The sequence below is a fragment of the Metabacillus arenae genome (genome assembly GCF_014773385.1).
GTDB lineage: Bacteria > Bacillota > Bacilli > Bacillales > Bacillaceae > Metabacillus_D > Metabacillus_D arenae.
Genome location: NZ_JACXAI010000025.1, coordinates 1 through 57,671, shown reverse-complemented (window position 1 = coordinate 57,671; position 57,671 = coordinate 1). Strand labels below are relative to the sequence as shown.

Below are 57,671 nucleotides of genomic sequence, written 5' to 3'. Positions count from 1 at the left end.
AAGGGTTACCCTTTTATTATTCCTCATCATTTGTTTGATCTTTAGATAACTTGCCGATTGAGTCACGCATTAAAGTATCAGCATCAATATTCTTAAAGTTCATGTAATCCATAACCCCAATATTTCCAGAACGGAACGCTTCTGCCATTGCAAGCGGTACTTCCGCCTCTGCTTCAACAACTTTTGCACGCATTTCTTCAACTCGCGCACGCATTTCCTGCTCGTGAGCCACAGCCATTGCACGTCTTTCCTCTGCTTTTGCCTGTGCAATGTTTTTATCAGCTTCCGCTTGGTCTGTTTGAAGAATGGCTCCAATGTTTTTACCGATATCCACATCTGCGATATCAATGGATAAGATTTCAAAGGCTGTTCCTGAATCAAGACCTTTACCTAAAACGGTTTGAGAAATCATATCAGGATTTTCTAATACTTTTTTGTGGTTATCAGAAGATCCAATTGTACTGACAATCCCCTCGCCAACACGAGCAATTATCGTTTCCTCACCTGCACCCCCGACAAGGCGGTCAATGTTTGCTCTCACCGTGATTCGAGCCTTTGCCTTTACTTCGATTCCATCCATGGCAACACCTGCAATAAACGGCGTTTCAATGACTTTTGGATTAACGCTCATTTGAACAGCTTCCAGTACGTCACGGCCTGCTAAATCGATGGCAGCACCACGCTCAAAGCTTAATTCAATATTAGCTCGTTCAGCTGCAATTAGGGCATTAATTACCCTGTCAACATTCCCTCCAGCTAAGTAATGGCTCTCCAGCTGATTCGTCTGGACGCCAAGCCCTGCTTTATGAGCTTTAATTAAAGGATTGACGACTCGACTCGGAATAACGCGGCGAAGCCTCATTCCAATTAACGTGAATATACTGATTTTAACACCTGCAGCAAGTGCTGAGATCCAGAGTGCTATTGGTACAAATGTAAAGAAAATAGCCAATACAATGATACCTACAACAATAAGACCTAAAACTAACATAGTTGATGGATCCATTTCTATTTCTCCTCCTCAGTTGATTTTTGATTTATGATTTCTCTCACAACAATGCGAGAACCATCCACTTTGACAATCTTAACGTGCTCACCTTTTGCAATATAAGTGCCCTCTGTGACAACATCCAGCCGTTCGTCCTCAACTAGAGCCGTACCAGACGGCCGCATGCTAGTTAAAGCAACTCCCGTTTTCCCTAACAATTCTGAGCGGGTTTTATTTGAAATATAGCCGCTCTCAGTATTTGTGGAGTCTCTTAAAATTAATCTTTTAAATATGTTCATACGTTTCCCCAACACCTTCGTTAATAGAATAGATGCTGTTATTGAGACAGCAGCTGCAATCAATAAAGAGATAGCCATACCAATAATGCTGCCAGATGCAAGAAATAGACTTACAATTATTGCTATAAATCCAATAATGCCTAGTATTCCCCCTGGAACAAACAGCTCTGCAATGACTAAAATGAGTCCAATCACGAAGAGGATAATCGTCTCCATTCCAGCAAGTCCAGCTACAAGATGTCCATAAAAGAATAAAAATAGAGAAGTGAGTCCCATAGCTCCAGGTATACCAAAGCCAGGTGAATACAACTCAACAATTAAACCAAGACTGCCGATAGAAAGTAAAATGGGTACTACTACAGGATGTGTAACAAAGCGCGCTACCTTCTCTGCCAAACTTAAATCGACAGAGTGAACTTCAGCATTTGCTAAATTTAAATGCTGCAAAAGTGAATTAAGATCTTCAGCTTCCCCTTCTGCATAACCTACATCTAATGCCTGGCTCGTGGTTAGAGTTAATAATTCACCTTTAGGTGCACCTACATCAGCTGCATCCACGTCAACATCAGCCATTGCCAATGCATACTTAGGATCACGGTTATTCTTTTCTGCTGCATCTTTCATTTCTGCAAGCCAAAGTGATTCAGATTTCTTATCAGCAGCATTACCTTCTAAATCAATAATAGCAGCTGCCCCCATTTTCGCCCCTTCTGTCATATAAATTTGGTCGGCATTAAGGGCTAAATACGCACCCGCTGATAAAGCCCTGCGGTTCACGAAAGCAGTTACTGGAATATCTGAATCATTGATCGTATCCGATATTTTTAATGCAGCGTCTACAGCACCTCCTGGTGTATTAATATCAAGGATAATATGATCCGCATTCGCTTGTTTTGCTTCATTAAATCCCCTTTTAATAAATTCAGAAAGCCCTTTCTCAACTGTTTCTTCAATCGGAATAACATAGACGCTTTCATCAGCATTCGCTTTCAGGTTCATCTGAACTCCTAATATCAAGCATAGACCAAACAAGCATAGGATGACAACCTTTGATATACTTTTTTTCAATTATTTAACACCCCCATTGCTTTGTTGCCCTAATCTTCATACGTATTTAGTTAAGTATAGGTTTCATTTTTATTAATAATGTATGTATAAAACTATATAAGTAATTCCAATAGCTGTTTACAAGCGAGGTAAGGATGAATTCTCGCAGGATATTTTTTAATATTTTGAAATTTAAAGATGCCCAATTCAAATTAAAACAGGAGCTGTTATGAAAACAGCTCCTGCTAGCACTTATGAAAGTTGTTGTTGGACAAGCTTATTGACTAAACCACCGTCAGCTTTACCTTTTACCTTTGGCATTAGGGCGCCCATTACTTTACCCATGTCAGCCTTAGATGTAGCATTCACTTCCGCAATGGTCTGTTTAACAACTTGAAGAAGTTCCTCTTCAGAAAACTGTGCAGGCAAGTAGTCATTAAGAATAACAATTTCACCTTGCACTTTATCTACTAAATCTAAACGATTAGCGTTCTTAAATTCTTGGAGGGAGTCTTTACGTTGCTTTAATTCTCGAGAAAGAACAGTCAATTCCTCATCATTAGATAACTCACCGTGACCTTTTTTGATGGCTTCATTCTGGAGCGAAGCTTTCACCATTCGGATTACACTGAGTTTATCTTTTTCTTTGTTTCTCATCGCTTGTTTCATATCTTGATTTAAACGCTCAAGAAGACTCATAAAAAACACCCTCTTTTAGAACTTGCGTTTTCTAGCAGCTTCAGACTTTTTCTTACGCTTTACGCTAGGTTTTTCGTAGAATTCGCGCTTTCTAGCTTCCTGTATAGTACCTGATTTAGATACTGAACGTTTGAAACGACGAAGAGCATCTTCAAGCGACTCGTTTTTACGAACAGTCGTTTTTGACATTCTCTTTCCCTCCCTCCGAATACACCAATCGACTTGCATCTCAATTAAAACATGCTGTAAGTAAACATGTACTTTGCAATTATAATATAATGCATGAAACAGGTCAACTCAAAGAATTAAAACAAAAGCACTCAATTATTTGAAGAATTTCGTCATGAGAATGTTTGCTTGTCCGTATGATTAATGAAGGAGGAGTAAACATGATGACCATTTATTTAATTTGCGGATTTATTTTTTTACTTTTCATTTTTTTAGCCGGCATGATGTTATTAAGAAACGGTTTAGTACGGCTTTCTGAAGAAAAGATCAGGACATGGCTGGTTTTTTGGACTGATCATCCAATTAAGGGTTTTTTGGCGGGGATTTTATTTACCGGAATTTTGCAAAGCAGCTCCGCCTTTATGGTCATTGTGATCGGTTTTGTAACAGCGGGGCTCTTAACCTTTAAACAAACGATTGGGTTAATCCTTGGAACAAATATTGGTTCTACGTTTACTACAGAAATGATCACATTGGATTTAGACTATCTTATTTTACCTTTATTTATTATTGGTTTGCTAGGCATGTTGTCTAAAAATCCTCTTTTTTACGGGCTCGGTAGTACATTTGTGGGTTTGGGTTCCATTTTCGGAACGATGTGGGGGTTTTCTCATTTTGCTGAGCCTTTAACATCATTAAACTTTGTTCATTCTTTTCTCTTGTCTGCAAATGAACATTCACTCTTTGGAATAGCAGGAGGAACGGTCGTAACAGCAATTATTCATTCTAGTGCAGCGACTACAGGAATTGTCATGAGCTTTATGAACGAACATATTCTAAATTTGTCTGCCGGAATCGCTTTTGTATTAGGTGCAAATATCGGTACTTGCATTACAGCTGTATTGGCTTCAGTAGGGGCTAATAAGGAAGCAAGACTCACTGCACTTGCTCATGTTTGGGTTAATTTAATAGGAGTGGCCCTTTTTCTTCCCTTCATTGAAGCCATGTCTCCGTTCGTACAGGATTTAGCTGAGTCTCCAGATCTGCAACTTGCGCATTTCAGTTTGCTTTTCAATGTAATAAGTTCGCTTGCAATTCTTCCATTTGCTGACGTATTTTCAAAATTTGTTTTATTTACAGCTAGGTTAAAATAAGAAAAGCGGTAGGCAAGAGTTCTTACGGCAATAATCACTCGTACGAGCCGGCATGAAGGTTGTTCTTACACCTATTTGATTGTAACCTAAGGAGGGCTAGGGGCTTCAGCTGGACAACGAGAACTTCCTTAAACACATTAATACTTTATTTAACTTACACTTCTTAACATATAAAATAAGAGGACCTTAAAGAGGGTCCCCCTTAATAAAAATTAATAATCTGTATTTCCTTGCTCGCCCTTAACGATTGAAACACCAGCACTTGCACCGATTCGGGTAGCACCAGCTTCAATCATTGCTTTTGCACCCTCAAGGTCACGCACACCGCCTGATGCCTTCACACCTAGGTCAGGGCCGACAGTTTTTCTCATCAATTCAATATCTGAAACAGTTGCCCCGCCACTTGAAAATCCAGTCGAAGTTTTCACAAAATCAGATCCTGCTTTAACGGATAATTCACATGCTTTTACCTTCTCTTCATTTGTCAACAGACTTGTTTCAATAATAACTTTTGTCAACGCTTTTCCTTTAGCTGCATCTACAACCGCTCGAATATCACGCTCTACTAAATCATAATTCTTATCTTTTAACGCTCCGATATTTATAACCATGTCGACTTCAGAAGCACCTTTATTGATCGCATCTTTCGTTTCAAAAGCTTTTGTTTCCGGTGTATTAGCCCCAAGAGGGAAGCCAATAACCGTACAAACATCCACACCGCTGTCTTTTAATAATGACGCAGCTGTTTCTACCCAAGTTGGATTTACACAAACGGAAGCAAATCGAAATTCCTTCGCTTCAGCACAAAGTGTTTCGATTTGAGATTTCGTTGTATCCGCTTTTAATGCTGTATGATCAATCGTTTTAGCCAAATTTGTCATATGTAAGCCCCTTTCAAGTTAAGTCGTCCGACCTCTTACATCTTACCATTTCCTAAAATCATTGAGTAGTACAAAGTTAATTTGCTCACTATCCTGCACATTATTATTTCTTAATACCCTATTCGATAAGATTTTTGTTATATGCTTCAAAATGTCCTTGTGAAGACTCCTATTGATTCAATTCAGTCCATACAACTCAAAAGAGGCATTAAAGTTTTCAATACAAAAGTGGCTGATCCTTTAATGAATCAGCCTCTTACATATTATGAAGATAACCTTATTTGTTCTTGAATATCATCTACAACCCGTACAAATTGACCTTCACTATAAGGGTATCCTGCTTTATTGATTTTAACTTTGACAAGCTTGCCGATCATATCTTCTTTTCCAGGAAAGACTACTTTTAAATAGTTGTCAGTATAGCCAACGTACAAACCGCTGTTTGGTTTATCTTTAAAAGCCTCTTCAGGAATTACCTCTAATACTTCCCCTTCATAATGAGAAGCATATTCTTTTGCCAATTGGTCAGAAAGTGCGATCAAGCGATGAACTCGTTCATTCTTAACATCCTCGTTTACTTGATCATCCATCCTCGCTGCAGGGGTTCCAGTTCGTTTTGAGTATGGAAATACATGAAGCTCAGAAAATTGATGCTCTTTTACAAAATTGTATGTTTCCATAAATTCTTCTTCCGTTTCACCCGGAAATCCGACAATGACATCAGAGGTTACTGCAAGACCCGGCAATGCCTTTTTGAGACGGTCTAAACGTTCTGCAAAAAATTCCATTGTGTACTTGCGGCGCATTCTTTTTAATACGGTATTTGATCCAGACTGAAGCGGAATATGAAGATGCCGGACAATTTTTTCTGACCGATCTAACACATCAATTACTTCATCTGTAATTTGACTAGCTTCTATTGAAGAAATTCGGATCCTTTTTAATCCTTTTACTTGTTCGTCCAAATCGCGAAGAAGCATCGCAAAATTATAATCTTTCATATCTTCGCCATATCCGCCGGTATGAATACCGGTTAAGACAATTTCTTTATACCCTGCTTCTACAAGCTGTTGAGCTTGTTTAACAACTTCTTGAGGGTCGCGGGATCTCATAAGTCCACGAGCCCATGGAATGATACAAAAAGTACAAAAATTATTACAGCCCTCTTGTATTTTTAAAGATGCCCGGGTTCGGTCTGTAAATGCCGGAACGTCTAATTCTTCATATACACGAGCCTTCATAATATTGCTGACACCATTAATCGGCTGGCGTTCCTCTTGATATTGGGTAATATAATCAAGCATTTTCACACGATCAGATGTTCCAACAACGATATCTACCCCAGGGATTGCCATTACTTCAGCAGGAGAAGTTTGGGCATAACACCCAGTGACACAGATGACACCGTCTGGATTTTTACGAATTGCCCGACGAATGACTTGTCTGCTCTTTTTATCTCCAGTATTTGTTACTGTACATGTGTTGATCACATATACATCTGCTGTATGTTCAAATTCAGACCGATCATAGCCCGCTTCTTTAAAGAGCTGCCAGATCGCTTCTGTCTCATAATGATTTACCTTACAACCAAGTGTATGAAAAGCCACTGTCGGCACTTTAATCACCTCAAAAGTTCAAAATAGTATGAAACAGCTGATAAAGCATACAATGGAGCTGTTTCTGTCCGCAAAATTCTAGGTCCTAAGCCGCATGCAATAAATCCTGCATTCTCTAAATTTGTTACTTCCTGTTTTGCAATGCCGCCTTCGGGTCCAAAAACAATTAGTAAAGACTGACCTGCTCTCATCCCTTCAAGCGCACTCACTAAACGGTTCTTTTCACCTTGCTTTGCAGAATTCTCATATGCAATTAACCTTACATCGTAATGCTCTCCCTCACGTAATAATTCATTAAAAGACTTAATAGAAACTACCTCAGGTAAAACATTACGATGGGATTGCTCTGCTGCTTCCTTTGCAATTTTTTGCCAGCGAGCCATTTTTTTCTTTTCCTTTTTCTGATCGACCTTTACAACTGAACGAGCTGCATTAAAAGGGATAAACTTATATGCTCCAAGTTCGGTCCCTTTTTGAATGACTATTTCCAGCTTATCCCCTTTAGGCAGCCCGCTCGCAATCGTGACTTTAATAGGCAATTCATTCGTTGTACCTAACCATTCTATTATCTGACATGAAACCTGGCTATTAGAAATTTCCGTAATTTCACAAATCGCAGAATGTTCATCTTTTGAGCAGCAAATAATTGTATCACCCGGACTCATCCGCATAACTGTAGAAATATGATGGACATCTTCTCCAGTAATCGTCATCTTATCTACCGTATCACTTTTCACCTGATTTACAAAGTATCGTTGCATTGGCAACACTTCCCTTTTTTCTTTATCTAAAATGGAGAATAGGGACAATAATTGAATTGTCCCGCTTTCTTGTTGTTAGATTGTTTAAAGAACGAATAGCGCAAGGAAGCTAGTCCTTCGGCGACAAGCATTCGGGCAAGCCGGGAGAAAGGTTGTTCTTTACCCTTTTTGAAGGAATCGGCTTGTGACCTAAGGGCCGATGGCGCCTGCAGCTGGATAACTAAAACTAACTTTAATCTAATTTCTGAAACCACAACAAAAAGCTTTAATTCCCTCTGCTTTTCTTGCAAAGATTCTTTATTTTTTTGCAATAAATGCTACCCAATCCTCCATGACCATTGTTTCTAATACTTCAAAACCAGTGTTCGTTAAGGCGTCTTTTACTTGATTCTTCTTTGTATGAATAATCCCAGAAGTAATAAAGTAACCGTCTTTTCGGACAAGCTGGTAAGCATCATCAGTGAACCGTAAAATCACTTCAGCAAGAATGTTAGCTACAACCACGTCAACCGGCGCTTTCATTCCATCAAGCAGGTTGTTTTGGGAAACTGTTATATTTTCATGTACCCTATTCAGTTTCGTATTTAAACGGGCGCTTTCCACTGCAACTGGATCCAAATCCAAAGCTTTGATCGTTTTTGCGCCTAATAAAGCTGAAGCAATGCTTAAAACACCTGATCCTGTTCCTACGTCCACAACTGTATCTCCAAATTGGACTGTCCTCTCTAAAGCTTGTATGCAAAGAACAGTTGTCGGGTGTGTCCCTGTACCAAATGCCATTCCGGGATCCAGCTCGATAATCAGCTCATCAGAATGAACCGGCTCATACTCTTCCCATGTGGGTACAATTGTAAACCGTTCTGAGATTTTAACAGGATGATAATACTTTTTCCATGCTGTCGCCCACTCTTCCTCATTCACTTCACTGATCGATATTTTATTACGCCCTAAATCAATATCATAAATTAATAAATTATTGATTGTTTCTTTTATTTCCTCTACAGTCTCCCCGAGGAAACTATTAACAGGCAGATATGCTTTTACAATAACACCTTCATCAGGATAATCATCCGGGTTGAGTTGGTAGATCTCCCCATAAACACTTTCTCTTTCTTTTACTAAATCCATTGGATCTTCAATCACAACCCCGCTCGCACCTGCTTCATGCAATATATTTGAGATGGGTTCGACAGCTTCCTGTGTTGTATGAATACTTATCTCAGACCATTTCATTCTACCAACTCCACTCCCTCTATCTTGAAAACCTCCATCAGCTGGCCTAAAGCCATGCAAATGATTATTCCATTTATTCTCCTTTAAAGGCCTTTTTTACTTTATCGAAGAAACTTTCTTCGTGTTCATCTGGCCGATTTCCGCTGATTTCAGCAAAGCTACGGAACAGTTCCTTTTGCTTTTCGGTTAGGTTGGTTGGCGTGACGACACGAACAACAATGTGCTGATCTCCTTGCCCATACCCTCGGACATTCGGAACTCCCTTGCCTCGCATGCGGAATTTTGTACCAGTTTGAGTTCCAGCTGGAATTTTAAGTTTTACTTTCCCGTGTAAAGTTGGAACTTCAATTTCATCACCGAGGGCAGCCTGAGCAAAGGTTAACGGCATTTCACAATAAATGTCATCACCATCACGTTCAAAAAATTCATGGTTTTGAACACGGAAAACAACATATAAATCTCCTTGAGGGCCCCCGTTTACCCCTGGCTCTCCTTGGCCTGAAACGCGAAGCTGCTGTCCGTCGTCAACCCCAGCGGGAATGTTGACCTTAATCTTGTTTCGTTTTTTTACAGTTCCTGATCCGCCGCAAGTTGAGCATTTTTGTTTAATATTTTTGCCTGTTCCATTACAGTAATGGCATACTCTGCGGTTAACAATACGTCCAAAAGGAGTGTTTTGTTCTACATTGAGTTGCCCTGCCCCGCCGCAATGTGAACATGTTTCTGGTTTTGTTCCAGGCTTTGCCCCAGATCCGTCACATGTAGAGCATGTTTCTTCACGAGGGATTTCAATTGTCGTTTCTTTTCCAAATACTGCGTCTTCAAACTTTAATGTCATTGTATATTGAAGATCTGCACCTTGACGTGGAGCATTGGGATCGCGCCGTCTGCCTCCCCCACCGAAGATCGAGCTGAAAATATCCTCAAATCCGAAGCCGCCAAAGTCTCCATCACCACCGCCAAATCCTGCTTGGTTTGGACCAGCATGACCAAATTGGTCATATTGTGCTCGTTTGGTATCATCGTTAAGGACTTCATATGCTTCGGTAATTTCTTTAAATTTTTGTTCAGCATCAGGTGCTTTATTTACATCTGGGTGGTATTTACCAGCCAGTTTACGGTAAGCCTTTTTTATGTCCGTTTTAGCGGCGCCTTTGCTTACTCCCAGTACCTCGTAGTAATCGCGCTTACTCATATCCTCTCACTCCCGATTTTCTCACATAAAGTAAATTGTATCACTGTCTTGAAACGGAAAGCAACATTTATCTTCCATTCATTTGGATATCTCATTTAAATGCAACATTCCAATTAACTTTCCCTTCTAAAAATAAAGCCTTTTTTCTAATGGATTGTGGCTATAACGATTTGGAAACCTTTAAATAAAGGTAAGCGAAAAGTCGCAGATTGGTGCTAGTCTCATATCAAACCTCTCACCCTAGAGTAGATCCTAAACTCCGAAGTAATAATTTCCTGCAAACCGGAAAAGGTATACGAGCACAGCCAAATTAAAAAGCCAAAGTCAAGACAAGCCTGACTTTGACTTATAAAGGAAAGGGTTATTATTTGGATTCTTTATCGTCTTTTACTTCTTCATACTCTGCATCAACAACGTTGTCATCTTTTTTCTCGCCGCCGGCTTCTGCCCCTTCTTGACTGGCTTGAGCTTGTTTTGCAGCTTCTTCATACAGTTTCATAGAAAGTTCTTGAACAATATTTTGAAGCTCTTCTTTTTTCGCTTTAATTTCTTCGAGTTCGTTTTTCTCAATTGCTGCTTTAAGGGCTTCTTTAGCTTCGTTAGCCTTTGTTACTTGCTCTTCTTCAACCTTGCCTTCAACATCTTTTAACGTTTTTTCAGTTTGGAAGATAAGCTGGTCGGCTTCGTTGCGAAGTTCTACTTCCTCTTTCCGTTTTTTATCCTCTTCAGAGTTTTCCTCTGCTTCTTTTACCATACGTTCGATTTCGTCATCAGAGAGCCCTGAAGAAGATTTGATTGTGATGTTTTGCTGTTTGCCCGTACCAAGATCTTTAGCACTTACATTAACAATACCGTTTTTATCAATATCAAATGATACTTCTATTTGCGGAACACCACGCGGTGCCGGCGGGATATCTGTTAATTGGAAGCGCCCCAATGTTTTGTTGTCTGAAGCCATTGGGCGTTCACCTTGCAGTACATGGATATCAGTAGCTGTTTGATTATCAGCAGCTGTTGAGAATACTTGTGATTTACTAGTTGGGATTGTCGTATTGCGATCAATCAATTTAGTAAATACTCCTCCCATCGTTTCAATACCTAAAGAAAGTGGTGTTACGTCTAATAATACAACGTCTTTCACATCTCCAGTTAAGACTCCGCCTTGAATACCAGCTCCCAGCGCTACTACTTCATCAGGATTCACGCCTTTATGCGGCTCTTTGCCAGTTTCTTTTTTAATTGCTTCCTGTACGGCAGGGATACGTGTTGATCCACCTACAAGGATGATTTTGTCAATTTCATTTGCTTCTAGATCTGCATCTTTTAAGGCTTGACGAACTGGCCCCATTGTACGTTCAACAAGATCTGAAGTAAGCTCGTCGAATTTAGCACGAGAAAGATTTACTTCTAAATGGAGCGGTCCTGCTTCTCCTGCAGTAATGAACGGCAGGGAAATTTGAGTAGAAGTTACACCTGATAAATCTTTTTTCGCTTTTTCAGCCGCATCTTTTAAACGCTGCAAAGCCATTTTATCCTTTGATAGGTCAATTCCGTTTTCTTTTTTGAACTCTGCTACTAAGTAGTCAATGATAACCTGGTCAAAGTCGTCTCCTCCTAAACGGTTATCACCAGCTGTTGAAATAACTTGAGTAACGTTGCGATCATCTGTTTTTCCAATAGACAAGACAGAAACATCAAATGTTCCTCCGCCAAGGTCATATACTAGAATGGTTTGATCTTCATCTGTTTTATCTAAACCGTAAGCTAGGGCCGCTGCAGTCGGCTCATTGATGATACGCTCTACTTCTAAGCCTGCAATTTTACCAGCATCTTTCGTTGCTTGGCGCTCAGCATCGTTAAAGTAGGCTGGAACTGTGATAACAGCTTTTTCAACCTTTTCGCCAAGATAGTCCTCTGCATATGATTTCAAGTATTGTAAGATAATAGCTGAAATTTCTTGAGGTGTGTACTCTTTTCCTTCAGCATCAATTTTATGGTCTGTCCCCATATGACGCTTTACTGAGATAATCGTATTAGGGTTTGTGATCGCTTGACGCTTTGCCACTTCCCCTACTTGGCGCTCACCATTCTTAAAAGAAACAACTGATGGAGTCGTACGGTTTCCTTCAGGATTTGGAATAACCTTTGGTTCTCCGCCTTCTAAAACGGCAACACATGAATTTGTTGTACCTAAGTCAATACCGATAATTTTACTCATTTCAAAGTAACCTCCTATATATATGTATTGTTATTGATTTACTTTAACCATAGTTGGTCGGATGACGCGGTCTTTAAGCTTATACCCTTTTTGAAATTCTTCAATAACTGTATTTGATTCAAAGTTTTCATCTTCCACCTGCATAACTGCTTGGTGAAGATGGGGATCAAATTGTTGTCCCACTGCTTCAATCGCTTCAACACCTTCATTCTGAATGGCTTGAAGAAGCTGACGATATACCATCTCAACACCTTGTAGAACAGATTGTGTTTTATCATCATCTGTCTCTATTTGTAACGCTCTCTCAAAATTATCAAGAGCTGGTAATAGTTCAGTAATTAAGCTTTGTGCACGGTATTTTTGCGATGCTTCTTGGTCAAGACGAGTTCGGCGTTTAAAATTCTCATAGTCTGCTTGTAATCTGACCATTCGGTTATCACTTTCTTCAAGCTTACTTTCAAGTTCTGCAATTTTAGCTTGAGCTTCTTCTAATTCATTTTCGGATACCTCTTGGACGTCAGCAGCTTCAGGTTCTTCATTTAATGATGTATCCTTTTCTCTTTCTTCCTCTGCCTCTTGGGTTTCAACCTGTTGTTTTTCATCTGCCATTTCCTTCACCTCCTTAAAATCTCCCTAGTCGATTTATGACAAGGGAAAGGGGATGGAATATAGATCCCATCCATTCTCAATATGACCAACATCCCTATTCATGATACAAATTAGAGATTGCTTTTGACAAGTCTGATGTTAAAACTTGTAACAAACTTACCACCCTTGAATATTCCATTCTTGTTGGCCCTAGAATGGCAATCTTCCCAATCTGTTCATCCGCAAATGAATAAGTAGCGGTAATTAAGCTGCAATTTTCCATTGCCGTTACTTCATTTTCTTTGCCGATTTTAATAGAAATGTCTCCGCCGTTTTGGATTGAAATATTCGCATCCTTTCCGCGGAGCAGTGAAAGTATCTTTTCTTCCTCCTCAATTAACGATAGGAGCATTTTCACTTTGCTAATATCACTAAATTCAGGTTGGTTTAACATTTTCATTTTTCCGCCAAAAAAGATTTTCTCATGATCTTCAGATGTTAAAGAACTGGCGAATACATGCATAACAGAATCATAATTATGAATATGTGCCTTTAAAAGTTTAACTACTTCTTTGAACATTCTGTCACGGAGTTCTAAAAGCGGAATACCAACTAATTTATCGTTTAAAATATTCACCATTTTCTCAATATCAGCCGGGGAAACAGTTGCTGGAAAAGAAATCGTTTTATTCTCAACATGTCCAGTATTCGTCACAATAATCGCGACAGCTGTATCCTCATTTATGGGAACAATTTGAATCCTTTTCAAACGATGCTCATTCACTTTCGGACCAAGAACGATCGTTGTGTAATTTGTTAAATCTGATAAAATTTGAGCCGATTTTTGCACAACCTTTTCGAGTTCAAAAATATGGTCCGCAAATAAAGAGCGAATAGTTGTTATATCAGACTTTTTTAACCGCTGAGGCGCCAACAAGTGGTCTACATAGTATCGATATCCCTTTTCTGAAGGAACTCTCCCTGAAGAAGAGTGCGTTTTTTCAATGTAGCCAAGCTCTTCTAAATCAGCCATTTCATTTCGAATGGTTGCGGAGCTGAATGTAATATCTTCTTTTTTAGATAACGTACGAGAGCCCACAGGTTGTGCTGAAAAGATAAAATCGTCAATGATTACCTGTAATATCAGCAGTTGACGATCAGTAAGCATGATTCATCACCTCTGTTAGCACTCTGCATGAACGAGTGCTAAATCTATATTAAAAAGTATCAAAATGAATGCTTATTGTCAATCATTTAAATTACTCTATAAAAAGCGAAAGGCGCTAGTCCTTCAGCGGCAAGCATACGAGCAGGAAAAAAATGATATTTATTAACCTTTTTGGCGGATTTGCACCCTAAGGGCACAAGGCGATGAAGCAGGATCAAACTATGGGAACTCAAGGCAAACAGCACTGAAATCTGCAGTGCCATACGGACTTAATAATCGGGCTGGATATGAAACCTCGCTTTACCACGCAAACCTTTTAATCCACGCTTTCTAAAACTCCGATAAAAGTTTGGAAAACTTCATTCCCCAATAGCTTTCCTTGATGAGTTAAACACAATTGTTCCCCTTTATTAACTAATAACCCTCGTTCTATTTGTTCCTGTATTTGCTCTGCAAATACATCTTCTATATTCACACCGAATTTTTTCTTAAAAATAGCTTTGCTGATTCCATTTGTTTTCCTTAATCCTAGGAAAATTTCTTCTTCCATTCTTTCATGCTTAGTAACATGATGAACATTAATATAAGGAACACCTTTATCATTGATTTCTTGAAAGTACTTCTTGAGCGGCCCTGCATTCGCACATCTCCTGCCATTCATATAACTATGGGCGCCAGCACCGAATCCAAAATAATCTTCATTATTCCAGTATGTCAAGTTGTGTTTGCTTTCAAAACCTTGTAAAGAAAAGTTACTGATTTCATATTGGTGAAATCCATGCTCCTCCATTGACTCCATTAAATATTCATACATCAACGCCTCTTCTTCCTGTGGCGGCAAAGATAATTTTCCTTTTCTCATCAGATTATAGAAAACGGTTTTAGGCTCTACAATTAACGAATATGCAGAATAATGCTGGACATTATGGCTAAATGCCTCGTCCAAGGTTTCCTTAAATTCTTCGAGCGTTTGTCCTGGTAAGGCGTACATGAGATCGATACTAATGTTTTCAAACCCTATTTCTTTTGCTAACTGAATCGAACGGATGACATCTGATTTTCGATGTGTTCTTCCAATCATCTTTAAGCGTTCATTATGAAAGCTTTGAACACCAAAGCTAAGGCGATTTACACCAGCCTTTTTTAGAATCAGAAATTTTTCCTTCGTTAAATCTCCGGGGTTAGCTTCAACTGCAAATTCAATTAACTCCTTCGTGAGCGGAAGCTCGGAATGGATTATTTCCATCAAAGTGCCAAGCTCTCTTTCATTTAGTGCGGTAGGAGTTCCACCGCCGATAAAAATTGTCTTTAAGCTGTCAATAGGATTGATTTCAATTGTATTTCTCATTTCCTTTTGCAAGTAGCTTAAATATTGGTCAACAGGCTGATTTTGGATAAAGATTTTATTAAAGTCACAATAGTGACAAATATGTTCACAAAAGGGGATGTGGATATAGGCACTCTTAATCAATTTACTCACCTTCTTTATTAGAAAAGCTCAGGGGCTCTAGCCCTTCGGCGACAAGCATTCAGGCGAGCCTGCTGGAAGGTTGTTCTTTAACCTTTTCGGGCGGATTGGGCCTGAGGCCTAAGGGCCGATTGCGCCTGGCGCTTTTATTATTCAAGTTTTCTGAAAACAATGAAATATGAGGCTGACTCATTGTTGTACTTAAGACCCTTCAAACTGAACATTCCATCATTTGAAAGCGTCGTGTACGATTTATTTGAGTCAGCCTCATACAGGTTTCTAGCCAAAATTATTTTGGGTTATTGTTGGTATCATCCATTTTAAGGACAGCCATAAAGGCCTCCTGCGGGACTTCCACAGATCCTACTTGCTTCATTCGTTTTTTACCTTCTTTTTGCTTTTCAAGCAGTTTACGTTTACGGGAGATGTCTCCTCCATAACATTTAGCTAATACATTCTTTCGCATTGCTTTTATAGATGATCTTGCAACAATTTTTTGTCCGATTGCTGCTTGAATTGGCACCTCAAATTGCTGGCGCGGTATCAATTCTTTTAATTTCTCTACAATTACTTTACCGCGTTCATACGCTGAATCCCGGTGAACAATAAACGAAAGGGCATCAATTTTTTCTGCATTTAAAAGAATATCCATTTTCACTAATTTTGAAGCTTTATATCCTATTAATTCATAGTCAAAAGAAGCATATCCTTTTGTATTTGATTTTAGTTGGTCGAAGAAATCATAGACAATTTCAGAAAGTGGAATTTCATAAACGATACTTACACGATTTTCGTCTAAGTATTGCATATCAACAAATATACCCCGTTTTCCTTGGCAAAGCTCCATTACTGCTCCAACAAAATCATTAGGAACCATCACAGTCGCTTTAACATACGGCTCTTCAATTCGGTCAATTTTTTGCGGATCTGGCATATTTGATGGATTGTCTACTCTAATTTCCTCGCCATCTGTCATATAAACATGATAGATAACACTTGGTGCTGTGGTAATTAGATCAATTTTAAATTCGCGTTCAATTCGTTCTTGAATGATTTCCATATGCAATAACCCTAGAAATCCGCAGCGGAAACCAAACCCTAATGCTTGGGATGTCTCTGGTTCATATTGAAGAGCGCTGTCGTTAAGCTCCAGCTTTTCCAACGCTTCTCGTAAATCATTATATTTGGATGTATCAATTGGATAAAGACCGCAAAAAACCATTGGATTTAATTTTCGATAGCCTGGAAGAGCTTCTGCTGCTCCGTTTTTAGCACTCGTAATCGTATCTCCAACCCGCGTATCTCCGACATTTTTAATAGAAGCAGATAAAAAACCAACATCTCCCACAGTCAGCTCGTCACAAGAAACAGCCTTTGGCGTAAATACGCCAACCTCTGATACTTCGAATTCTTTGCCTGTTGCCATCATTTTAATTTTCTGACCAACTTTTACAGTTCCTTCAACTATCCGAATATATGCCACTACCCCACGGTAGGCATCATACAAGGAGTCAAAGATCAGCGCTTTAAGCGGGCCATCTGGATCCCCTTGTGGTGCAGGGACTTTTTCAACAACTTGCTCGAGGATATCTTCGATTCCTATTCCGGCTTTAGCAGAAGCAAGTACCGCATCTGTTGCGTCCAAACCAATGACATCTTCAATTTCCTGCCTTACCCGTTCAGGTTCAGCACTCGGCAAATCAATTTTATTTATAACAGGCAGGATTTCTAAGTCATTATCTAAAGCCAAATAGACATTGGCTAGTGTCTGCGCTTCTATACCTTGGGCAGCATCAACGACAAGAACTGCTCCTTCACATGCTGCAAGGCTTCGTGAAACCTCATAAGTGAAATCGACATGCCCAGGTGTATCAATTAGATGAAAAATATATTCTTCTCCATCCTTTGCTTTATATTTGAGCTGTACAGCATTTAATTTAATCGTGATTCCCCGCTCACGTTCAAGATCCATTGAATCAAGAAGCTGCTCTTTCATTTCACGCTGCGTAATGGCAGAAGTCTTTTCTAAAATCCGATCAGCCAATGTTGATTTTCCGTGATCAATATGTGCAATGATCGAAAAATTCCGGATCCGCTGCTGCCTGTTTAATTTATCTTCTCTTTTCATTACCTTAATCACTCCTACTAAATGACGCAATGCACTAGGTTAGATTATATCAATAGGGTTATCAAGATTCAATATAAAGTAATACTAATGAACGGTGTCATAATGAACGGTGCCTGGCACCGCTTTGGGAAGCTATCGAAAAGTGCCAGGCACTGAAGGGTGCCTGGCACTAGATTTTGGAGAGTAAGTTGGATATAAGTTCACCTAAGAAACTTGCTATTGTGGAGGCTAGAGACGAAACGCCGTTTGCGATCCATTTTCCGGCTTGGGAGAATAAATTGAATGCTTCGATTTTTTCGAGCTTTTCTTGCTTTTGTTCTAAATTGTGGCTCGTTACTTCCTCTCCCAGCACAGTTGCCTCAACTTCTCCAGATGGCTCATTTGGTATATAAAAAGCTCCTTTTAAATCCGGATCCTCATAGCCTCTCATATTCAGCAAGCCAACGTTTGCCTGCTGCATGCCAATCAGAACGCCAAATAGCAAGATTGTACTGATTATAAAGCATTTTAGCATGAACTTTACCATTTTCCTCACATCCGATTACTGTTTTTGCGTTTCTCCTTCAGCATTTACTTTTTCAGCCTGCCAATAATGTTCGCTAAACACATCCGCTACCGCAGCAGCTGTTCGATTAAGCTCTTCTAAGCTGTTGTCAACACCGCCAAATTCGATAAGCATGGCGTTTTCGCTTAAGTCTTGGTTAAAAACTCCATTGGTACGGGAGCCTTTGTTTACTATAATTCCTCTGCTAAGACCAGGGTACTTTTCTTCAAGCTTGTCATGAAGCTCATTCGCGATTTTTACGTTATTTTCATTATTTGCATAATTACCTCCAATGACGAAGGCTACTTTGGCATAAGCTTTTCCATTTATTTTTTTAGTTGTTGTGTCATATCTTTGACTGTCCCTGTGAATATCAATAATATATTGAATATCCTTATTAGAAGCCATTGCGCTTTCAACAATCGGTCTTGAAGCAGCGTACGACTTACTATAACTCCATTTATTTTCAGCTAATATGTTGTAGAAGTTTTCATCTTCAACGACAGCCCCCACGCCCTGCGCTTCTAACTCTTTTTTTAATTTTTCTCCAACCAATGTAATATTTGCTTCAGAATGCATCGCTAAATTCGCATTTGAAGTATTTTCAATATTTAGCATAGGAAAGAAAGATTCTCGATTGTGCGTGTGGTAAATATAAACAACATTTCGGTCACCGGTTGTTTGAGATGGTGGTGCTTTTGGTTTTTCTTTATCTGGCTCAGTTAAATCGTCTAAATTTTTTGCAGCAGCCTCTCTTTCGTTCTCTAACACTTCCATTGGAGGAGCAGATTCTATTGGCAACGTCGTATAATTCGTCCCCTCTCCAGCCACCAATATCTCGCTATCAAACAAGGAAAACCCTGGAAGCTCTCTTCCCAATAAACTTCTCGGGTCATCTGGATTAACACTGGTTACCACATTAAATAAAAGAGATGAGAGTTTCGGCGGGTTGCTCTCTTTGGGCAAGGCACTTTTAAAATAATGATTCTCCATACTTATGAGATGAACAAAGGCCTCGCCTGCAATGTTATTTGCAAATCCATTAATAGACGAGGATGCGATCCTGTATTCCGGTTTTAAAGACGTTAGAATACCTGTTAATAGGAAAATCATCACTAATGAAATAATAGTGACCATCAATGATTTTAGTAGACTTGTTCCATTGACTGTGACAACCATTCCTTGATTAGGGCGCAATCGTTTCATGGTCAACCTCCTTCAGAGCTTGTCTAGTAAATATCTATGAACAAGCTAGAAGAAGTAGACCGATTAATGTGTATAAGTTCCCTTATTTTCCTGATCCACTTGATTATGCAACGCTGTATTAAGTCCTTCTGCTAATACATTTGCCATGTCTTCAATAAATGTATCCACTTCTTTTGGAGTTACCATTAAATTATGTCCAAGCGGTGTGAGTACTTCATGGATGAGTCTTCGCTTTTCTTCCTCCTCTAACGTTCCAATCATCCCTAAAAACTGATTTCGGTGCCCTTCTTCAGGTAAATCCTCATCTGAAAGAGTTCTTTTCTCCCCAAAGCTTAAACCAGCAGGTGCCAGTGACCTTGAGGGACGGTCTCCTTCTCTTAACTCTCGGCCAAAATGTTTTAAAATAAAATCAATCGTATCACTCGTTATTGAAACAGCATCAACTACAGTTGGGATCCCAATTGCGATTACCGGAATACCTAATGTGTCATAGCTCAACTCTTTTCGCTTATTTCCAACTCCTGAGCCTGGATGAATCCCGCTATCTGAAATTTGAATAGTTGAATTCACTCTCTCAATTGATCTGGCAGCAAGAGCATCGATTGCGATAACAAAATCGGGATTTGCCTTTTCAATTACTCCCATAATAATATCGCTTGTTTCTATTCCTGTAATCCCCATCACTCCTGGAGCAATCGCGCTGACAGGACGGAATCCATCTTGTACATTTTCCGGCTGTAATCTAAATAAATGGTTTGTAATTAATAAATTTTCCACGACATTGGGACCTAACGCATCTGGCGTTACGTTCCAGTTTCCTAGCCCAACAATTAAACAGCTTGCTTCCTGAGAAATATTTAAATTTTTTAAAAAGGCACTAAATTCTTTTGCAAATATTTGGACTACTTTCTCTTGGAGATCTGAATCCTGCTGGCGAATACCTTGGACTTCAAGGGTTAAATAGGTACCTTTTTTCTTTCCAGTTACCTCTGCACCCTCTTCTGTGATTTCTAAAGATGTAATTTTAACGCCATCACCTTCACGTTCATTCACAATGACGCCCTTCATCTCACCAGATTGATCTGCCTGATTTTGGTTTGTTTGCCGCTCGGCGGCCATGTCCTTCGCTTCAATTGCCAAATCTGTTCTCACTTGATATTTGCTTAAATCTAAAGGCTCTTTCATTAGAAAACCTCCTGCGCACTTTTTTCTCACCATAAAGTTTCTCCAAACCTGGATAAATTCATTCTTTTTGAATTGCTTCAATGAAAAATCCTTTACAAGAGTATTGCATTATACAGAGGCGTTTGGTAGAATATCTCTTGTTCTTATTAATCAATGAAAATGTAAAATCGAGTTAAATAGATCTCGAATGCTTTTATAGGAGGTGAAAGAAATGCCTAACATTAAATCAGCTATTAAACGTACAAAAACTAGTGAAGAGCGCCGTGCTCAAAATGCTACTTTGAAATCTTCAATGCGTACAGCAGTAAAAAAAGTTGAAGCTTTAGTTGTGAACAAAGATGCTGATAACGCTAAAGCTGCCTTAGTTGACGCTACTAAAAAAATTGACAAAGCGGCTCAAAGCGGAATTATCCACAAAAACACAGCAGCTCGCTCTAAATCTCGTTTAACAAAATCTGTTAACGGAATCAATGCATAAGAACGAAAAGCGCAGGGCGCCCGCATATCGGCGACAAGCATAAGTAAATCCGGCAGAAAGGTTGTTTTTTAACCTTTTTGACGGATTTGCTTATGACCTCGAGCCGATGGCGCCTGGAGCTGGACAATGATACACTCTTTATCACGTTAATACTTTAATAAACTTAAACTTTCTGAAACAATAAAAAAACGATCCTTTAGTGAGAGGATCGTTTTTTTATTTAAATAATTTCAATAAGAATAGCTCGATGATCAGCTTCTTGTCTTTTTTTCCTGTTTTTAGCTCGTAATCAGCATCTGCTAGTTGCTTTATTATATCTTTTAGTTCTTCCTCATCAAATAATCTGGCTTGTTCCAAAGCAAGCTTTACTCTATATGGATGGATCTTTATATTTCCAGCTATTTGCTTCTGACCATATCCGGCACTAGAAAGTTGTTTCGTTTGAAGTATAAGTCGAAATTGAGTGGTAATGAGAGATAAAATTTTTATTGGCTCTTCATTTGTTTTTAATAAATCATAAAATATCTGCAGGGCTTTCTCACCTTTTTTGTTAACGACCTTATCGATCAATTCAAAGATATTTTGCTCAAGGCTTCTGGCTACAAGCTGGCTTGTCAGTTCTTGAGTAATATCATTACCAAAACCTGCGTATGTACAAAGCTTATTCATTTCCTGGCTGATCGCTGTAAGGTTACCATTCGTCAAGAACATAATTTCCAAAACTGCAGCAGATTCAATCGTATTCCCTTCTTGCTTTGCCAATGAATGGATAAAAAGCTCGGTTTCGTTATTTGATAAGTTTTTTGCTTCGACGATTTGTGCTTGTTTTTTGATTAGCTTTGTTATTTTTTTTCGCTCATCCAGTTTTTCATAAGGTGCTGAAAAAACCATTGTTGTAAATGGCGCAGGCTCCTGAATATATTGGATTAGCCTATCAAGATTATGATCTATTTTTTCCTTTTTCTTTTCAGCTGTCAAAAAAACTGGATTTTGAATGATAACGATCCGCTTTTCCCCCAAAAAGGGAAGTGTCTCAGCGTCCTCTATGGCAACATCTACGCTCGTTTCTTCCATATCATGAACAGATAAATTAAAATCTTTTTCTTCCTCATTCAGGCCGGCTTGAACAATCTTTTTCGTTGTTTCCTGAAGAAGAAAATTTTCTGTACCGGTGACTAAAAAGAGGGGATGTAATTTCCCTTTCTCTATATCCTGCCAAATTTTTAAAACCATTTTGAACTCCTTGAAATGTTTAAAGTCTGCTCTAATGGTAAAAGACATATTCTGATTTGGCAAGTATTTATCAATTTTCAATTATTTATTTTATATAGTGGCTATCGCTTCTATTAGAAAACAAAGGGTGAAGCAGTCAGCTCCATGCCAGGATTCAAAAAAGGAAAAGAGGATAAACCAAAAGGCTTACCCTCCATCTATATTAAACGTCGCTTTATAAGCCCCGGGCAACTTACAAAGTTACGATTAATCATATTTTATTCTTCACCTAATAATGTTAAAGTATTTGTACAACCAATTAGCAGTTCTTACTATTTCCTTCATGAAAGCGGTATAGATTTTTTTTTTCGATTGGCTTATACTAAGTATGAAATAGGAGGGGTAAGCTGTGAACGAATTTGAAAAGAATGTACAAAGTAAACGGAATGACGTGGTTGATTCTGGCGTTGGATTCGTAGTTACTTTTGGCTTTTTCGCTTTAATTTTTGCGATAGCAACAGCGATTAAGTTAATAGGATCTTGATCCCTCTACATAGAGGCTGCTATCATGCAGTCTCTTATTGGTTCAGTCTGTTTTCTGCAAACTCCTAGCTAAACCTCAAAAAATAGAGCGGTTGGATTTTTACATCTACAAACGATGAATTCTATTTAAAAGAGGATACTTCATCGTATGGGGGATAGATTGAAAAGGTTCCACTTTCCCCTTTATAAATATATTGAAATGCTCCTTGCTGGTCTGTTCGGAAGATCCGCACTTTTTCTTCCTCTAGTATTTCCATAACCTCCTTTGACGGATGACCGTACCTGTTGTTCTCCCCGGCTTAAATTAACCCGGCCATCGGCCTAAGCTGCTGAACGAATTCCTTGCTTGTGGACCCCCTGCTTCCATGATGACCGACCTTGAGAACATCCGCCCTTAAATCGGGAAACCTTCTCATAATCTCTTCCTCCCCGTTTTTCTCTAAATCTCCTGTGAATAGCCACCTTAAGCCGCCAATCTTTGTATATAATACGATCGAGTCATCATTCTTACTTTCAGTCAGCTTACTTGGACTTACTACAAAAAAGGACACCTGATCACCCTTTATAACACTGCCGGCCTGTACTTCAGTTATCTTAACCCCCTCCTGTTTCGCTTTTGTTAAAATTTCTGTTTCAAAGCTCCCACGGTTAAATCCTATAGGGATAACTAATTCCTTAATCTTTACAAAGTCCATCATATTAACTGCTTCTCCTGCGTGATCTAAATCCCCATGGGTCAAAAACAATTTATCGATACTTGTTATACCTTTAGAGTGCAAAAACGGGATGATCGTCGTTTTGCTTAAAGGTTTTGTTTTTCTTCGCTCTTCCCATTTCTCTTCCTGAAATTCGATTTTGCCCCCTGTATCAATAAGATAAACTCCCTGCCTGAAAGGCGCCTCTATAAATAGACTGTCGCCTTGCCCCACATCAAGCATCGTCACTTCACCTGAGGGATCGAAAATTGGAGTAACCATAGTTATACACAACGAACCAATTAATCCAGCCAAAGGCCATATCGCAGCTCGAAATGGATGCTCCTTTTCTAAAGAAATAAAAATCCAGCAGCTAAAAAGGACGATAACAAGAATAATAATTGTCGGGGGTTGACCGGTTACGACTATTCCAAATGGAAGCTCTGCTGCAAACTGAACCGCTTCATGACTAATAGCGAGCATTTTATTGAAAAAAAAGATAATTGAGGAACCAATTGTAGGGAAAAAATACGTAAAAACAGTAACAATGATTGAGGAAGGCAGGACAATAACTGTATAAAATGGTACAAAAATAATATTTAACGGAAGGCTCAAAATTGAGATTTTGTAAAAATGGTAAAGAATGATCGGCAAAGAGCTTACCTGCGCAATCGCAGAAACGGTAAATAATTGTTTCCATGAGTTTGTTTGTTTTTGTAGGATTCCAGCCGATGCGATTATAGAAATACTGCACAAATAGGAAAGCTGAAAACCGATATGAAATAAATAATAGGGGTTTACCAGGAGCAAACAAATACATGTGAGGCTAATAACATCTAAAACGGAAACCCTTAGTTTCAACCTTTTAGAAAGTAAAAACAACCCTGCCATTAAAACAGATCTTAGAACGGAAGGTTCCCCTCCTGTTAGTACAGCATAAACCGGCAGCAAGATAATGAGAATGAGCTGTGTTTTTTCATGTGATACACCACATCTAATAAACAGATAATACAAGCCGCCAACTAAAATGCCGACATGCAGACCTGACACTGCTAAAAGATGAATGAGACCTAATTCCTGATAGACCCCTTCAACTTCTGTGTCTATTAAAGATCGTTCTCCATATAATAACGCTTGGACGATCCCTGCTGATTCCTCCGGGAAATACTTCTCAATAAACCGGAGTCCTTGTTGCCTGATCTGTTTAATTTTCGAAAGAATATCATGGTCTTGCTGACAGCCTTCTAGCTGGTTAATCTTTGCTGTCCAATGAATGCTTTGCTGATAGAGATAGTCATGATAATCAAATGCTAATGGATTTGTTTCATGTTTCGGTGTAGTTAAATCTGCTTGAAAGCTGCATATTGAGCCCGTTAAGAGGTTTTTTAAAGCAATTTGCTCTTTTTCTGAGGAGATTGAGTAGATAGCAGCCAATTTTTCATTTTGGTCTGTTTCAATAACGGTACGGAATAAATGACCATCGATAACTGGCTGTTCAATGATTCTTCCTTGGAAGGTAAGAGGTCCTTCTTTATATATCGTTTGATTTTGAAGATCAATATAAGAAGAAAGGAGATAGAAAACTGGAAAAACAATGAGGATGATCAGAGATAGAAGCTTTTGCTTTTTAAGGTAAAGACAGACAAGAAATAATAGAAAAATAAGCAAAAATAAGATCGACCGGTTAAGTGAATAGGCAACCGCCAAACAAACAGCGGTTGCTATATAAATAAGTTTTCCTTTCAAAATATCCTCCAATGCTAGATCTTTATTAGAAAGTGCAAGACGCTAGTCCGTCGGCGACAAGTATTCGGAGTGGCTGGGAGGTTGTTCTTAACCTTTTAGACGGATTGGCTTATGACCTAAGGGCTGATGGCGCCTGGCCGGCAAAGACGTCACGTCCTGTGACATTGCCGGCACTAGGACGTCCTGTCCGTCGGAGCTAGACAAACGAAAAGCGGAAGCGCCTTGCTCAGCCTAGGGCGAGCAATCGGGCGAGCTTCACAGAAAGGAGCTTTTTCCTTTCTCTGAAGATTGGTCCTGAGACCTCAGGAGGGCTAGGCGCTGCAGCTAGAAACGATAACATTCTTTAACCCGATAATACTTTAATTAACTTGAACTTTCTGAACTGACAAGAAATAATTGATCAACCTTTTTATAATATTCATCCATTTCAGCTTGACTTGCTCCAGAATCAGCAAGTTTATTAAGCATAGTGTGGATGAAATCAATTCTCATCTTATCGTCTGGTCCTATTTCTATTCGCGCTTGTTCAACTTGTTCTGTCACGATTCCTGCCTGTTCAAAAAGGTCAATTGCATACGGATGATTTTTATAGTCTGCAGCATAGAAAACCTTCTTGATGCCCGCTTGGACAATTGCTTTGCAGCATTGCAAACAAGGAAAATGAGTGACATAGATTTCTGCCCCCTCAGTTGGGACACCGAATTTAGCACATTGCAATAATGCATTCATTTCAGCATGAATGGTTCTGACACAATGATTGTCAATAACATAGCAGCCGTCATCAATACAATGCACTCCACCTGCTATTGACCCATTATACCCTCCAGCTATAATTCTTTTATCTCTGACAATTGTAGCCCCCACAGCTAAACGTGTACATGTGCTTCTTAATGCCAATAGTGAACTTTGCGCCATAAAGTATTGATTCCATGAGATTCTTTCCACTCTTGCTCCCCCTAAAAATGACGATAATATTTAATAATGGTTCTTTTAATAGACAATTAGATAAAGGCAATCGGTCTGTAGCCGATTCCTTCAAATCTCACAGCCCACCTCTCACCTATAGGGAGAGAAATAAATTCTAGAAAGTGATGAATTTTATTCATTCGCAGGCCACGTGTACGAAAACATCCACAATAATAGTTTACAAACAATAGACAATTTTCGTCAAACCTTCATTGAACGACTATTGAATCCTTTATCCTTTCCAATGATTTTTCCCCAATCCCGGTAACATTTAATAAATCTTCAACTTTTTTAAAATTTCCGTTTTCTTCTCGATATGTCAAGATAGCTTCTGCCTTAGCTGGTCCGATCCCGGTTATTGTTTGCAGCTCATTTAAATCAGCTTGATTAATATTTACCTTTGCTTCTCCATTTGAGCTGCTGACTGTATTCTCTCCAGCTCCATTTCCCATTAAATTCCCACCAGCTAATTCACCCTCTTCTCCTTTTAAAGGGACGTAAACAACCATCCCATCGACTAGCTGGGTAGCTAAGTTAATTTTCTTTTCGTCAGCCTCTTTTAATAAACCGCCCGCCTTATCAATTACTTGATAAATACGTTCCCCTGTCTCCATTTCATAGACACCAGGCTTTGACACAGCCCCTTTCAGATCAACAACAATGGTTGTAGAAATATTTTCCTCAGGCTGTTTATGATCTTCCGACTCTTTTTCAGCAAATTCAAATTCATTCTCAAGGCTGGCAGTTGCAGACTCCGTGGTGGATTCACTCGCTCTTAAATAGAAAAAAAGAGCTGCCAAACAAACGAGAAGAATAATCAACCCAGTTTTGTATTTTTTTAGAAAAGTCACATGCTCACCTTACTTCCATTCATATTTATTCATTTTGGATCATATTGTGTAGGAGTAGAAAGTTGTAAAGGAGGGGAATGGCCATTGAATACAGGCTTTATTGGAACAGGAAATATGGGGAGGATACTAATTGAAGCTTTCCTTGAAGCCGAAATTTTGAAACCCTCATCAATGTTTATAACCAACAGAACGATCGATAAGGCGATAAAGATAAAAAAAACCTATCCATCCATAAATATAGTGGAAAACCATGAGGAGCTAGCTGGACAATCCAAGATTCTTTTTATTTGTGTAAAACCATTAGACATACACCCCCTTTTAGATAGACTCCGGCCACAATTAACAAAAGAACATTGTATCGTATCTATTACAAGTCCATTCAGTGTGACTCAGCTTGAAAGATTGGTAAATTGCCAAGTCGCAAGAGTGATTCCTAGTATTACAAATCGAGCTTTAGCTGGTGTCTCGTTAATAACCTATGGAAATCGGTGCAGTCAATCAATAAGAAAAGATATTGAGGGATTATTTGAAGCAATCTCTACACCGATCAAAATTGAAGAAGATGTGACAAGGATTTCATCAGATATTGTCAGCTGCGGACCAGCATTTTTAAGTTACATCCTGCAGCAATTTATTGATGCAGCTGTTAAAGAAACAAGAATTTCAAGAGGCCAGGCCATACAGTTAACAAGTGAAATGGTCATAGGGCTGGGAAAATTGTTAGAAAAAGAAATTTATACATTACCAACATTACAAGATAAGGTATGTGTCAAGGGCGGGGTAACAGGAGAAGGAATAAAGGTGTTAGAATCAGAAATAGGAGACATGTTTGAAAAATTGTTCCAGAGCACACATGCAAAATATTATGAAGACATTAAGGAAATAAATGAACAATTTGAGAGCCACAAATAATTATTCTATGCCTGCAACAATAATCCTTCTTTAAATGATAAAAAAACAAACAAAATTTTTTCTAAATTGTTTTCACAATAAAGGAGCTTGTCTGCCGCAAGCTCCTTGGTTATTTATCAAATGATTGATGCTAATAACATATATTAGGCATTTTACTATGGGCAATCGGTGAGTAGCCGATTGCTACAAGTCTCACCTCTTGCCACAGGATTGCCTCGAAGTAATAGAATGTGGTTCATTAGTAACAAAGTTTGTGAAAACAGAAATACTATTGGTGAATCTTCCCTATGACGGTTTTTTAGCAACAAAAAAGGCTCGTTCAGTGAAATCTTCAGGTTTATTTTCAGTGAAATCAGCTGTAACCTCAAGTAACTGAAACTGTGCGTCCATTAACCACTTTTTATACCGTTCAAGCGGGTATGTCCTTTGTTGATGAAGCTCATCATACCGTTCATAACAATCATTCTGCCTAATAAAAAAAGAAATTTCATGGTCCACACTGCCTGCTTCTTTCCCGTGAAAACTGTTCCAAATATAGCTAACGTCCTTGCCATTATCAGCAAATGTATGGCCTGCAAAGCGTTCATTCACTTTATAAAGAGTATGAATATCAAAAAGGAGTATACCGCCTGGCTTTAACTGTCGATAAACGGATTTTAAGGCTTTGAAAACATCTTCTTCTGCTAATAGATAATTCAATGAATCACAGCAAATTATGACACTGTCAAATTGATCCTCAAACCCGCTTAATTCCCGCATATCCATTTGAAAAAATGAAATCTGAAGTCCTGCTTCAAAAGCTTTTTGCTGCGCCACTGTTAGCATGTCTTCACTAAGGTCAATCCCTGTTACTTCAAAGCCTTCTCTTGCAAGACGTACAGATATTTCACCAGTCCCGCAAGCAAGATCGAGAATTTTTTGGCCGCTGGAATATTCAGTCATTTTTGTTATAATCCATTTTTTCCATTGCTCATAAGGAGCCTCGTCCATTAAATAATCATAAACATAGGCAAAGCTCTCATACATCATTGAAGCACGCCTGACAAATCTTCCTGAGGGGCATCTCCCCATAAACGTTCTAAGTTGTAATAGCCTCTTTCATCCTTATGAAAAATATGCGCCACAACACTACCTAAATCAACCAAAATCCATCTTGCTTCATCAAAGCCTTCCATCCGTTTAACTAGAAGGTCATTTTCTTCTGCCTGATCTTTAATTTCCCGCGCGATTGCTTGGACCTGTTTGTCTGAATTACCATGGCAAATTAAAAAATAGTCAGCTATCAGTGAGATGCCTTCCATTTTGAGGGCCACAAGGTCCATCGCTTTTTTATCGTCTGCTGCTTTAACAGCAATTGACAAAATTTCTTTTTCTGTCATGTAAAGGTTAATCCTCCTTTTTTAATGCTCTTTCTAAGAGATTTCAAATCAAGGCAATCTGAGAATCGCTGATTGCTTATAGTTTCAAAATTGATCTGTTACCCTAACTCTAAAGTGATACCTTTGCCGAAGCTAAAAAAGCATTAATTTAACACAAGTGAGTTGTACGTTTCGATTGTCACCGGGTAAACGGCTTGATTTTTTTTCATCAAAAAGATAATTGTATTTTGCAGGGCTTTGACCATCGCTTGATCTAAGCTTTTCTCTGCCAATTCCCGTACTTGCTCCACCCCGGGAAATTGGCGGTTTGGTTCAATATAATCTGCAACATAAATAACCTTTTCCAGAAGAGTCATACCTGGTCTTCCTGACGTATGATATCGGATGGCATCCAATACTTCCTCATCAGACACCCCTGCCTCTAGCTGAACCAGATAAGCTCCTACGGGCGCATGCCACAGCTCTGAGTGATGAATCAGCAAATCCTTACTCATATTTTGTGTCAAGATAACCTGTTTCATTTCCTCTTTCGGCCTAAATTTTGCATAATCATGAAAGATGGCTGCCAGTTCTGCTTTTGCAGCATCTGCCCCGTAAACCTTTGCTAAGTGGACAGCAGTTTCCATCACACCGAGAGTATGCTGGTATCTATGTTCAGTCAGCTGCTTTTTTACAAGAAATAAGGCCTCTTCACGTTTCATATAGCTTGTTCTCCTTAATATAGCTTATCACACTGTCAGGAAGTAAATAATTCGTTTGCATCCGATTTATAATACGTTCACGTATCATAGTCGATGAGACATCAAATTGGGGAACCTTCACCATAAAAACCGGATAATTCGTCTCTGATTTATAACCTGGCCTTAATACGCCCACAAATGTAACGATGTTTAATAGTTGATTGATTTTATGCCACTTTGGCAAATATTCTATCATATCTGCGCCAATGATAAAATAAAAGGAAGTATCAGGATAGCTTTCTTTCAATAGCATCATTGTGTCATATGTATAGGAACGGCCCTCACGTTCAAGTTCAATCGTCTGTACCTTAAAAGATTGATTTCCTTCGATTGCCTTTTCAATCATCTTCACCCTGTGAGCACTAGCAGAGTGAGCTCCATTCAGCTTATGAGGGGGTGTATGATTCGGCATGAACCAAATTTGATCAAGCTTGAGAGATGAAAGAACCTCACTTGCAATTAGTAAATGACCATAATGAGGAGGATCAAATGTCCCCCCAAGTATCCCAATTTTATTCATTCTCCTCCCCCTCGTGCTCTAATTTGATTTTGGCAGCTCTATTTCTTTGTTTTCTTTTGATTCCTTATATAGGACGATCATGTTCCCAATTACTTGAACAAGTTCAGCTTTTGCACCTTTAGCCAATTGCTCTGATACAGTATTTTTGTCTTCATCACAATTCTGCAAAACACTGACTTTGATTAGCTCTCGCGCTTCAAGAGCGTCATCAACCTGTTTAATCATATTATCATTTACCCCGCCCTTTCCTACTTGAAAAATAGGTGTTAAATGATGGGCTTTAGAACGCAAAAAGCGTTTTTGCTTTCCAGTTAACATGATGTACCTCCTAGTTTGTTGATCACTATTTTTTCCATACGGGCAACATTTGGTTCGATTCCAGTCCAAATTATAAAGGCATGAGCTGCTTGATGAACAAACATTCCTACACCTGTTAGAGTTTGCATTCCTTCAGCCTCTGCTTCCTTTAACAATTGTGTCTGAATAGGGTTATAAATGATATCACTTACTAAACATTCTTTCTTAGCGCCCGTAAGCTCGATTGGCTTTTCTGAAGTGTTAGGATGCATTCCGATAGATGTTGTTTGTATGATAATATCATAGTCATAAATCAAGTTTTCAGCACCGTGTATTGAATAGGCGTCTCCTTTTACTTTAATGGGACATTCACTTATAAGGTCCTTCGCTTTTTCAATAGTTCTGTTACAAATGTCAATCTGAAGGCAGCCTTCTTTTGCAAGTGTAAAATAGATGCCTCTTGCCGCTCCCCCAGCACCAATTAGAAGTACTTTACTTTCACTTAACGGTTTTTTAATCCTCCTTTTTAAAGAAGTCAAATAACCGATTCCATCTGTATTATAACCGATCAACTTTCCATCTTTATTTTTCACTGTATTAACTGCTCCGATGCGGCTGGCCGACTCATCAATTTCATCCAGCAATGGCATAATTGCTACTTTATGCGGGACAGTTACGTTAAAACCAAGCACTCCCAAAGTTCTTAGACTTGAGACAGCATCTGCTAACTTTTCCTTCTCAACATGAAAAGCGTGATAATACGCTGAAAGGTGTAAATGTGAAAATGCATCATTATGAATATCGGGCGACATCGAATGTCCCACAGGGCATCCAATGAGGCCATATAGCTTTCCCATAGTTCACTCTCCCTTTATCTATCTCCCTCTTAACGGGGAATAAACCCCACCCATATGTCTTCAGTTGGAACTAAGAAGTTTTGTGGGATAACATGCCTGTATAGATTTAGAATGGAACACAGATTATGTTCGACAACTTCCAATAAAGCCTTAGAATAACTGCGGATGAAAGTTTCACTTTATCCCTCTTCTAACGGGCAGTAGATGAACCAACTGCCCGTTAGAGTCCTGGAAAAGGAACACAGACTAAGAACGCCACATCTTGTGGCAACGTCTGTGTGACCCACATCCTGCGGGCCTCACCTAACCATCAGAAAACCACTGATGGAAGTTTCACTTTATATAAGCGAGCGTCTTAATGTAATATTAACGCCCCTTGGTGCGTAGGCAACAATTTTTTTGTTTGCATCATTTGCTGTTACCCAGCCGAGGCCGGAAAAAACGATATCTGTTTTACCGTCTTTTATCATAAATTCATGACGTACAAGCTCTGGAAAATCGTCTACTTGGTCCCTTCTCGGAGGCTGCAGGAGATCTCCTGCATGCTTTTTATATAATTCATCTGCATTTTCCAGCTTTGTTCGATGTATATCTAGTTCGGCTGGAATATAACATACAAATGAGGTTCTGCCACCTGAAACGTAATCAAACCGTGCTAATCCACCGAAAAATAACGTTTGTTTTTCATTTAACTGGAATACACGCGGCTTTATTTCTTTTTTTGGCGAAAGCAATTTTAAATCTTTTTTCTCAATATAATGGGCCATTTGATGATGATTAATAATCCCTGGTGTATCAAAAAGCGAGGAACCATCATCAAGTGGAATCTCGATTAAATCTAGAGTTGTCCCTGGATAATGGGAAGTTGTAATGACATCTTCTTCTCCAGATACTTCTTTTAGAATTCGATTGATAAATGTCGATTTTCCTACATTTGTACAACCTACTACATAGACATCTTGTCCATTCCGCAGATGATCTATTGCCTCTGTTACTTCTTTAATACCTGTACCTCTTGCAGAACTTACAAGCATGACATCTACTGGCTTTAATCCAAGTTCTTTCGCTTCCCTTTTCATCCAATTACTTAACCGTTCTTTGTTGACTGACTTGGGCAGGATATCTACTTTATTTCCAACTAACAAAATCGGATTGTTACCGACAAATCGATTGAGCCCTGTAAGCCAGCTCCCATTAAAATCAAAGATATCAACTATTTTTACAATTAAAGCCTTTGTATCACCAATACCGTGCAGAATTTTAATAAAATCATCATCTGTTAATGAAACATCTTGAATTTCATTATAGTTTTTTAAGCGAAAACATCTTTGGCACACTATTTCCTCTTTATTTAAAGAGCTTGGCGGAGCATAACCGATTTTTTTCGGTTCATCTGTTTGAATCTTTACACCGCAGCCAATGCATATTAGCTCATTCATTATCCCGATCCTCCCACTGCAGCATTCCTTTTCTTTTAAAGACTTGCATAATTCTGCGTTCCACTTGGCGATTAAATCTTGTTACAACACCATCTGTAGCAGCAACAGGAACTACTAAGATTGTTTGAAAGCCGTTCCGGTTCCCACCGAGCACATCTGTTAATAGCTGATCTCCAATAACTACTACTTCTTCTTTCTTTAATCCCATATTTTTCACTGCTCTCCGAAAAGCTTTTCCCATCGGTTTTCTTGCCTTATAAATAAAGGGAATCTTAAGCGGCTGTGAAAAAGAACTAACTCTTTTTTCATTGTTATTAGAAACGATTGTAACTTTTATTCCGTGCTCTTTCATTTCAGCAAACCATTTGATCAGCTTTGGTGTCGCATTTGGGCGATCCCACTCCACCAATGTATTATCAAGGTCTGTAATAACCCCCTTTATATTTTGCTCTTTAAGTTTTTGCGGTGTGATTTCAAATATATTTTTAACAAATTCACCAGGTAAAAATAGTTTAAGCAAACGCTAACACCTCTATGTTCATTTTTTCCAAGTTCATCTTATCGAATTTTAACATTTCTTTCAAAAGAAAGCAGGAGAAGTAGTAAAAATCACAAAAATTTTTCGACAAAAAATGCGGTACTTCAACAGCTGTGGATAAAATTATACACATTATCCAAGCTGATACTGCATATTTTTAACATTTTTATAAACAAGATACCCACAAGTTATCCACTAAAGTCTGTGGATAACAGAACGGTTGTTCCAATATTTTAATCATGTTACATTAGGAACTAGCAGAAAATAACATATTAGTATATGAAATGAATTTTCCTTTCAGAACTCTTTTTAAAGGAGGTGCGGGTCAATTTTAGACCTGGCATAATGAAAAAACTTTCGGATGAATTACTAATTGAATCGTACTACAAAGCAACAGAGCTCGAATTAAGTCAAGATTTCATTGATTTAATTAAATCGGAAATAAAACGTCGTTCTTTGGGACATGTTCTTAAAGCAACATCCTGAAAGCTGCTCTTTAAAGTAGCTTTTTTTCATTTCCTAATCGGGATTTACTTAATCTCAAGTAATATGTATAAACACAGATGTAGCATATTATATCATTTGAAATGAAATTTACATACTATAATTTAAGGGCTTTTTTCTCTGCTCTCATTTCCACCGGATTTCACAAAAAAAGCTGTTATAAAAGCAATCGGAGTGCCCTGAGTGCCATTAGGTTGATATCATTCCTCCGCCGTCTAAAAATGCATAAGCTTTTAGCAGCTAATCCTCATACGATTTCCACCTATACACTTTTATTATTTTGAACACAGCTTCATAAAATAGAAAATGAGCTGACTTTTTTCGGACGGTTCTCTCCTTGTTAAAGTCAGCCCCTTCTCTTATTTAAAGTATCCTTTTTGGTAACACCAGAATCCGCCGCCTACCACAAGTAGCAAAACTAATAATACTATAATAAACGCATAATAGAATCCAAAGCCGCTATATTGTGGGTAATAAGGGTATGGGTAAGGGGCAGGACCGTAATTATAACAAGACATGTCAATGACCTCCTTTACCTGATTAAATGGGTCACACAGGGCAGGATCTTTTCTAATAGGTTGCAGCTGCTTTCATGTAAATATAGTTTACTCATGAATCGCTGATATGCCTTAAGTCTCACATCTGACTACTCGCTTCAAGAATAACTCAAGAGATGAAGGTACTTGCTTATAGGCAGCAACAAATTTTCCGAATACAGCTTTAAATTTAAAACCCTGTTATCCATTGGTGTTCATTCAGTCCTTATTGTAATAGACATTTACACTATCAGCATATGTACAGGTGCCTTAAATTGTATAGGCATCTATTCAGATTGATTTTTTATATTGACTATATTTTCAGCGATTATTCCTTCAAAAATGAGTTTTGCTCCAATAGGTGTCATATGATTTCCTGACGGATCAATTAAACCAGAGTTTAATAAAGCAGCATCTGTAGGTTCCCCTGCAGCTTGAATCATATTATGAAAATTGTCTATTAAAGGGACTCCCTTTCTTTCTGCAATTTCTCTTGTAAGATTGTTATAATGGTTATGCCATACTCTAGCCCCGCCATAGGATTCATAATCCGTTTTTTTATATCTAGAATAATACAGCAAATCCTGTCCATTCCCTTCTACAATTGGCAAACAGGTCATAAGTATAGGCTGGCTGTCAATTTTTCTTACTTCTTCTACAAAGTACTCAAGATTTTCTTTGAAACGGTGTTTAGAAACTCTGGGCTCACCACTTGGAAGAATAGCGGCATCATTCGTACCAAACATGATAAAAACATATTTGGGCTTTCGTTTTAATACGTCTTTTTCAAAACGCAGCCTGGCAGCTTCAGTCGTCTCCCCGCCGATACCGGCATTATATATCGTATAACTTCCTCGATAGGATGAAGCAATTTGCTCAGCCCACTTCTGATTTTCAGGATAATGCCTTATTTGCCAATTGGATCCTTTCGTATTACTGTCTCCAAATAAAACAATGTTTTGTGCTTCTGCTGAAGTACAAGCTTGAAGAAGAGGGAGTACTAAAAGGATGATACCAATAAAAATCTTTTTCAATCTTTCTTACACCTCCAAAACATTAGATTTATCTTAATACAGCAAATAGGTCAATTCAACCATATTCTCTTATTATAATGTGCTGATTTCGTGAATTTTCTTCACTTGTACAGACACAGACAACTTTTTGCAGACATACACTTTACTAATAGGCGCTCGCCTACATAATAATGTGGAGGTGAAGGTATGTCAGGGTTATTGGCAGCAATCGGTTATATCCTTAAAGAGGTAGCGTTCTTAGTATCATACGTGAAAAATAATGCCTTTCCACAACCTCTTTCTGCAAAAGATGAAAAAAAATATTTAGAAAAAATGGCAGAAGGAGACGAAGATGCCCGCAATATTTTGATTGAGCACAATCTTCGTCTTGTTGCTCATATCGTCAAAAAGTTTGAAAACACTGGTGAAGATTCTGAGGATCTTATTTCAATAGGCACAATCGGGCTTATTAAAGCGATTGAAAGCTATTCTCAGGGAAAGGGAACAAAGCTTGCCACATACGCAGCGCGATGTATAGAAAATGAGATATTAATGCATTTAAGAGCCCTTAAGAAAACGAAGAAGGATGTTTCTCTCCATGATCCGATCGGGCAAGACAAAGAAGGGAATGAAATTTCACTTATCGATGTATTAAAATCAGAAAATGAGGATGTTATTGATACGATTCAGCTTAATATGGAGCTTGAAAAAGTAAAAGAATTTATTGATATTCTCGATGATCGTGAGAAAGAGGTCATTGTAGGAAGATTTGGGCTGGATATGAAAAAAGAGAAAACACAGCGTGAAATTGCAAAGGAGCTTGGAATTTCACGAAGCTATGTATCAAGAATTGAAAAAAGAGCACTTATGAAAATGTTTCACGAGTTTTACCGAGCCGAGAAGGAAAAACGAAATCAGGCAAGGGAACAGTCATAAGAACGAAAAGCTCAGAGTGCTGATCCTTCGGCAACAAATACTCTGGCAGCCTGCATGCGGTTGTTTTTTATTCTTCTTGCAGGATTTGATTTGCTTGTGACCTAGGGACTGATGGCACCTAGTGTGGACAAAGATAGCATTAACTCAAATATTATCGTTAACTAACAAGATTGAGACTGCCCTTCATCAGCGGCAGTCTCTGTGTATATATACATGCTATTTGATAAATGCCTAGCTAAACAGAATCCTTCTCCACAATTAAATACATAAGCAATTCCAATTTAAGCATATTATACTCCTCCTTTTTCATTTCAATTTTTTCAACCTAAATCTGATGAAACATTGTATACTGCTTATCTTTCATTTCTTCCATACGTTGTTTAACCTGTTGTTCTTTTAATACCTTTTCTATTGATTTTTGTTGTTTCTTTATTATGATCGTCACAAAAAATAAATGAATTGTCATGTTTTTCACCACCTTTACGATTAGAGTCCCCAGTCATCATCACTTTCTATTTTTTTATACATTGGTATCATCCTTACATCCCTCCATTATTTTAAATATCCCATCTATAATTTTTGTAAAACATCCGAAAAAGCTTCATACACTTCATTCATTTTGATCTCTTGTTTCAATTCCTATAGTGTTGACTTGCTCTTGTCACTGTTATGGTTAAAAAGAATTGGCGTAACGTCGGTTTACACACCTCCTAAAAAATGCACGCAAAAAGCCGCAGGATGATTCGCCTGCAGCTGTTTATAAAAATATAAAAGCCGCAGGCTAAATTTCAACCTGCGGCGTTAATACGCTATGGATACTCACATAACTGCTTCATATTATGAACAATTATGTGAAGTGATGAGAATACAATACGTCATGTAAAGGTTAGGAGCACCGTTTTGTAAACTCTTCCTTCAGGCCGAATTTCAATATTCGATTCGAAATGTTGTAAGAATAAGACATGGAATTCATCGCTATAAACATTTGATTCGACCTCCTTTACATAATTTTTGATTACATGGTAATTATATCCACAATCCCCTTTATTGTAAACCTTATTTTAAAAATTTTTAAAATAAAAAAATCCCCTAACTAAATTAGGAGATTATTCTTCGGACTCTTCGATTCTCTTTTTTATTTTTATTGATTTGCTAAAGAAGTAAAATGCACTTGCTAAAAATAAAGCAGTTGTTCCCATCAAAACTATTTTTGCTGTTTCTTCAGTTTGTCCAGGAATTAGAACACCTATATATAAAAACACGCTTACAGCAAGCAGCACATAAGCATAGCTTTTGAAATCAATCATTCGTTCCCTTAAATGCTTATTACTCAAGTAAAATCACCTGCCAGATATTTGATTACATGACCATCGTATCATAAACTAGCAGGCTATGAATCAAGCAATTATAACCAATATAGGAACAACGAAACGTGCAGAGCATCTGTCAATCAGTGAGAGCATACTGCATGACCGTAAAGAAGGATGTTCGTAACTCTGCTTAACAGATTAGGTTGTTTCTCTGTATCGGAGGTACCTGGAGCTGACAACAATACCTCACTATTATTATATTTTAATTTCCGAAACACTAAGCTAGAGCTTGCTTTAAATCTTCAATAAGATCTTCAGCATCTTCTATCCCTACAGAAATCCTGATCAAGCCTTCTGTAATCCCGAGCTCTTGACGGCGTTCTTTCGGGATTGACGCATGTGTCATTTTAGCAGGCAAAGATATTAAGCTTTCGACAGCCCCGAGACTTTCAGCAAGAGTAAAATACTTCGTTTTTGCTAAAACCTCTTCTGCCTTTTCTCCGCTTCCTACATCAAACGAAACCATCCCGCCAAAACCACCTGCTTGAACTTTAGCAACCTTATGGTTAGGATGTGTTTCGAGACCGGGGTAATAAACCGAATTAACTCCAGGGTGTCCCGTTAAAAATTGAACAATTTGCAATGTATTCTTTTCATGAGCTTCCATTCTTAAGCCAAGCGTCTTGATCCCGCGCATTAGAAGCCACGAATCTTGAGGTCCTAAGACTCCACCTGTGGAATTTTGAACAAAATGAAGGTCTTCTCCGAGCTGCACTGAGTTTACGACGACAAGACCTCCTACAACATCACTATGGCCGCCAATATATTTAGTAGCACTATGAAGCACAATATCTGCTCCAAGTGTAATCGGGGTCTGCCAGTATGGTGTACTGAATGTATTATCTACTATCGTTAACAATCCATTTTGCTTAGCCAATTCAGTTACTTTTCTTACATCTGTAATTTTTAACAGCGGGTTTGTTGGTGTTTCAATATAAATAGCTTTTGTGTTTTCTTTTACAGCCGATTCAATTTTTTCGAGACTGCTTGTATCTACAAAGGTAGATTCAATTCCCAAGCGGCTTAGTACCTTTGCCATAACGCGGTAAGTCCCGCCGTAAACATCATCAGTCATCACAATATGATCACCGCTGTTGAACAACATCATGACAGCTGTTATTGCAGCCATCCCAGAGCCAAATGCAAAGCCTCGGTGCCCCTCCTCTAGATCCTTAATTAGCTCTTCAAGAGCATGGCGGGTTGGATTTCCAGTTCTTGAATATTCAAATCCTTTAAAATTTCCGACACCTTCTTGCTTATATGTGCTCACTTGATAAATTGGAGTATTGACAGCACCAGTTTGAGGATCTCCTACAATTCCGCCATGAACCATCTTCGTTTTCTTGTTCAACTAGATTCCCCCTTCAAAAATCTTTTTGCTTAAATATCGTTCACTGCTGTCAGCAAAAATTGTCACAATGTTCGTCCCTGACACGGCTTGATCTGCCTCTAGCAGGGAGGCATGCAGCACTGCTCCTGAAGAACTTCCAACTAAAAGTCCTTCTAAAAGGGCGAGGTCCTTAACTCTCTGAAAAGCATCTTTATCAACAATAGTATAAATGGAGTCAAAATAAGCCTTTTCCATATATTCTGGGAGAAACTCCATACCAATTCCTTCTGTTTTATGAGGGCCGGGCTTACCGCCATTTAAAATCGAGCCTTCTGGTTCCACAATGACCGTTTTAATTGAAGAATCTTGATCTTTCAAATATTTTGCAATTCCCATAAACGTTCCACCGGTCCCTGCACCAGCAACGAACACATTTACATTTCCGTCAAGCTGTTCCCATATTTCTGGTCCCAATGTTTTGTAATAGGTTTCTGGATTAGCTGGATTTCCAAACTGCTGAAGACAATAGGAATTTGGGATCTTCTTTAGAAGTTCCTCTGCTTTCTTAATAGCACCTCTCATGCCTTCATTCGCAGGTGTTTGAACAACAGTTGCTCCTAGAGCTTTAATAATAGCCTGCTTTTCTATGCTGAACTTCTCTGGTACACATACAATGACATTTACGTTTCGATGCTGCGCTGCAAGAGCTAATCCGATTCCAGTATTACCAGCTGTTGGCTCAATTATCGTACCGCCCTTTGTAATTCTTCCCTTTTCAAAAGCATCATTTATTAGATGGACAGCCAAACGATCTTTAATGCTCCCGCCTGGATTGTAATATTCTAATTTAGCAAAAAGTCTTACACCAACTGGTAATGGAAAATGAGTCAATTCGAACATCGGAGTTTTTCCGATTAATTGTTGAATACCTTTTACCACATTCATGTTGTTTTCCACTCTTTCAGTCAAGTATCACCTGAAATCAAAGCTTGGCTGCCAAATCTGTGTTAAACGTGCTGTTTCCTGTTACAAACTAGGTTTAGTTATTCAATTGTTCTACGATCTTTAAGACAAGCTGGGAGGAATTTACTGCTGCCGTTTCCAAAAATTGTTCAAAAGATATATCTGATTCCTTCCCAGCAATATCTGATAATGCTCGAATAATAACGAATGGTACCTTAAACTGATGACAGACTTGGCTAATTGCCGCCGCTTCCATCTCAACGGCATGCAGCTCTGAAAATTTCGTTCTTACAAATTCCACTCGAACAGGGTCATTCATAAAAGAATCTCCTGTTGCAATAATCCCTTTTACAACTTGGCTGGAAGATACAGTTTTTGCAGCTGCAACAGCATTTTCCACTAACATTGGATCCGGGAGGAACGCAGCAGGAAGGCCTGGAACTTGGCCATATTCGTATCCAAAGGCGGTTACGTCTACATCATGATGGCGAACTTCAGTGGAGATGATAACATCCCCCACATTTAAAGAATGATGAAATCCACCAGCTGATCCTGTATTAATCACATAATCAGGCTGATATCGATCTAATAAAATTGCCGTACTTAACGCCGCATTCACCTTTCCAATTCCTGATTTTAAAAGGATCACTTCTTTTCCATTGAAGCTTCCAGTCGTAAACTCACATCCAGCAATGATTTTTTGCTCTTTGTTTTCCAATTTGTTTCTTAGAATTGTCACTTCTTCTTCCATTGCACCAATTATAGCAATCTTCATTATTTCAAATCCTTTCAAATTCATTCCATTTTTTCTGCTTCTATTAACCATACAAACCGATTCATTTGTGTGAATGTTATCTGAAATCCATTTTGCCCAAAAATATTGCTGAGATCAATATGAGTCGAATAATATTCAGTCTCTAAATCAGCAGCTAGCTTTAGGAAATGTTTGCTTTTTGATTCTTTAACCATTTCTTCAAATATTTCTTGGTTGATAAAAGCAGTATCAGCAAACACTATTTTACCACCTTTGTGAAGAATCCTTCCATATATGCCTATCGCTTTTGCCTTTTCTTCTTTTGTTAAATGATGAAAGGCATATGTGCTGACGATTGTATCTACCTGCATATTCGGAAGAGGAAATGTTAAAAAATCACCGTCTAGGAGAGAAACTGATGTCCCTAACTTTTTCCTCGCAATATCCCTCATTGCTTTAGATGGTTCAATTCCAAACACTATTTTATTATTTTGACTTAATTTCTTTGTTAAATTCCCAGTCCCCACGCCAAACTCTAATACAACAGCTCCACTCTTTTTAACTACCTCATTTAAAATGGCTTCATAATTTGCAAACACATCTTTATATTCTATATTCTCGCCTTTTACAGTTGTATCATAACTTTCAGCCCATTTTTCAAATAGGTCTACAAATTCTCTTCCCACCCTGAATGTCACACTCCAAAGATTTAATTTTAACAATTCCTATGAGTATACTATGAATTAAATATGATAACAGTTCTAAATTTATCACATCAATTTAAAGATAGGACAAAGGTTTTCATCTATTAGCGATTTTTTTGCTATACTTAGGTACAGTAATAAGGAAAGATGGGGGAACAATAATGAATTTTCAGCTTGATTTTATTAAAGATAAAGTAGAATTTTTTGAAGCAGAGACTTTAAAAGATCTTGAAAGAAAAATAAATGAACAAATTGAGAATAATAAAGCGATTCTATTAGAAGTCCATTCAGTATCTCACCAAATGCATGTCAGTGTAGAAGGCAGAAGATTTTATAGTGCAGTTGTTCATTTTAAGGCGAAGTAATAAGAAAAGTGGAAGTGCTTTGAAAAGTTTAAAGCAAAATACTTTTAACCGTTTAAAGCATTCAAGAGCAAGAAAAAAACTGCTGCGATAGTTACTATCGTCAGCAGTTTTTTCTCTTTATTAATGCAATAAAACCTTATGCTTCAGTTTTCTGAGAAGCAAAAAGAAAAGGTGAGGGGAAAAGTACCCCCCTCACCAATTTAGTTATTGAATCGAGTTTAAAACTTCCACTTTAGTCGGCTTCCAGCCTTCGCCCTCAACCCAATGGAGGGAAACTCTATACTTTTCAGATTTATCTTTTGTTGAAATGGTTCCTTTTGCATCTTGAGGGCTTCCCCCATTTCCAAGGAACCAGATAATCATGTCGTCTTCTGATATTCCTGTTGCATAGCTCATTGCTTGCGTCATCTCTGCCCAATCTTGTGAACTTTTATCATATGTGGCGCTATGCTCACCTGATTGTTCTGTACCAATGGGGTCCCAGTTCGGATTTTCAATCGTTTGCTTTACATTGCCATCTGCTCCGCCTTCTTTTACATTCGCATTTGCGAACGGATCATCTGGATTTATTTCTTCTTTATTTTCTTCTTTTTCTTTTGCTGCTTTCTCTTCTTCCTCAGCTTTATCTTTTAAATTTTCCTCTGCACTTGACTCATTTGTATCATTTGAGGTTTCATCGTCTACTTCCTGATCATCGCTTGCCCTGTTCTTGTTTGTATTTTCATTGGCAATTTGTTCACTGTTTTTCTTTTCATTACTTTCTGTCGAAGCCTGCCTTTGATCATCTCCGCCAAGAAGAAGCTGGGAGCCGATTACTAAAATTAGCACCGTTACTATCCCGATTAATATATTTAGAACTAAATTTGCTTTTCTTCTTTTGTCACGTTTTTGATAACGCGTATCCCCAAAGTTTTTACTCATTCATGTCACTCCTCTTACTCTTCTAATAGGCAATTCATTTTGCAATAAGCCCATTAAATACTTAAACCCTTGCTTTTCTGTACCATACCATTCTACCATTAGCACAAAAATCTATCTAGGTCTCTTTTTGTCGAAAGCATGGAGCTCTTTTACCATATCTTCATACAATCCATTGGTTGCTGCCTCTTCACTTTTTGTATCCATATGAACAACGGCTAGTGCATATTTTGGATTTTCCACAGGAAAGTAACCCGCAAACCATTTATGATACAGTTTTTCTCCTTGTTGATTCTTTTTTCCGGTTTCTGCTGTACCGGATTTTCCAGCTACTGAGTATAGAGAGGTTTGAAATCTTCTGCCTGTTCCCTTCCCATCTGTCACTACATGACGTAATAGCTTTTGGAGCTGCTCGGCTGTGTATTTATCAATTTTTTCACCATCTAATTGATTAGACGAAAAAGAGTGCATTGTAGTTTCATTCTTATACAATATAGAGTCTACGAGTTTTACCTGCATTTTTTGTCCGCCCCGTGAAATTGTCGCCATCATGTTTGCGATCGCAAGCGGTGAAACTCTTACATCTTTTTGGCCGATAGCCGTTTGAGCTACTGCTTTAGGAACTCTTTTTTCTTTTTCATCTAACCAAATAATGCCTTTTCTCTCTTTAGGAATTTGCCTGAAGTTCTCATAATGATAAATTTCTCCTTGCCATCCAACAGGTTCAATTAATCCAAGCTTATCAGCATATACCTCAATGGCATTCTTATCTTTCTCCAGTAATTCATTAGCCAGGGTAGTAAACGTGTAGTTGCAGCTCTCGGCAAAGCTTTCTTGAAAAGTTAAAGCTCCTGCTTCTTTTTCATCATCTGCTTCTCCATACAAATTCAAATCACAATTAAACGTTCGTGATGGGTGATCGAGATTGTTTTCTATTGCAGCTGCTGCAATAACCGTTTTAAATACTGAGCCTGGAAATGAAGGCTGGATCATATGGTTTAATTGAGAGTTCTTGTTTTTTAAATCTAGGTCCGGTTTACTTACAAGTGCAAGCAACTCACTCGTTTTTGCATCTAATAATACTAATCCGCCGCTTTCAATCGAATGCGAGTTCAATAAAGATTCAGCAGTTTTTTGGATGTCTGCATCAATCGTCGTTTTAATGCTGACTGGATAGAACGGATTTGAGTCGGCCAAGTACTTTACATTTACCCCAAAAAGGGGGTGACCATTTCCGTCTACATGATATAGAAGCTTCGTTTCTGTATCAGGAAGGAGAAATTCATCATATGCCTCTTCCAATCCAGTAACTCCTACTTTTGTTTTCCCTGGTATTAAGTCTTTATCAGGATATTTCTTCCTGAAATATTCTTCATTTTCTGAGGTCAGTCCAATTGTATGATCTGCTATACTGTCCTTTAACGGTATTTGTTTGTATATCCCAAAAACACCGGGTACTTTCATATCATTAATTTTTTTTATATCTTGTTCTGACAGCTTTACGCCTTGTTTTTCCCCGAGGATAAGAGGTTCTTTTGCTTCTTCAAGCCAGTCATTTATTTTTGTGACCGGAACATTTATCATACTTGATAATTGTTCCATTGGCCAAGATGTTTCCAATACGAATGGAAACAAAACTAAAGTAGGCTCTCGTTTATCTGAAAGCGGTTTAAGATTGCGATCAACAAATCTGCCCCTTCCATCATCAATAAGCACTTCCTGGGTGCGTTGATTCACACTTTCTTCTACTAAATTCACATGATTTTCCGAAAAGCTTTCACTGGTGAACAATTGAATTTCTGCCAGCCTTCCTATAAGTATAAAAAACACGGCTAATATAACAAAGCCCATCCATTTTAATCGTTTAGAAGAAATCATAATAAAAACACCTCGTCAACATTCTCGACGAGGCGTCCTAATAATAAACCTATTGGTTATCGTAAATGTTGTGCTGGAAGCAACAACATCATCCTAAGGTGAGAGATGGGAAGTGAAACCCGGTGGCAATCAGTGAATGAACGATTGCTTAATTAAGTATCACTAATATTTAATAACAACATTTTCTTTTTATTTAATGTTTACAATCTTTACAAGCATTTCTCCGCCAGGCGTTTGTACACTGACTTCGTCCCCAACAGAACGGCTCATTAAGCTTTTTGCGATTGGCGAATCATTGGAAATCTTCCCTTCGAAAGGATCCGCCTCTGCACTTCCAACAATTGTATATGACTCTTCTTCGCCATTAGGAAGTTCCACAAAAGTTACCGTTTTACCTAAAGAAACGGAATTTGAGTTTCCATCCGTTTCTTCAATAATTTTTGCATTGCGAATCATATTTTCTAACGTAGTAATTCGGCCTTCCACAAATGCTTGTTCTTCTTTAGCAGAATCATACTCAGAGTTCTCAGAGAGATCTCCAAAGCTGCGAGCTATTTTTATTCTTTCTACAACCTCTTTACGTTTAACCGTTTTCAAGTATTCAAGCTCTTGCTCTAATTTTTCTTTTCCTTCTTTCGTCATTGGGAAAACTTTTTCCTTCGCCATTGATCCATCACTCCTTCTAGAATTGCTGTCCCCCATAAAAGGTCAGGTATGTATATGAGTACTATAACTACAAGAACGAGGACAAAATATTGTCCCCTTGCTTGTATATCCTGTCTAGCAGGCGATATGAGCCCGCTGTCAGTGGGTTTCATTTTATTGTTATACTTCATCATATTATTGATTAAGTGAATTTGCAAAAACTTAGACTTAGACGCTTGAATAGGAAAAGGCCTTCTATTCAAGCGATCCAGCTTAATACATAATATGATCTCTGTACTCTTTATCTATGCTATGTTATTACAAAATAGCATTCAGTTCAAGAATTGTTTGAATTTTTGTGACCATTAAATCTACTGCCACATGATTTTGTCCGCCTTCAGGTATGATAATGTCTGCATAGCGTTTTGTAGGTTCAACAAATTGATTATGCATAGGGCGAACTACAGAAATATATTGTTCAATGACAGAATCTATCGAACGGCCTCGTTCTTTAATATCTCGCAGCATTCTTCTAATTATCCTTAGGTCTGCATCTGTATCGACAAACAATTTTATGTCCATCAGATTACGCATTCTCTCATCTTCAAGGACCAATATTCCTTCAAGGATGATTACATCCCTTGGTTCAACCATAATGACTTCATTTGAGCGGGTATGCATTTTATAGTCATAAACAGGTTTTGCAACTTGTTCATAATTTAATAGCTGTTTGATGTGGTCAATAAGCAAATCATTGTCAAAAGCCAAAGGGTGATCATAGTTGGTTTTAAGTCTTTCTTCAAAAGGAAGATGGGCTTGATCCTTGTAGTAAAAATCCTGCTCAAGCATAAGAATGGAATGACCTTTAAAATGTTCATATATCGCTTTTGTTACGCTTGTTTTACCAGAACCCGATCCTCCAGCTACTCCAATTACTATGGGCCTTTTTCCCATTGCGGATTATTTCCCCTTTCTCATCATATTGTTTGGGAAGACAGGTCTGTCAACTTTAAATTTAACAATTTGCAGAGGATGGCGGGCTGCATCAAGCTCTTCTCCATCTTCATCCCAAAGCTTATCAATAACATGAGTAAAGTTTTCAATTTCAGGTCCGAAAAATTCTAATTCGTCCCCTGGTTTGAAGAAATTGCGTTGTTGCAGTGTAACCATTTTGGTTTTCTCATCATACTCCAGAACAAGACCAACAAAGTCAAATGTTGTTTTCTTTCCATGAACTCCGAACATTTGCTCCTGCATGCCAGGTACACCTTCAAAAAAGGCTGGAGCAGTATCACGGTTCGCGCATTTGTCTAATTCTTCAAGCCATTCTTTTTGAATCGTAAAGTTTTCAGGATCAGCACAGTATGCATCAATAACCTTTCGATAAACACTTACTACTGTAGCAACATAATGGATTGATTTCATACGGCCTTCAATTTTCAAGCTGTCAATTCCTAGTTCTATCATTCTAGGGATAGACTCAATAAGCTTTAAATCTTTCGGGCTCATGGCAAATGCGGCATCCTTTTCATCGAAAAGAGGTGTTTCCTGATTATTCTCTAATTTAAAGAGATCATAGTCCCAGCGACAGGATTGACAGCACCCTCCTCGATTGGAATCACGAGCTGTCATATGGTTACTTAATGTACATCGTCCTGAATAAGCAATACACATCGCTCCGTGGATAAATGTTTCAATTTCAATATCCACTTTTTCTTTCATTTCTTGGATTTCTTCAGCACTTGTTTCACGCGCTAACACGACTCTTTCAAGCCCTTCTTCCTTCCAAAACTGAACCGCTTTCCAGTTTGATAAAGATTGTTGGGTGCTTAAATGGACTTCAAGCGCTGGTGCTACGCGGCGGCAGGTTTCAATGATAAGAGGATCTGCGACAATAATTCCGGAAACCCCCGCAGATTCTAAACCTTTCAAATAATCTTCCAAACCGTCCATGTTTTCGTTATGAGCAAAAATATTTGTTGTAACATAAATTCTTGCTCCGTATTTGTTTGCAAATTGAACGCCCTCTGCCATTTCTTCTATTGAAAAATTATCTGCATTTGAACGAAGTCCAAATTCTTTTCCTCCAATAAATACAGCATCAGCTCCATAGTGGACAGCAATCTTTAATTTCTCGAGGTTGCCTGCCGGTGCTAACAGCTCAGGTTTTTTAGTTATGGTACGCTTTCCACCAACAATAGATGAGATTCTATCTTTCACAGCAGCCATGTTCATTCCTCCTTTTTTAATAGGCTGTTTTTACGAACTTTACTAGCAGCCTTCTACAAAGTCCTTCGCTTCAAAAATTGATTATCTCTTGAGATTAGAGGTATACGGTGAGACCAGCTGCAATCGGCAATTCACCGATTGCTTCTATTTATAGGACTCTTCATTTGAAAATAGTAACAATCTCTTAGAAAAAACTTATTAGTAAACCGTTTCTTTAAAGAAAAATCCTGTATCTAAAGGGCGGTTAGTTGGTTGTATTTCTTCAATTTCATTTAAAAGCTGATCTTTTATTTCTTCATATTCTTCTCTATTGTCTACACACAGATCAATCGCTTTGCGGTATTTTTTTGTTACTTCAATTAAATATTCAGGTGTCTTCAATACTCCATCGATTTTAAAAGAATCAACTTCCGCATCGATCATATCTTCCAATTCATCAATGATGCATATATCGTTTGGACTCATAATATGAGTCCCATTCTCATCCTCATAGATTGGGTATTTATTATTTCTCTCTTTATCATGTAAAAAAAGACCTGTGTCCCTTTTTCTATTTTCAATTTCCATTACTTTTCCTTGATATTCAAAATAGTTGCCGATAAGTGAACGTTTTGATTGGAACATGCATGTCATTCCATGAACCTGTACTTCCACTTCAACCTCTGCATGCTCTTTAATTTCAACGACTGCATCCATATTTAACTCTCTGGCTAATACAGCTCTCTTCGCACCTTTTCTTCCCCAGTAATTACAAGAGTACCAGTTGGTAGCCGTTGTTTCTGTGTTCCAATGAAGCTTCATATTCGGGGCGGCTTCTCTTGCTGCCATTAATACAGCAGGATCTCCAAATACAATTCCATCAACCTTGATTTGATCTAAAAACTGGATATATTCAGTTAGTTCTTCAACTTTTTCATTATGAAAAAGGGCATTCATCGCTACATATAGTTTTGTTTGCATGTTATGGGCAATTTCTACCGCTTCTTGAACAGCCCCGCGGTTAAACTCACCAGCTAAACGGAGGCCATACCGCTCTTGTCCAACGATAAATGCATTTGCGCCTGCATGTGCAAGCTTTTCTATATCTTCAACCTGTGTAGGTGTAACAAGTAATTCCGGTTTCTTCATCTTTCTTCACCTCTTTTTAAACTTACAGCAATTCCATCTCCAATCGGCAGAATTGTTGTTTGGTAATCAGGATGTGCATTCAGCCATTCATTATAGTGTCTAATCTTTTTGATCAGGCTTCGAACCCGTCTGCTTTCAATATGGTCAATGCTTCCTGCTACTAACCCCTTAAATAGTACGTTGTCAGTCACAATCATTCCTGATTGAGACAACAATGGCTCATATAACTCAAAAAATCGTTTATATTGCCCTTTTGCCGCATCTATAAATAAAACATCGTATGGTGCATTCATTTTAACGATCTCATATAATTCTAATGCATCTCCTTTAATAAGGGAGATTCTGCCTTCTAAGTTCAGTTTTTGTATATTCGACATTGCTTCTTCATAACGCTGCTCGTCCCTTTCAATCGTTATGATAGAAGTATAAGGTAATGTCTGAGCCATACGAATGGATGAGTATCCAATAGCAGCTCCAATTTCTAAGATTTTTCCAGGCTTTTTTAAAGTGAGGAGTTGAAGAAGAACAGCAATGGCAGATGGCTCCATAATCGGTACATCATGATCCTTCGCAAATTGTTCGATTTCAGAAACTTCGTCCGAACGCTTAGGCAGCAGACTTTCTAAATACTCGTTTGTCTCATTCATTCCAGCTTCTTCCTCCGATCACAAAGCCAATCTCGCAAATCTCCGCAAAAAAGAGAGCTCTAATAAGAACTCCTCTGGCCGTTTTTATCTTTATGCTTCTGCTTTTCTTCATTGTCCAGCTCCAGGCGCAATCGGTCCTTAGGTCATAAGCCAATCCTCTCAAAAAGGCAAAAGCGGCCTTTCTGTGAGGCTCGTCTTATGCTTGTCGGGGCTGTTCAAGGCGCTTCTGCTTTTCTTTATTGTCTAGCTGCAGCGCCTAGCCCCTCGAGGTCATAAGCCAATCCTCTCAAAAAGGCAAAAGCGGCCTTTCTGTGAGGCTCGTCTTATGCTTGTCGGGGCTGTTCAAGGCGCTTCCGCTTTTCTAGTAACAACTCGATATATTTTACCACAAACAAAAGGGGAATGCGAATATGATTCACTTCCCCAATAATTGTCATTTATTCTGTTTTGTAATATGCTTTGCTTTTTCTTTATTGTGCTCTTTTAAGGTTTTGGTGAAGATAACTTCTCCTTTTCTTGTTGCGAGGAAATATAGAAAGTCCGTATTTTCAGGTTCGAGTGCAGCAGCAAAGGAGCTTTCGCCTGCATTTGCAATCGGACCTGGCGGCAGTCCTGTATTTTTGTATGTGTTATAAAGTGAATCCACCTCTAAATCATCATATAAAACTCGATCCTTATGTTCCCCTAACGCATATAAAACGGTTGGATCTGTTTGAAGGGGCATCCCCTCTTCTATCCGGTTATAAAACACGCTAGATATTTTGTCTCGATCTGCTTTTTCAGTTGCTTCTTCCTCAATTAAAGAAGCCATTGTTAAAAATTGATGGACATTCATTTTCTTTTCTTCAATTTTCGGCAAATAGTTTAAGACCATTTTATTTGTCTGCTGCACCATTGGTTCTATGATGTCTTCTAAAGAAGGTTTCTTTTCATAAAAAGGATAAGTGGCTGGATATAGATACCCTTCTAAAGCATATTTAATGTGTTTCTTATCAATTTCATTTGTTAGCGTATCAGGATATTTCTTTTTTAAGTAATCAATAAATTTCTTATCCTGAAGCTTGTTTAAAACTTCTTTTTCTGAATAAGGAGCACTTTTAGCTATAAGAGCTGCTATTTCAGATAGTTGTCTGCCTTCTGGTATGGTGATTTGAAAGGTAACATTTTCTGATACTTTACCTGTTTTCATTAAATCAATCATTTCTTGAAAGTCCATAGCTTGATTTAACTGGTACTCTCCTGCTTGGAAACCAGATTCACTTTTAAACTTTACATAGTATTTAAAAATATGCTTATTCTTAATTAATCCGTTATCTTCAAGAATACCAGCAATAGAACTAACAGAGGATCCGATTGGAATTTCTACCATCACCGGATCAGTATTCTTTGGATTAACAGGCTTCAGTGCAGATTTAATATAAAGATAGCCCCCGCCAATCACTCCCGAAAATATAATAATTAAGGAGATGAAAACGGTAAGTACTATTTTTCTGACTACCTTTGCTTCAGTATGTTGCTGAAGGAGCTTAGTATGTATCGAATCCTTCTTTGAATCACTCATGTTGGAGTCCTCCTCTCGCCTGTTTAACTCATTCTTAACGGGAAGTAAGATCCCCATCTTTATATTCTGGGGAGCAAAATATTAGGTGGAGACAACTTGCCCGCATAGGTCCTGAAAATTGAACACAGACTATGAGCGCCGCTTTTTGATGTTTTCGTCTGTGTGACCTGCTTCCTGCAGGCCTCAGGCTTTCTAACAGTGGGATAAAAAATCCCCACTGCCTGAAAGTTTCCCTTTATTATACTACAAAATTTGATGAGATTCGGCAATTTGTTACTATTTTCCCTTGTGTGTGATGGTTGCTATTAGAAAAATGCTCTTCCATTAAAGAACATGGTTCAAATCCCTCAGATGAGAGATTATCCATTTTCGGCTGAAATTAATCTTTAAACAAGGAAATTATCCTAGAAAAGCCTCGTAACTCGGGTAGTTAAAAAAGGGCAAGGGCGCCCTAGAACAACCTAGAGCACCAAGAACAAAAAAGAAGTCTTCGGTGAGAAGACTTCTTTTTTGTATTGTCAGAAAGTTTACGTTAATTGAAATATTAACGTGGCAAAGAGAGTAGTCGTTGTCCAGCTCCGAGTGTCAGGGACAATCCGTCTAGAAAGTTAAAGAACAACCTTCCAGACGGCTCGTATTTTGCTTGTCGCCGAAGGACTAACGCCCCTGAGCTTTTCTAAATTATTCATCCTCATTATCGAGAAAAGTGTTAAGCATTTCCTCAATCATATCCCACTCTTCTTCGGATTCAATCGGCTGAAGCTCTCCATCGATTCCATCTTCAGAAGGGACAAAGCTTGATGCGTGTATCTCTATGTCATCCTCATCTTCGTGCTCTCCGCCTACTGGGTAGTACAATACATAAGATTTGCTGAATTCATCAGATTCAAAAGTAAACAGAACCTCACATAATTGTTCGTTTCCATTTTCATCGACTACTGTAATTTGCTTATCTCCATGTTCCATATTTCATTCCACCTTATTCTTAGTTTCGGCTGTCTAGAAAGCCTTGTAAGATAACAACAGCAGCCATCTTATCAATAACTTTTTTTCTTTTTTTTCTGCTGACATCTGCCGATATGAGCATTTTTTCAGCAGCCATGGTCGATAATCGTTCATCCCATAAAATAACAGGAAGGTTGAATGTGTCCTCAAGTAATCCAGCAAACGCTTTGCTCGCCTCTCCTCTTGGACCAATGGAACCGTTCATATTCTTAGGCAAACCTAGAACAATCTTTTCGACAGCTTCCTGTTCAATGATTTCTCTTAAACGTTCCAATCCATAGTTTTGGCCTTCTTCGTCAATTTTAACCGTCTCAATCCCTTGTGCAGTCCAGCCCATTTCATCACTCAATGCTACACCAAGGGTCTTGGATCCATAATCCAACCCTAATATTCTCATTTAGATTTAAGCCTTTCGCTGATTTTGTTTAAGGTATGCTTTCACTAGCTCCTCGATAAGTTCGTCCCGCTCTAGCTTTCGGATTAAATTGCGCGCATCACGATGACGAGGAATGTAGGCAGGGTCTCCTGAGAGTAAATATCCTACAATTTGATTAATTGGATTATACCCTTTTTCCTGTAGGGCATCATAAACGGTGAATAGGACTTCGTTTACATTCGTCTCCATTGAGTCATCAGAGAAATTAAATTTCATCGTTTTATCAAACGAACCCACGAATAAGCACCTCTTTCTCAGATTCACTGAACCTGCTAGTCCAATCTCTTAGTTTCATTCTACACTATGAACCACAATTATAAAACGGATTTAACCCATTCTTCTACATAATTAAGTGCACTCTTAAGCTGCCCGGGATCCTTTCCTCCCGCTTGCGCCATATCAGGACGGCCTCCGCCTCCTCCACCACAGCGCTCGGCCACTTCTTTAATTAATTTTCCGGCATGAAGCCCCTTACCCATTAAATCCTTTGTTACCCCAGCTACAAGGTTCACTTTCTCGCCTTGAGCTGCTCCTAAAACGACCACTCCAGAACCGAGCGTATTCTTTAACTCATCTACCATTGACCTGATGCTGTTCATGTCTTTAGCATTAACTTTGCTTGCTAGCACCTTTACTCCATTTACGTCTTTGACCTTATTTACAAGCGTTGCTGCTTCTACATTTCCTAGTTTTGATGTTAGTGATTCGTTTTCTCTTTGCAGGCTTCGATTTTCAGCTAATAGGGTCTCAACGCGGTTTGCTGCATCTTTTGGATTTGTTTTTAATTTAGCAGCCACATCCTCAAGAACAGATAGCTGATCATTAATGATTTGATAAGCACCTTGACCTGTAACAGCCTCGATTCGTCGTGTACCAGCTCCTATACCTGTCTCGGATATTATTTTAAATAATCCGATCGAAGAGGTATTATCCACATGACAACCGCCGCAAAGCTCTAAACTGTAATCCCCCACCTGTACTACGCGGACAATGTCACCATATTTTTCACCAAACAAGGCCATTGCGCCCATTTTCTTTGCTTCATCAAGTGATTTGTAATCGCTTTGAACTGGAATAGTTTGCCACACTTTTTCATTTACAATTTGCTCAATTTTAGTTAACTCTTCGGAAGTAACTTGACCAAAATGCGAGAAATCAAAACGGAGTCTTTCCGCTGTTACGAGGGAACCTGCTTGATTAACATGTGTTCCCAATACATCCTTTAGAGCCTGATGAAGCAAATGTGTGGCTGTATGATTTTTAACTATGGCACCTCTTGTCTCTTTATTCACTTTCGCTGCAAGAGACATATTCTCCTTTAGAGTCCCAGATTCTACAAACACAGTGTGCAAATTTTGTCCGTTTGGAGCTTTTTGAACATTTTTTACTTTTACAACAACTTCCTCATTTTGCATGGTTCCTTCATCCGCTATTTGACCGCCGCTTTCAGCATAGAAAGGAGTTTGATTTGTAATCAGCTGAATTTCGTCCCCTTCATGGGCTTCCTGGATAAACTGACCATTTGAGATTAAATATAGCGTTTTAACTTCTGCTTCTAATGTCTCATATCCCAAAAATTTACTTTCTGCTGAAATATCACCAAGAACCCCGCCTTGAATCTGCATAGAACCGACATGCCCTCTGGCAGTTCTTGCACGTTCACGCTGAATGTCCATCTCCTTTTCAAAGCCTTCATGGTCCATTTCCATATTTTCATCTTCTGCATATTCCTCTGTTAATTCAACAGGGAATCCGTACGTATCGTATAGTCTGAAAATCGCTTTTCCAGGAATTACATTGCTGTTATTTTCTTTTTCCTGCCTGATAACATCCGCTAAAATAGCTAATCCTTCGTTAAGAGTTTCATGAAACCTTTCTTCCTCATTTTTAATAACTCTAGCTATAAATTCAGACTTTTCTTTTACTTCTGGATAAAAGTCAATCATAATTTCGGACACAACAGGGACTAATTCGTACATAAATGGACGATTGATTCCTAATTTTTTTGCATATCTCACGGCTCTGCGCAATAAACGGCGCAATACATATCCCCGGCCTTCATTTGAAGGAAGAGCCCCGTCTCCTACTGCAAAGGTTACGGTTCGGATATGATCTGCAATAACTTTGAAAGCGACATCCTTTTCATAGTCCTGTAAATACTTTTCACCTGAAATTGTTTCAGTTGATTCAATGATTGGCATAAACAAATCGGTGTCATAGTTTGTGCGCACATTTTGAATAACAGATACCATACGTTCAAGGCCCATTCCCGTATCGATGTTTTTCTTAGGCAGAGGAGTATATGTATGATCAGGGTTGTGGTTGAATTGTGAAAAAACGAGATTCCAAATTTCCAAATAACGTTCATTTTCCCCGCCTGGATACAGTTCAGGATCATTTAAATCATTGCCATACTCTTTCCCGCGGTCATAGAAAATTTCTGTATTCGGACCGCTCGGTCCTTCTCCAATATCCCAGAAGTTCCCCTCTAAACGGATTATTCTTTCCTCAGGAATACCGACCTTATCCACCCAAATATCGTAAGCTTCATGATCTTCAGGATGAATCGTAACTGAAAGCTTTTCAGGATTAAAACCAATCCACTTGTCACTCGTTAAAAATTCCCACGCCCACTCAATCGCTTCTACTTTAAAATATTCCCCTATTGAGAAATTGCCGAGCATTTCAAAGAACGTATGATGACGAGCAGTTTTGCCGACATTCTCAATATCATTCGTTCTAATCGATTTTTGAGCATTGCAAATTCTTGGGTTTGCTGGTATTACACGTCCATCGAAATACTTTTTTAACGTTGCTACCCCACTGTTAATCCATAGCAAGGAAGGGTCCTCATAAGGTACAAGTGGCGCACTAGGCTCCACAGAATGACCTTTTTCTTTGAAAAAATCTAGAAACAATTGACGTACTTGTGCTGAAGTTAATGACTTCATTGCTCTTCCTCCTTTTTAAATTTGGTAAAACCAAAATCTTACTCGGGTAAACAGATAGGATACGAGTCTTCCAGTAATAATATAGTTACTGCTCTTCTAAAGAATGAAAAGCTGGATAGTGTCTTGTTCCCTCTTGACCAGCATAATACAAGCTTTTTTAAAGAGATTAGCATGTGGCCCATAGGTTAACACTTTATCGAGCTTTAAACTTTTGAAACCTCAAAAAGCTCCCTCCCTATGTAAAATCAATTACACAGGGACGAGAGCTTACTCGCGGTACCACCCTGATTATGGACAAATTTAGGTCCATCACCTTTATGAGCATAACGTTGCTCTAACGGCAGGTTTTTGCCTGCACTCAGGACTAGCTTTCTGTTACCCTCAATTTAGAATTTCTTTCAGCCTTGGAAATCCCTCTCTGAAAAATCGGACTGTAACATACTTATGTCCATCAAAGTATTTGATATGTATTATAAGGTGAATTATAGAACAAGCATTTGTCCTCTGTCAATGCTGCCATTTAAGCTGAGCCAGATGTACAATCAATACCTTCATAATCACGACGACTGGTACGGCCAAAATCATTCCGAGTATACCAGCTAATTTTCCTCCCGCCAGTAAAGCCAGCATAATAACAATTGGATGCATATGCAAGCTTTTTCCAACAATCAATGGCCCAAGGATGTTCCCTTCAATAAACTGCAAAGTTAAAATAATGATAACCACCATCAACACGATTCTCGGCGACATTGTCGATGCAATGATGAGAGCAGGAACAGCGCCAATCAGCGGACCAAAATAAGGGATAATGTTTGTAATCCCAATAATCAGGCCTAATATTAAAGGGTATCTGACTTGAAAAATCCATAGTGAGATAAACGCTAAAAAACCAATCAAAACACAAACAAAAAACTGCCCCCTAATATAGCTTCCAAGAGAGTGATCTAAATCCTTCATAAATTGTTGGCCTTGTTTTCTCCACTTTTTCGGTGTTAAATACCATGCAGATTTTTTCAGTACTTCAAAATCCTTTAACATATAGAAAACAAGGAATGGGATGATAGCAAGGACAAGGATGTAATCCACTAACTTTCCTATACTCCTTAATACCTTATCAATCGCATGATTCATCCATATCTCTATATCATGAAAGAAGCCGTCTATTCTTTCATGAATTCCATCAGGCCAATGGTCTGTTTGATTATGAATGAATGAAAGCCAGCTGTTATACGTTTTTGCGATATATGGAATATTGTTAGACAAATCCTTCAATTGTTCTATAAGTACCGGAATCCCCCGATAAAATCCATAGCCTATTGCACCAAAAAATAAAAGATAAATAATAAAGATAGCTAAAGGGCGCTGCACACCTGATTCATGAAGCTTTTCAATTAGCGGGTGAAGTAAATAAGTAATAAAGGCAGCAATCAAAAACGGTCCAAAAATTGCTTTAACAACTGTAATTAAAGGATTCCATAGAACATTAAGCTTTAAAAACATATAAATCGTTAGAAACGTTAACAGCAGAAGTGCAATACTCAACAACCACTTGATTTGCTTATCCCTCATTAATTACCACCTCCATTCTTAATGTGATGACAATTGATGGATTTTATACCGATCCTGTTTTAATGTGCACCAGAATGAAGAGTGAATTTTAAGAAACAGTTAAAAATTTTATGAGCAAATCTATTCCCGTGATTCCTTTTTTTAAGCCAGTTCTATCAATTTGGTTTCCAGTTCTCGGTTTTTTCTGTCCTGTTAAAATGATGACTAAGCCAAAATAGTTCAATATGAGCAAATTTTCGGTGTGAATGACCACATGAGCATTTTTATTTTCGAAAGTCATATTTATGGACCAGACGGAATCTTTTTTATCGGCTTTCTCTAGATTCTGGTCTTTTTATTTATTAGCGGTTGGGCTTCACGTGCTTCAAGCCTTCCTCCTATTTACTGGCTACACTTCCTTTTTACTGTCTACAACGGTTTAGACCCCTTATTTTAGACACAAACTTTTATTTTCTTTGTTTATCGCAATATTTCATTTTCTTCTTCACCTTTGAGATTGTAGATGATGTC

At 38.4% G+C, this 57,671-nt stretch carries 59 protein-coding genes and 1 other annotated feature; of the genes, 7 read left to right on the top strand and 52 right to left on the bottom strand.

All coding sequences use genetic code 11. The annotated features are described in order from the left end of the window. Nucleotides 1–16: 16 nt before the first annotated feature. From floA to rpsU, 4 genes are all read right to left on the bottom strand, one after another. Nucleotides 17–1,006 (bottom strand): flotillin-like protein FloA, encoded by a 990-nt coding sequence (gene floA, locus IC621_RS17890; RefSeq protein ID WP_191159963.1) that lies wholly within the window; start codon nt 1,004–1,006, stop codon nt 17–19. Between the two features lie 2 nt (nt 1,007–1,008). Continuing rightward, nucleotides 1,009–2,355 (bottom strand): NfeD family protein, encoded by a 1,347-nt coding sequence (locus IC621_RS17885; protein WP_449809904.1) that lies wholly within the window; start codon nt 2,353–2,355, stop codon nt 1,009–1,011. 231 nt (nt 2,356–2,586) lie between these two features. Next, nucleotides 2,587–3,033: a GatB/YqeY domain-containing protein gene (locus tag IC621_RS17880; protein WP_191159961.1), complete on the bottom strand. Its 447-nt coding sequence runs from the start codon at nt 3,031–3,033 to the stop codon at nt 2,587–2,589. Between the two features lie 15 nt (nt 3,034–3,048). Next, a complete protein-coding gene (gene rpsU / locus IC621_RS17875) occupies nt 3,049–3,222 on the bottom strand; it encodes a 30S ribosomal protein S21 (RefSeq protein WP_191159959.1) in 174 nt (57 codons plus the stop codon). Nucleotides 3,223–3,431: 209 nt separating this feature from the next. Here rpsU and IC621_RS17870 point away from each other — a divergent pair, with 209 nt between their 5' ends. After that, the gene (locus tag IC621_RS17870; RefSeq protein ID WP_396653061.1) at nt 3,432–4,355 is read left to right on the top strand and encodes a Na/Pi symporter; all 924 of its coding nucleotides are present in this window, start codon (nt 3,432–3,434) and stop codon (nt 4,353–4,355) included. Between the two features lie 212 nt (nt 4,356–4,567). Here the strand turns inward: IC621_RS17870 and deoC are convergent, their stop codons facing one another. The 14 genes from deoC to gpr all read right to left on the bottom strand — a co-directional run bounded on the left by deoC (nt 4,568) and on the right by gpr (nt 20,546). Further along, the gene (gene deoC, locus IC621_RS17865) at nt 4,568–5,236 is read right to left on the bottom strand and encodes a deoxyribose-phosphate aldolase (protein WP_191159955.1); all 669 of its coding nucleotides are present in this window, start codon (nt 5,234–5,236) and stop codon (nt 4,568–4,570) included. 263 nt (nt 5,237–5,499) lie between these two features. Further along, a complete protein-coding gene (mtaB, locus tag IC621_RS17860) occupies nt 5,500–6,852 on the bottom strand; it encodes a tRNA (N(6)-L-threonylcarbamoyladenosine(37)-C(2))-methylthiotransferase MtaB (protein WP_191159953.1) in 1,353 nt (450 codons plus the stop codon). Between the two features lie 5 nt (nt 6,853–6,857). Beyond that, nucleotides 6,858–7,613, bottom strand: coding sequence for a 16S rRNA (uracil(1498)-N(3))-methyltransferase (locus IC621_RS17855; RefSeq protein WP_191159951.1), 756 nt, complete (start codon nt 7,611–7,613; stop codon nt 6,858–6,860). A 26-nt stretch (nt 7,614–7,639) separates the two neighbouring features. Beyond that, nucleotides 7,640–7,924 carry a hypothetical protein gene (locus IC621_RS17850; RefSeq protein ID WP_191159949.1) on the bottom strand — a complete coding sequence of 95 codons (285 nt, stop codon included), beginning with the start codon at nt 7,922–7,924 and terminating at the stop codon, nt 7,640–7,642. Then, nucleotides 7,911–8,846: a 50S ribosomal protein L11 methyltransferase gene (prmA, locus tag IC621_RS17845; RefSeq protein ID WP_191159947.1), complete on the bottom strand. Its 936-nt coding sequence runs from the start codon at nt 8,844–8,846 to the stop codon at nt 7,911–7,913. Before prmA ends, IC621_RS17850 begins: the two co-directional genes overlap by 14 nt. 73 nt (nt 8,847–8,919) lie before the next feature. Continuing rightward, nucleotides 8,920–10,041, bottom strand: coding sequence for a molecular chaperone DnaJ (gene dnaJ, locus IC621_RS17840; protein ID WP_191159945.1), 1,122 nt, complete (start codon nt 10,039–10,041; stop codon nt 8,920–8,922). 364 nt (nt 10,042–10,405) lie between these two features. After that, the gene (gene dnaK, locus IC621_RS17835; RefSeq protein ID WP_191159943.1) at nt 10,406–12,259 is read right to left on the bottom strand and encodes a molecular chaperone DnaK; all 1,854 of its coding nucleotides are present in this window, start codon (nt 12,257–12,259) and stop codon (nt 10,406–10,408) included. 30 nt (nt 12,260–12,289) lie between these two features. Further along, entirely contained in the window at nt 12,290–12,868 is a 579-nt protein-coding gene (grpE, locus tag IC621_RS17830; RefSeq protein ID WP_191159941.1) for a nucleotide exchange factor GrpE, read from the bottom strand. Between the two features lie 94 nt (nt 12,869–12,962). Beyond that, nucleotides 12,963–14,015, bottom strand: coding sequence for a heat-inducible transcriptional repressor HrcA (gene hrcA / locus IC621_RS17825; protein WP_191159939.1), 1,053 nt, complete (start codon nt 14,013–14,015; stop codon nt 12,963–12,965). Nucleotides 14,016–14,331: 316 nt separating this feature from the next. Beyond that, the gene (gene hemW / locus IC621_RS17820; RefSeq protein ID WP_191159937.1) at nt 14,332–15,486 is read right to left on the bottom strand and encodes a radical SAM family heme chaperone HemW; all 1,155 of its coding nucleotides are present in this window, start codon (nt 15,484–15,486) and stop codon (nt 14,332–14,334) included. Between the two features lie 286 nt (nt 15,487–15,772). Then, nucleotides 15,773–17,611 carry a translation elongation factor 4 gene (lepA, locus tag IC621_RS17815; RefSeq protein WP_191159935.1) on the bottom strand — a complete coding sequence of 613 codons (1,839 nt, stop codon included), beginning with the start codon at nt 17,609–17,611 and terminating at the stop codon, nt 15,773–15,775. Nucleotides 17,612–17,780: 169 nt separating this feature from the next. Then, nucleotides 17,781–18,137: a YqxA family protein gene (locus tag IC621_RS17810; RefSeq protein ID WP_191159932.1), complete on the bottom strand. Its 357-nt coding sequence runs from the start codon at nt 18,135–18,137 to the stop codon at nt 17,781–17,783. A gap of 15 nt (nt 18,138–18,152) precedes the next feature. After that, nucleotides 18,153–19,361, bottom strand: a complete 1,209-nt coding sequence (gene spoIIP, locus IC621_RS17805; RefSeq protein WP_191159930.1) for a stage II sporulation protein P — start codon at nt 19,359–19,361, stop codon at nt 18,153–18,155. Between the two features lie 63 nt (nt 19,362–19,424). Continuing rightward, nucleotides 19,425–20,546, bottom strand: a complete 1,122-nt coding sequence (gpr, locus tag IC621_RS17800) for a GPR endopeptidase (RefSeq protein WP_191159928.1) — start codon at nt 20,544–20,546, stop codon at nt 19,425–19,427. Nucleotides 20,547–20,757: 211 nt separating this feature from the next. On the opposite strand from gpr, the gene rpsT reads away from it, so the two are divergent. Further along, nucleotides 20,758–21,024 carry a 30S ribosomal protein S20 gene (gene rpsT / locus IC621_RS17795; RefSeq protein WP_191159926.1) on the top strand — a complete coding sequence of 89 codons (267 nt, stop codon included), beginning with the start codon at nt 20,758–20,760 and terminating at the stop codon, nt 21,022–21,024. A gap of 216 nt (nt 21,025–21,240) precedes the next feature. Here the strand turns inward: rpsT and holA are convergent, their stop codons facing one another. Then, nucleotides 21,241–22,257, bottom strand: a complete 1,017-nt coding sequence (gene holA / locus IC621_RS17790) for a DNA polymerase III subunit delta (RefSeq protein WP_191159924.1) — start codon at nt 22,255–22,257, stop codon at nt 21,241–21,243. A 388-nt stretch (nt 22,258–22,645) separates the two neighbouring features. Between holA and IC621_RS17785 the strand changes: the two genes are divergently transcribed. After that, entirely contained in the window at nt 22,646–22,780 is a 135-nt protein-coding gene (locus IC621_RS17785) for a YqzM family protein (protein ID WP_191159922.1), read from the top strand. 121 nt (nt 22,781–22,901) lie between these two features. Here IC621_RS17785 and IC621_RS26890 read toward each other — a convergent pair whose 3' ends face one another. The 4 genes from IC621_RS26890 to IC621_RS17770 all read right to left on the bottom strand — a co-directional run bounded on the left by IC621_RS26890 (nt 22,902) and on the right by IC621_RS17770 (nt 27,037). Next, nucleotides 22,902–23,036: a hypothetical protein gene (locus IC621_RS26890; RefSeq protein WP_263575996.1), complete on the bottom strand. Its 135-nt coding sequence runs from the start codon at nt 23,034–23,036 to the stop codon at nt 22,902–22,904. A 42-nt stretch (nt 23,037–23,078) separates the two neighbouring features. Next, nucleotides 23,079–25,220 (bottom strand): DNA internalization-related competence protein ComEC/Rec2, encoded by a 2,142-nt coding sequence (locus tag IC621_RS17780; protein WP_191159920.1) that lies wholly within the window; start codon nt 25,218–25,220, stop codon nt 23,079–23,081. Nucleotides 25,221–25,583: 363 nt separating this feature from the next. Continuing rightward, complete coding sequence (locus IC621_RS17775) at nt 25,584–26,165, bottom strand: ComE operon protein 2 (RefSeq protein ID WP_191159918.1); 582 nt, start codon at nt 26,163–26,165, stop codon at nt 25,584–25,586. A 230-nt stretch (nt 26,166–26,395) separates the two neighbouring features. Next, nucleotides 26,396–27,037, bottom strand: coding sequence for a helix-hairpin-helix domain-containing protein (locus IC621_RS17770; protein ID WP_191159916.1), 642 nt, complete (start codon nt 27,035–27,037; stop codon nt 26,396–26,398). A gap of 84 nt (nt 27,038–27,121) precedes the next feature. Between IC621_RS17770 and comER the strand changes: the two genes are divergently transcribed. Next, nucleotides 27,122–27,949: a late competence protein ComER gene (gene comER / locus IC621_RS17765; RefSeq protein ID WP_191159914.1), complete on the top strand. Its 828-nt coding sequence runs from the start codon at nt 27,122–27,124 to the stop codon at nt 27,947–27,949. A gap of 285 nt (nt 27,950–28,234) precedes the next feature. Here comER and IC621_RS17760 read toward each other — a convergent pair whose 3' ends face one another. The 8 genes from IC621_RS17760 to IC621_RS17725 all read right to left on the bottom strand — a co-directional run bounded on the left by IC621_RS17760 (nt 28,235) and on the right by IC621_RS17725 (nt 33,701). Beyond that, on the bottom strand, nt 28,235–28,978 hold the full coding sequence (locus tag IC621_RS17760; RefSeq protein ID WP_191159912.1) for a class I SAM-dependent DNA methyltransferase: 744 nt from the start codon (nt 28,976–28,978) through the stop codon (nt 28,235–28,237). Continuing rightward, nucleotides 28,975–29,328, bottom strand: a complete 354-nt coding sequence (rsfS, locus tag IC621_RS17755) for a ribosome silencing factor (RefSeq protein WP_191159910.1) — start codon at nt 29,326–29,328, stop codon at nt 28,975–28,977. The genes IC621_RS17760 and rsfS overlap by 4 nt, the downstream gene beginning before the upstream one ends. A gap of 143 nt (nt 29,329–29,471) precedes the next feature. After that, entirely contained in the window at nt 29,472–30,029 is a 558-nt protein-coding gene (gene yqeK, locus IC621_RS17750; protein ID WP_191159908.1) for a bis(5'-nucleosyl)-tetraphosphatase (symmetrical) YqeK, read from the bottom strand. Continuing rightward, complete coding sequence (locus tag IC621_RS17745; protein ID WP_191159906.1) at nt 30,019–30,588, bottom strand: nicotinate-nucleotide adenylyltransferase; 570 nt, start codon at nt 30,586–30,588, stop codon at nt 30,019–30,021. Before IC621_RS17745 ends, yqeK begins: the two co-directional genes overlap by 11 nt. A gap of 18 nt (nt 30,589–30,606) precedes the next feature. After that, entirely contained in the window at nt 30,607–30,906 is a 300-nt protein-coding gene (yhbY, locus tag IC621_RS17740; protein ID WP_191159904.1) for a ribosome assembly RNA-binding protein YhbY, read from the bottom strand. Next, nucleotides 30,900–31,742, bottom strand: coding sequence for a shikimate dehydrogenase (aroE, locus tag IC621_RS17735; RefSeq protein WP_191159902.1), 843 nt, complete (start codon nt 31,740–31,742; stop codon nt 30,900–30,902). The genes yhbY and aroE overlap by 7 nt, the downstream gene beginning before the upstream one ends. A 338-nt stretch (nt 31,743–32,080) precedes the next feature. Then, nucleotides 32,081–33,181 carry a ribosome biogenesis GTPase YqeH gene (yqeH, locus tag IC621_RS17730; protein ID WP_191159900.1) on the bottom strand — a complete coding sequence of 367 codons (1,101 nt, stop codon included), beginning with the start codon at nt 33,179–33,181 and terminating at the stop codon, nt 32,081–32,083. Continuing rightward, nucleotides 33,174–33,701, bottom strand: coding sequence for a YqeG family HAD IIIA-type phosphatase (locus IC621_RS17725; RefSeq protein ID WP_191159898.1), 528 nt, complete (start codon nt 33,699–33,701; stop codon nt 33,174–33,176). Before IC621_RS17725 ends, yqeH begins: the two co-directional genes overlap by 8 nt. Nucleotides 33,702–34,064: 363 nt before the next feature. Here IC621_RS17725 and sda point away from each other — a divergent pair, with 363 nt between their 5' ends. After that, nucleotides 34,065–34,205 (top strand): sporulation histidine kinase inhibitor Sda, encoded by a 141-nt coding sequence (sda, locus tag IC621_RS17720; protein ID WP_191159896.1) that lies wholly within the window; start codon nt 34,065–34,067, stop codon nt 34,203–34,205. Between the two features lie 377 nt (nt 34,206–34,582). On the opposite strand, the gene IC621_RS17715 is transcribed toward sda, so the two are convergent. Both IC621_RS17715 and IC621_RS17710 read right to left on the bottom strand, forming a co-directional pair. Beyond that, entirely contained in the window at nt 34,583–34,741 is a 159-nt protein-coding gene (locus IC621_RS17715; protein ID WP_191159894.1) for a hypothetical protein, read from the bottom strand. Between the two features lie 305 nt (nt 34,742–35,046). Beyond that, on the bottom strand, nt 35,047–35,793 hold the full coding sequence (locus IC621_RS17710; protein ID WP_191159892.1) for an SGNH/GDSL hydrolase family protein: 747 nt from the start codon (nt 35,791–35,793) through the stop codon (nt 35,047–35,049). A 186-nt stretch (nt 35,794–35,979) separates the two neighbouring features. Between IC621_RS17710 and sigK the strand changes: the two genes are divergently transcribed. After that, on the top strand, nt 35,980–36,708 hold the full coding sequence (gene sigK / locus IC621_RS17705) for an RNA polymerase sporulation sigma factor SigK (RefSeq protein WP_191159890.1): 729 nt from the start codon (nt 35,980–35,982) through the stop codon (nt 36,706–36,708). A gap of 325 nt (nt 36,709–37,033) precedes the next feature. Here the strand turns inward: sigK and IC621_RS17700 are convergent, their stop codons facing one another. The 6 genes from IC621_RS17700 to IC621_RS17675 all read right to left on the bottom strand — a co-directional run bounded on the left by IC621_RS17700 (nt 37,034) and on the right by IC621_RS17675 (nt 41,811). Beyond that, entirely contained in the window at nt 37,034–37,174 is a 141-nt protein-coding gene (locus IC621_RS17700; RefSeq protein WP_191159888.1) for a YrzI family small protein, read from the bottom strand. A gap of 640 nt (nt 37,175–37,814) precedes the next feature. Beyond that, entirely contained in the window at nt 37,815–38,042 is a 228-nt protein-coding gene (locus tag IC621_RS17695; protein WP_191159886.1) for a YrhC family protein, read from the bottom strand. Between the two features lie 253 nt (nt 38,043–38,295). Next, complete coding sequence (locus IC621_RS17690) at nt 38,296–39,429, bottom strand: bifunctional cystathionine gamma-lyase/homocysteine desulfhydrase (protein ID WP_191159884.1); 1,134 nt, start codon at nt 39,427–39,429, stop codon at nt 38,296–38,298. Then, nucleotides 39,430–40,353 carry a PLP-dependent cysteine synthase family protein gene (locus tag IC621_RS17685; RefSeq protein ID WP_191159882.1) on the bottom strand — a complete coding sequence of 308 codons (924 nt, stop codon included), beginning with the start codon at nt 40,351–40,353 and terminating at the stop codon, nt 39,430–39,432. It lies immediately after the preceding gene. A gap of 94 nt (nt 40,354–40,447) precedes the next feature. Beyond that, the gene (mtnN, locus tag IC621_RS17680) at nt 40,448–41,146 is read right to left on the bottom strand and encodes a 5'-methylthioadenosine/S-adenosylhomocysteine nucleosidase (RefSeq protein WP_191159880.1); all 699 of its coding nucleotides are present in this window, start codon (nt 41,144–41,146) and stop codon (nt 40,448–40,450) included. Nucleotides 41,147–41,166: 20 nt separating this feature from the next. Then, entirely contained in the window at nt 41,167–41,811 is a 645-nt protein-coding gene (locus tag IC621_RS17675; protein WP_191159878.1) for a class I SAM-dependent methyltransferase, read from the bottom strand. Between the two features lie 179 nt (nt 41,812–41,990). On the opposite strand from IC621_RS17675, the gene IC621_RS17670 reads away from it, so the two are divergent. Further along, nucleotides 41,991–42,194: a YrzA family protein gene (locus IC621_RS17670; protein WP_191159875.1), complete on the top strand. Its 204-nt coding sequence runs from the start codon at nt 41,991–41,993 to the stop codon at nt 42,192–42,194. Nucleotides 42,195–42,398: 204 nt separating this feature from the next. Here the strand turns inward: IC621_RS17670 and IC621_RS17665 are convergent, their stop codons facing one another. The 13 genes from IC621_RS17665 to IC621_RS17605 all read right to left on the bottom strand — a co-directional run bounded on the left by IC621_RS17665 (nt 42,399) and on the right by IC621_RS17605 (nt 57,161). Beyond that, on the bottom strand, nt 42,399–43,115 hold the full coding sequence (locus IC621_RS17665) for a DUF1510 family protein (RefSeq protein WP_191159873.1): 717 nt from the start codon (nt 43,113–43,115) through the stop codon (nt 42,399–42,401). A 111-nt stretch (nt 43,116–43,226) separates the two neighbouring features. Further along, entirely contained in the window at nt 43,227–44,990 is a 1,764-nt protein-coding gene (locus tag IC621_RS17660) for a peptidoglycan D,D-transpeptidase FtsI family protein (protein ID WP_191159871.1), read from the bottom strand. A gap of 189 nt (nt 44,991–45,179) precedes the next feature. After that, nucleotides 45,180–45,656, bottom strand: coding sequence for a transcription elongation factor GreA (gene greA, locus IC621_RS17655; protein ID WP_191159869.1), 477 nt, complete (start codon nt 45,654–45,656; stop codon nt 45,180–45,182). A gap of 297 nt (nt 45,657–45,953) precedes the next feature. Next, nucleotides 45,954–46,589 (bottom strand): uridine kinase, encoded by a 636-nt coding sequence (udk, locus tag IC621_RS17650; protein ID WP_191159867.1) that lies wholly within the window; start codon nt 46,587–46,589, stop codon nt 45,954–45,956. A 6-nt stretch (nt 46,590–46,595) separates the two neighbouring features. After that, entirely contained in the window at nt 46,596–47,864 is a 1,269-nt protein-coding gene (locus tag IC621_RS17645) for a peptidase U32 family protein (protein ID WP_191159865.1), read from the bottom strand. A 198-nt stretch (nt 47,865–48,062) separates the two neighbouring features. Beyond that, nucleotides 48,063–48,992, bottom strand: coding sequence for a peptidase U32 family protein (locus IC621_RS17640; RefSeq protein ID WP_191159863.1), 930 nt, complete (start codon nt 48,990–48,992; stop codon nt 48,063–48,065). After that, nucleotides 48,989–49,639 (bottom strand): O-methyltransferase, encoded by a 651-nt coding sequence (locus IC621_RS17635; protein WP_191159861.1) that lies wholly within the window; start codon nt 49,637–49,639, stop codon nt 48,989–48,991. The genes IC621_RS17640 and IC621_RS17635 overlap by 4 nt, the downstream gene beginning before the upstream one ends. Nucleotides 49,640–50,072: 433 nt before the next feature. Continuing rightward, nucleotides 50,073–51,200 (bottom strand): endolytic transglycosylase MltG, encoded by a 1,128-nt coding sequence (mltG, locus tag IC621_RS17630; RefSeq protein WP_191159859.1) that lies wholly within the window; start codon nt 51,198–51,200, stop codon nt 50,073–50,075. 681 nt (nt 51,201–51,881) lie between these two features. Continuing rightward, complete coding sequence (locus tag IC621_RS17625) at nt 51,882–52,166, bottom strand: DUF1292 domain-containing protein (protein ID WP_191159857.1); 285 nt, start codon at nt 52,164–52,166, stop codon at nt 51,882–51,884. Nucleotides 52,167–52,185: 19 nt separating this feature from the next. After that, complete coding sequence (gene ruvX, locus IC621_RS17620) at nt 52,186–52,602, bottom strand: Holliday junction resolvase RuvX (protein ID WP_191159855.1); 417 nt, start codon at nt 52,600–52,602, stop codon at nt 52,186–52,188. A 6-nt stretch (nt 52,603–52,608) separates the two neighbouring features. After that, on the bottom strand, nt 52,609–52,878 hold the full coding sequence (locus IC621_RS17615) for an IreB family regulatory phosphoprotein (RefSeq protein ID WP_191159853.1): 270 nt from the start codon (nt 52,876–52,878) through the stop codon (nt 52,609–52,611). A 77-nt stretch (nt 52,879–52,955) separates the two neighbouring features. Beyond that, nucleotides 52,956–55,592 (bottom strand): alanine--tRNA ligase, encoded by a 2,637-nt coding sequence (gene alaS, locus IC621_RS17610; RefSeq protein ID WP_191159851.1) that lies wholly within the window; start codon nt 55,590–55,592, stop codon nt 52,956–52,958. A gap of 252 nt (nt 55,593–55,844) precedes the next feature. Beyond that, nucleotides 55,845–56,056, bottom strand: a binding site (T-box leader). Nucleotides 56,057–56,099: 43 nt separating this feature from the next. Beyond that, nucleotides 56,100–57,161, bottom strand: coding sequence for an AI-2E family transporter (locus IC621_RS17605; RefSeq protein ID WP_191159849.1), 1,062 nt, complete (start codon nt 57,159–57,161; stop codon nt 56,100–56,102). Nucleotides 57,162–57,671 lie beyond the last annotated feature (510 nt).

Bases quoted from the DNA above. Each gene is read 5' to 3' on its own strand.
- gpr (WP_191159928.1), bottom strand. From the start codon at position 20,546: ATGAAAGAGCCTTTAGATTTAAGCAAATATCAAGTGAGAACAGATTTG.
- IC621_RS17645 (WP_191159865.1), bottom strand. From the start codon at position 47,864: ATGGCTGCTGTGAAAGATAGAATCTCATCTATTGTTGGTGGAAAGCGT.
- sigK (WP_191159890.1), top strand. From the start codon at position 35,980: ATGTCAGGGTTATTGGCAGCAATCGGTTATATCCTTAAAGAGGTAGCG.
- IC621_RS17685 (WP_191159882.1), bottom strand. From the start codon at position 40,353: ATGAATGTGGTAAAAGGTATTCAACAATTAATCGGAAAAACTCCGATG.
- greA (WP_191159869.1), bottom strand. From the start codon at position 45,656: ATGGCGAAGGAAAAAGTTTTCCCAATGACGAAAGAAGGAAAAGAAAAA.
- IC621_RS17810 (WP_191159932.1), bottom strand. From the start codon at position 18,137: ATGGTAAAGTTCATGCTAAAATGCTTTATAATCAGTACAATCTTGCTA.
- IC621_RS17660 (WP_191159871.1), bottom strand. From the start codon at position 44,990: ATGATTTCTTCTAAACGATTAAAATGGATGGGCTTTGTTATATTAGCC.
- rsfS (WP_191159910.1), bottom strand. From the start codon at position 29,328: ATGACAGAAAAAGAAATTTTGTCAATTGCTGTTAAAGCAGCAGACGAT.
- lepA (WP_191159935.1), bottom strand. From the start codon at position 17,611: ATGAAAAGAGAAGATAAATTAAACAGGCAGCAGCGGATCCGGAATTTT.
- IC621_RS17855 (WP_191159951.1), bottom strand. From the start codon at position 7,613: ATGCAACGATACTTTGTAAATCAGGTGAAAAGTGATACGGTAGATAAG.
- IC621_RS17670 (WP_191159875.1), top strand. From the start codon at position 41,991: ATGAATTTTCAGCTTGATTTTATTAAAGATAAAGTAGAATTTTTTGAA.
- holA (WP_191159924.1), bottom strand. From the start codon at position 22,257: ATGGTTTTAAAAATTTGGCAGGATATAGAGAAAGGGAAATTACATCCC.
- IC621_RS17635 (WP_191159861.1), bottom strand. From the start codon at position 49,639: ATGAATGAGACAAACGAGTATTTAGAAAGTCTGCTGCCTAAGCGTTCG.
- IC621_RS17605 (WP_191159849.1), bottom strand. From the start codon at position 57,161: ATGAGGGATAAGCAAATCAAGTGGTTGTTGAGTATTGCACTTCTGCTG.
- grpE (WP_191159941.1), bottom strand. From the start codon at position 12,868: ATGGCAGATGAAAAACAACAGGTTGAAACCCAAGAGGCAGAGGAAGAA.
- ruvX (WP_191159855.1), bottom strand. From the start codon at position 52,602: ATGAGAATATTAGGGTTGGATTATGGATCCAAGACCCTTGGTGTAGCA.
- prmA (WP_191159947.1), bottom strand. From the start codon at position 8,846: ATGAAATGGTCTGAGATAAGTATTCATACAACACAGGAAGCTGTCGAA.
- deoC (WP_191159955.1), bottom strand. From the start codon at position 5,236: ATGACAAATTTGGCTAAAACGATTGATCATACAGCATTAAAAGCGGAT.
- IC621_RS17665 (WP_191159873.1), bottom strand. From the start codon at position 43,115: ATGAGTAAAAACTTTGGGGATACGCGTTATCAAAAACGTGACAAAAGA.
- yqeH (WP_191159900.1), bottom strand. From the start codon at position 33,181: ATGAATGAGCTAATATGCATTGGCTGCGGTGTAAAGATTCAAACAGAT.
- IC621_RS17745 (WP_191159906.1), bottom strand. From the start codon at position 30,588: ATGAATAAAATTGGGATACTTGGGGGGACATTTGATCCTCCTCATTAT.
- dnaJ (WP_191159945.1), bottom strand. From the start codon at position 10,041: ATGAGTAAGCGCGATTACTACGAGGTACTGGGAGTAAGCAAAGGCGCC.
- rpsT (WP_191159926.1), top strand. From the start codon at position 20,758: ATGCCTAACATTAAATCAGCTATTAAACGTACAAAAACTAGTGAAGAG.
- aroE (WP_191159902.1), bottom strand. From the start codon at position 31,742: ATGGGAAAGCTATATGGCCTCATTGGATGCCCTGTGGGACATTCGATG.
- yhbY (WP_191159904.1), bottom strand. From the start codon at position 30,906: ATGTTAACTGGAAAGCAAAAACGCTTTTTGCGTTCTAAAGCCCATCAT.
- alaS (WP_191159851.1), bottom strand. From the start codon at position 55,592: ATGAAGTCATTAACTTCAGCACAAGTACGTCAATTGTTTCTAGATTTT.
- yqeK (WP_191159908.1), bottom strand. From the start codon at position 30,029: ATGAAACGTGAAGAGGCCTTATTTCTTGTAAAAAAGCAGCTGACTGAA.
- IC621_RS17880 (WP_191159961.1), bottom strand. From the start codon at position 3,033: ATGAGTCTTCTTGAGCGTTTAAATCAAGATATGAAACAAGCGATGAGA.
- mltG (WP_191159859.1), bottom strand. From the start codon at position 51,200: ATGAGTGATTCAAAGAAGGATTCGATACATACTAAGCTCCTTCAGCAA.
- IC621_RS17625 (WP_191159857.1), bottom strand. From the start codon at position 52,166: ATGGAACATGGAGATAAGCAAATTACAGTAGTCGATGAAAATGGAAAC.
- IC621_RS17640 (WP_191159863.1), bottom strand. From the start codon at position 48,992: ATGAAGAAACCGGAATTACTTGTTACACCTACACAGGTTGAAGATATA.
- dnaK (WP_191159943.1), bottom strand. From the start codon at position 12,259: ATGAGTAAAATTATCGGTATTGACTTAGGTACAACAAATTCATGTGTT.
- hrcA (WP_191159939.1), bottom strand. From the start codon at position 14,015: ATGCTTACTGATCGTCAACTGCTGATATTACAGGTAATCATTGACGAT.
- sda (WP_191159896.1), top strand. From the start codon at position 34,065: ATGAAAAAACTTTCGGATGAATTACTAATTGAATCGTACTACAAAGCA.
- spoIIP (WP_191159930.1), bottom strand. From the start codon at position 19,361: ATGAAACGATTGCGCCCTAATCAAGGAATGGTTGTCACAGTCAATGGA.
- rpsU (WP_191159959.1), bottom strand. From the start codon at position 3,222: ATGTCAAAAACGACTGTTCGTAAAAACGAGTCGCTTGAAGATGCTCTT.
- IC621_RS17760 (WP_191159912.1), bottom strand. From the start codon at position 28,978: ATGATGTATGAGAGCTTTGCCTATGTTTATGATTATTTAATGGACGAG.
- IC621_RS17715 (WP_191159894.1), bottom strand. From the start codon at position 34,741: ATGTCTTGTTATAATTACGGTCCTGCCCCTTACCCATACCCTTATTAC.
- mtnN (WP_191159880.1), bottom strand. From the start codon at position 41,146: ATGAAGATTGCTATAATTGGTGCAATGGAAGAAGAAGTGACAATTCTA.
- IC621_RS17700 (WP_191159888.1), bottom strand. From the start codon at position 37,174: ATGACAATTCATTTATTTTTTGTGACGATCATAATAAAGAAACAACAA.
- floA (WP_191159963.1), bottom strand. From the start codon at position 1,006: ATGGATCCATCAACTATGTTAGTTTTAGGTCTTATTGTTGTAGGTATC.
- IC621_RS26890 (WP_263575996.1), bottom strand. From the start codon at position 23,036: ATGGAAATACTAGAGGAAGAAAAAGTGCGGATCTTCCGAACAGACCAG.
- udk (WP_191159867.1), bottom strand. From the start codon at position 46,589: ATGGGAAAAAGGCCCATAGTAATTGGAGTAGCTGGAGGATCGGGTTCT.